This is a genomic window from Stenotrophomonas sp. CFBP8994, assembly GCF_034044835.1.
GTDB classification, from domain to species: domain Bacteria; phylum Pseudomonadota; class Gammaproteobacteria; order Xanthomonadales; family Xanthomonadaceae; genus Stenotrophomonas; species Stenotrophomonas rhizophila_A.
In genome coordinates this window covers 54,798-111,668 of record NZ_JAXCWT010000007.1, presented here as the reverse complement: position 1 = coordinate 111,668, position 56,871 = coordinate 54,798, and the positions used below count along the sequence as shown (strand labels likewise).

Annotated in this window: 50 protein-coding genes and 1 riboswitch (2 of these 51 running past the window's edge); of the genes, 30 read left to right on the top strand and 20 right to left on the bottom strand. The window is 67.1% G+C overall.

Annotated elements, in window-relative coordinates; all coding sequences use genetic code 11:
- The 4 genes from SOM39_RS17845 to lpxC all read left to right on the top strand — a co-directional run.
- Window positions 1-85: the 3' portion of a cell division protein FtsQ/DivIB gene (locus tag SOM39_RS17845; RefSeq protein WP_068849238.1), read on the top strand. 662 nt of this gene lie to the left of the window's left edge; only the last 85 of its 747 coding nucleotides appear in the window; its start codon lies off the left edge, out of view; it ends in the stop codon at window positions 83-85.
- Entirely contained in the window at window positions 82-1,317 is a 1,236-nt protein-coding gene (ftsA, locus tag SOM39_RS17840) for a cell division protein FtsA (RefSeq protein WP_068849240.1), read from the top strand. Before SOM39_RS17845 ends, ftsA begins: the two co-directional genes overlap by 4 nt.
- Window positions 1,318-1,478: 161 nt before the next feature.
- Entirely contained in the window at window positions 1,479-2,705 is a 1,227-nt protein-coding gene (gene ftsZ / locus SOM39_RS17835; protein ID WP_068849242.1) for a cell division protein FtsZ, read from the top strand.
- A 173-nt stretch (window positions 2,706-2,878) separates the two neighbouring features.
- On the top strand, window positions 2,879-3,790 hold the full coding sequence (lpxC, locus tag SOM39_RS17830) for a UDP-3-O-acyl-N-acetylglucosamine deacetylase (protein ID WP_217536983.1): 912 nt from the start codon (window positions 2,879-2,881) through the stop codon (window positions 3,788-3,790).
- A gap of 268 nt (window positions 3,791-4,058) precedes the next feature.
- Here the strand turns inward: lpxC and SOM39_RS17825 are convergent, their stop codons facing one another.
- Complete coding sequence (locus tag SOM39_RS17825; protein ID WP_083214065.1) at window positions 4,059-4,499, bottom strand: DUF721 domain-containing protein; 441 nt, start codon at window positions 4,497-4,499, stop codon at window positions 4,059-4,061.
- 12 nt (window positions 4,500-4,511) lie between these two features.
- Here SOM39_RS17825 and SOM39_RS17820 point away from each other — a divergent pair, with 12 nt between their 5' ends.
- Both SOM39_RS17820 and secA read left to right on the top strand, forming a co-directional pair.
- Window positions 4,512-5,462 (top strand): M23 family metallopeptidase, encoded by a 951-nt coding sequence (locus SOM39_RS17820; RefSeq protein ID WP_068849249.1) that lies wholly within the window; start codon window positions 4,512-4,514, stop codon window positions 5,460-5,462.
- A gap of 164 nt (window positions 5,463-5,626) precedes the next feature.
- Window positions 5,627-8,362 (top strand): preprotein translocase subunit SecA, encoded by a 2,736-nt coding sequence (gene secA, locus SOM39_RS17815; RefSeq protein WP_093536075.1) that lies wholly within the window; start codon window positions 5,627-5,629, stop codon window positions 8,360-8,362.
- A 556-nt stretch (window positions 8,363-8,918) separates the two neighbouring features.
- Here secA and SOM39_RS17810 read toward each other — a convergent pair.
- A complete protein-coding gene (locus SOM39_RS17810) occupies window positions 8,919-10,511 on the bottom strand; it encodes an MASE1 domain-containing protein (RefSeq protein WP_320459137.1) in 1,593 nt (530 codons plus the stop codon).
- A 571-nt stretch (window positions 10,512-11,082) separates the two neighbouring features.
- Between SOM39_RS17810 and SOM39_RS17805 the strand changes: the two genes are divergently transcribed.
- Entirely contained in the window at window positions 11,083-14,742 is a 3,660-nt protein-coding gene (locus SOM39_RS17805) for an autotransporter domain-containing protein (RefSeq protein WP_320459136.1), read from the top strand.
- 96 nt (window positions 14,743-14,838) lie between these two features.
- Entirely contained in the window at window positions 14,839-15,795 is a 957-nt protein-coding gene (locus tag SOM39_RS17800; RefSeq protein WP_320459135.1) for a Nudix family hydrolase, read from the top strand.
- On the opposite strand, the gene SOM39_RS17795 is transcribed toward SOM39_RS17800, so the two are convergent.
- Window positions 15,785-16,372 (bottom strand): DUF4124 domain-containing protein, encoded by a 588-nt coding sequence (locus SOM39_RS17795; RefSeq protein ID WP_320459134.1) that lies wholly within the window; start codon window positions 16,370-16,372, stop codon window positions 15,785-15,787. The two genes, SOM39_RS17800 and SOM39_RS17795, sit on opposite strands and share 11 nt — an antisense overlap.
- A gap of 53 nt (window positions 16,373-16,425) precedes the next feature.
- Window positions 16,426-17,253, bottom strand: coding sequence for a methylenetetrahydrofolate reductase [NAD(P)H] (gene metF, locus SOM39_RS17790; RefSeq protein WP_320459147.1), 828 nt, complete (start codon window positions 17,251-17,253; stop codon window positions 16,426-16,428).
- 120 nt (window positions 17,254-17,373) lie between these two features.
- Here metF and SOM39_RS17785 point away from each other — a divergent pair, with 120 nt between their 5' ends.
- Window positions 17,374-18,252, top strand: a complete 879-nt coding sequence (locus SOM39_RS17785) for a TIGR01777 family oxidoreductase (RefSeq protein ID WP_320459133.1) — start codon at window positions 17,374-17,376, stop codon at window positions 18,250-18,252.
- A gap of 40 nt (window positions 18,253-18,292) precedes the next feature.
- On the top strand, window positions 18,293-18,850 hold the full coding sequence (locus SOM39_RS17780) for a DUF3228 family protein (RefSeq protein ID WP_068849262.1): 558 nt from the start codon (window positions 18,293-18,295) through the stop codon (window positions 18,848-18,850).
- Between the two features lie 2 nt (window positions 18,851-18,852).
- Here SOM39_RS17780 and ybaK read toward each other — a convergent pair whose 3' ends face one another.
- The 3 genes from ybaK to ahcY all read right to left on the bottom strand — a co-directional run bounded on the left by ybaK (window position 18,853) and on the right by ahcY (window position 21,613).
- Window positions 18,853-19,323: a Cys-tRNA(Pro) deacylase gene (gene ybaK, locus SOM39_RS17775; protein WP_320459132.1), complete on the bottom strand. Its 471-nt coding sequence runs from the start codon at window positions 19,321-19,323 to the stop codon at window positions 18,853-18,855.
- Between the two features lie 141 nt (window positions 19,324-19,464).
- Complete coding sequence (locus SOM39_RS17770; protein WP_320459131.1) at window positions 19,465-19,992, bottom strand: hypothetical protein; 528 nt, start codon at window positions 19,990-19,992, stop codon at window positions 19,465-19,467.
- Window positions 19,993-20,167: 175 nt separating this feature from the next.
- A complete protein-coding gene (gene ahcY, locus SOM39_RS17765; RefSeq protein WP_320459130.1) occupies window positions 20,168-21,613 on the bottom strand; it encodes an adenosylhomocysteinase in 1,446 nt (481 codons plus the stop codon).
- Between the two features lie 32 nt (window positions 21,614-21,645).
- Window positions 21,646-21,733: riboswitch (S-adenosyl-L-homocysteine riboswitch) on the bottom strand.
- A 126-nt stretch (window positions 21,734-21,859) separates the two neighbouring features.
- Here ahcY and SOM39_RS17760 point away from each other — a divergent pair.
- A complete protein-coding gene (locus SOM39_RS17760) occupies window positions 21,860-24,382 on the top strand; it encodes a S9 family peptidase (RefSeq protein WP_320459129.1) in 2,523 nt (840 codons plus the stop codon).
- A 124-nt stretch (window positions 24,383-24,506) separates the two neighbouring features.
- Window positions 24,507-27,215, top strand: coding sequence for a phosphoenolpyruvate carboxylase (ppc, locus tag SOM39_RS17755; RefSeq protein ID WP_320459128.1), 2,709 nt, complete (start codon window positions 24,507-24,509; stop codon window positions 27,213-27,215).
- A 70-nt stretch (window positions 27,216-27,285) separates the two neighbouring features.
- Here the strand turns inward: ppc and SOM39_RS17750 are convergent, their stop codons facing one another.
- Together SOM39_RS17750 and metK are read right to left on the bottom strand one after the other, a co-directional pair.
- Window positions 27,286-27,789 carry an acyl-CoA thioesterase gene (locus tag SOM39_RS17750; protein WP_068849281.1) on the bottom strand — a complete coding sequence of 168 codons (504 nt, stop codon included), beginning with the start codon at window positions 27,787-27,789 and terminating at the stop codon, window positions 27,286-27,288.
- A gap of 71 nt (window positions 27,790-27,860) precedes the next feature.
- Window positions 27,861-29,072: a methionine adenosyltransferase gene (gene metK / locus SOM39_RS17745; RefSeq protein ID WP_068849283.1), complete on the bottom strand. Its 1,212-nt coding sequence runs from the start codon at window positions 29,070-29,072 to the stop codon at window positions 27,861-27,863.
- A gap of 392 nt (window positions 29,073-29,464) precedes the next feature.
- Here metK and SOM39_RS17740 point away from each other — a divergent pair, with 392 nt between their 5' ends.
- Entirely contained in the window at window positions 29,465-30,508 is a 1,044-nt protein-coding gene (locus SOM39_RS17740; protein ID WP_320459127.1) for a metal-dependent hydrolase, read from the top strand.
- Window positions 30,509-30,609: 101 nt separating this feature from the next.
- Here the strand turns inward: SOM39_RS17740 and SOM39_RS17735 are convergent, their stop codons facing one another.
- The 4 genes from SOM39_RS17735 to SOM39_RS17720 form a co-directional block, all read right to left on the bottom strand.
- Window positions 30,610-31,434 (bottom strand): methyltransferase domain-containing protein, encoded by an 825-nt coding sequence (locus SOM39_RS17735; RefSeq protein ID WP_068849287.1) that lies wholly within the window; start codon window positions 31,432-31,434, stop codon window positions 30,610-30,612.
- 19 nt (window positions 31,435-31,453) lie between these two features.
- The gene (gene dusB / locus SOM39_RS17730; RefSeq protein WP_093536202.1) at window positions 31,454-32,446 is read right to left on the bottom strand and encodes a tRNA dihydrouridine synthase DusB; all 993 of its coding nucleotides are present in this window, start codon (window positions 32,444-32,446) and stop codon (window positions 31,454-31,456) included.
- Between the two features lie 427 nt (window positions 32,447-32,873).
- The gene (locus tag SOM39_RS17725; RefSeq protein WP_093536055.1) at window positions 32,874-33,830 is read right to left on the bottom strand and encodes a ribokinase; all 957 of its coding nucleotides are present in this window, start codon (window positions 33,828-33,830) and stop codon (window positions 32,874-32,876) included.
- Between the two features lie 25 nt (window positions 33,831-33,855).
- Window positions 33,856-35,154, bottom strand: coding sequence for a NupC/NupG family nucleoside CNT transporter (locus SOM39_RS17720; protein ID WP_068849291.1), 1,299 nt, complete (start codon window positions 35,152-35,154; stop codon window positions 33,856-33,858).
- 203 nt (window positions 35,155-35,357) lie between these two features.
- Between SOM39_RS17720 and SOM39_RS17715 the strand changes: the two genes are divergently transcribed.
- The 5 genes from SOM39_RS17715 (at window position 35,358) to SOM39_RS17695 (ending at window position 40,681) form a co-directional block, all read left to right on the top strand.
- Window positions 35,358-36,332 carry an aldo/keto reductase gene (locus tag SOM39_RS17715; protein WP_320459126.1) on the top strand — a complete coding sequence of 325 codons (975 nt, stop codon included), beginning with the start codon at window positions 35,358-35,360 and terminating at the stop codon, window positions 36,330-36,332.
- Window positions 36,333-36,538: 206 nt separating this feature from the next.
- Complete coding sequence (gene hemP, locus SOM39_RS17710) at window positions 36,539-36,736, top strand: hemin uptake protein HemP (protein WP_068849295.1); 198 nt, start codon at window positions 36,539-36,541, stop codon at window positions 36,734-36,736.
- A gap of 161 nt (window positions 36,737-36,897) precedes the next feature.
- Window positions 36,898-39,099, top strand: coding sequence for a TonB-dependent hemoglobin/transferrin/lactoferrin family receptor (locus tag SOM39_RS17705; RefSeq protein WP_320459125.1), 2,202 nt, complete (start codon window positions 36,898-36,900; stop codon window positions 39,097-39,099).
- A gap of 5 nt (window positions 39,100-39,104) precedes the next feature.
- Entirely contained in the window at window positions 39,105-39,662 is a 558-nt protein-coding gene (locus tag SOM39_RS17700; protein WP_320459124.1) for a Hemin transport protein, read from the top strand.
- 125 nt (window positions 39,663-39,787) lie between these two features.
- The gene (locus tag SOM39_RS17695) at window positions 39,788-40,681 is read left to right on the top strand and encodes a DUF6607 family protein (RefSeq protein WP_414715897.1); all 894 of its coding nucleotides are present in this window, start codon (window positions 39,788-39,790) and stop codon (window positions 40,679-40,681) included.
- A gap of 11 nt (window positions 40,682-40,692) precedes the next feature.
- Here SOM39_RS17695 and SOM39_RS17690 read toward each other — a convergent pair whose 3' ends face one another.
- From SOM39_RS17690 to SOM39_RS17680, 3 genes are all read right to left on the bottom strand, one after another.
- A complete protein-coding gene (locus SOM39_RS17690) occupies window positions 40,693-41,046 on the bottom strand; it encodes a DMT family protein (RefSeq protein WP_068849300.1) in 354 nt (117 codons plus the stop codon).
- A 72-nt stretch (window positions 41,047-41,118) separates the two neighbouring features.
- A complete protein-coding gene (locus SOM39_RS17685; RefSeq protein WP_320459122.1) occupies window positions 41,119-43,602 on the bottom strand; it encodes an ABC transporter permease in 2,484 nt (827 codons plus the stop codon).
- Window positions 43,599-44,198, bottom strand: coding sequence for an ABC transporter ATP-binding protein (locus SOM39_RS17680; protein WP_093536045.1), 600 nt, complete (start codon window positions 44,196-44,198; stop codon window positions 43,599-43,601). The genes SOM39_RS17685 and SOM39_RS17680 overlap by 4 nt, the downstream gene beginning before the upstream one ends.
- 120 nt (window positions 44,199-44,318) lie before the next feature.
- Here SOM39_RS17680 and SOM39_RS17675 point away from each other — a divergent pair, with 120 nt between their 5' ends.
- The 3 genes from SOM39_RS17675 to SOM39_RS17665 all read left to right on the top strand — a co-directional run bounded on the left by SOM39_RS17675 (window position 44,319) and on the right by SOM39_RS17665 (window position 47,191).
- Window positions 44,319-44,984: an arylesterase gene (locus SOM39_RS17675; protein ID WP_320459121.1), complete on the top strand. Its 666-nt coding sequence runs from the start codon at window positions 44,319-44,321 to the stop codon at window positions 44,982-44,984.
- 73 nt (window positions 44,985-45,057) lie between these two features.
- Window positions 45,058-45,771 carry a response regulator transcription factor gene (locus SOM39_RS17670; RefSeq protein WP_019182442.1) on the top strand — a complete coding sequence of 238 codons (714 nt, stop codon included), beginning with the start codon at window positions 45,058-45,060 and terminating at the stop codon, window positions 45,769-45,771.
- A gap of 148 nt (window positions 45,772-45,919) precedes the next feature.
- The gene (locus SOM39_RS17665; RefSeq protein ID WP_068849308.1) at window positions 45,920-47,191 is read left to right on the top strand and encodes a sensor histidine kinase; all 1,272 of its coding nucleotides are present in this window, start codon (window positions 45,920-45,922) and stop codon (window positions 47,189-47,191) included.
- A 250-nt stretch (window positions 47,192-47,441) separates the two neighbouring features.
- Here the strand turns inward: SOM39_RS17665 and SOM39_RS17660 are convergent, their stop codons facing one another.
- A complete protein-coding gene (locus SOM39_RS17660) occupies window positions 47,442-48,170 on the bottom strand; it encodes an SGNH/GDSL hydrolase family protein (protein ID WP_320459120.1) in 729 nt (242 codons plus the stop codon).
- A 190-nt stretch (window positions 48,171-48,360) separates the two neighbouring features.
- Here SOM39_RS17660 and SOM39_RS17655 point away from each other — a divergent pair, with 190 nt between their 5' ends.
- From SOM39_RS17655 to SOM39_RS17615, 9 genes are all read left to right on the top strand, one after another.
- Window positions 48,361-48,741 (top strand): diacylglycerol kinase, encoded by a 381-nt coding sequence (locus SOM39_RS17655; protein ID WP_068849312.1) that lies wholly within the window; start codon window positions 48,361-48,363, stop codon window positions 48,739-48,741.
- Window positions 48,742-48,783: 42 nt separating this feature from the next.
- Window positions 48,784-49,533: a TerC family protein gene (locus SOM39_RS17650; protein WP_068849314.1), complete on the top strand. Its 750-nt coding sequence runs from the start codon at window positions 48,784-48,786 to the stop codon at window positions 49,531-49,533.
- Window positions 49,534-49,755: 222 nt separating this feature from the next.
- Entirely contained in the window at window positions 49,756-50,397 is a 642-nt protein-coding gene (locus SOM39_RS17645) for a LemA family protein (RefSeq protein ID WP_068854548.1), read from the top strand.
- A 16-nt stretch (window positions 50,398-50,413) separates the two neighbouring features.
- Entirely contained in the window at window positions 50,414-51,301 is an 888-nt protein-coding gene (locus SOM39_RS17640) for a TPM domain-containing protein (protein WP_414715896.1), read from the top strand.
- On the top strand, window positions 51,301-51,789 hold the full coding sequence (locus tag SOM39_RS17635; RefSeq protein ID WP_320459119.1) for a TPM domain-containing protein: 489 nt from the start codon (window positions 51,301-51,303) through the stop codon (window positions 51,787-51,789). Before SOM39_RS17640 ends, SOM39_RS17635 begins: the two co-directional genes overlap by 1 nt.
- Before the next feature lie 51 nt (window positions 51,790-51,840).
- Window positions 51,841-52,737 (top strand): prolipoprotein diacylglyceryl transferase, encoded by an 897-nt coding sequence (gene lgt / locus SOM39_RS17630; RefSeq protein WP_320459118.1) that lies wholly within the window; start codon window positions 51,841-51,843, stop codon window positions 52,735-52,737.
- Window positions 52,734-53,528: a thymidylate synthase gene (locus SOM39_RS17625; protein WP_093532936.1), complete on the top strand. Its 795-nt coding sequence runs from the start codon at window positions 52,734-52,736 to the stop codon at window positions 53,526-53,528. Before lgt ends, SOM39_RS17625 begins: the two co-directional genes overlap by 4 nt.
- The gene (locus tag SOM39_RS17620) at window positions 53,525-54,085 is read left to right on the top strand and encodes a hypothetical protein (protein WP_320459117.1); all 561 of its coding nucleotides are present in this window, start codon (window positions 53,525-53,527) and stop codon (window positions 54,083-54,085) included. Before SOM39_RS17625 ends, SOM39_RS17620 begins: the two co-directional genes overlap by 4 nt.
- Complete coding sequence (locus tag SOM39_RS17615; protein WP_320459116.1) at window positions 54,082-54,576, top strand: dihydrofolate reductase; 495 nt, start codon at window positions 54,082-54,084, stop codon at window positions 54,574-54,576. The genes SOM39_RS17620 and SOM39_RS17615 overlap by 4 nt, the downstream gene beginning before the upstream one ends.
- Window positions 54,577-55,045: 469 nt before the next feature.
- Here SOM39_RS17615 and SOM39_RS17610 read toward each other — a convergent pair whose 3' ends face one another.
- The 3 genes in view from SOM39_RS17610 to rsmA are tightly spaced (at most 21 nt apart) and all read right to left on the bottom strand, a layout consistent with a single transcriptional unit that may run on beyond the window.
- The gene (locus tag SOM39_RS17610; RefSeq protein ID WP_320459115.1) at window positions 55,046-56,044 is read right to left on the bottom strand and encodes a symmetrical bis(5'-nucleosyl)-tetraphosphatase; all 999 of its coding nucleotides are present in this window, start codon (window positions 56,042-56,044) and stop codon (window positions 55,046-55,048) included.
- Window positions 56,045-56,057: 13 nt separating this feature from the next.
- A complete protein-coding gene (gene apaG, locus SOM39_RS17605; protein ID WP_068849328.1) occupies window positions 56,058-56,441 on the bottom strand; it encodes a Co2+/Mg2+ efflux protein ApaG in 384 nt (127 codons plus the stop codon).
- Between the two features lie 21 nt (window positions 56,442-56,462).
- Window positions 56,463-56,871 carry the 3' portion of a 16S rRNA (adenine(1518)-N(6)/adenine(1519)-N(6))-dimethyltransferase RsmA gene (rsmA, locus tag SOM39_RS17600; protein WP_068849330.1) on the bottom strand. 407 nt of this gene lie beyond the right edge of the window, so the window shows 409 of its 816 coding nt (coding positions 408-816); its start codon lies beyond the right edge, outside the window; the stop codon is at window positions 56,463-56,465.

The following is a 56,871-nucleotide window of genomic DNA, read 5'->3' as shown; positions in this document are numbered from 1 at the left end:
CAATGGTTTCACGCTGAGCTGGGGTACTCCCCCGGCCCCGGCCGCGCCGGCCAATGTGGCGCAACGCACGCAGGACAGGACATGAATCGCAAGGGTGACAAATCGCTGATCGTCGGGCTCGATATCGGCACCTCCAAGGTGGTGGCGCTGGTCGGCGAGTACTCGCCGGGCAATCCCATCGAGGTGATCGGCATCGGTTCGCATGAGTCGCGCGGCCTCAAGCGCGGCGTGGTGGTGGACATCGAATCGACCGTGCAGTCGATCCAGCGCGCGGTGGAAGAAGCCGAGCTGATGGCCGGCTGCGAGATCCGCTCGGTGTATGCCTCCATCTCCGGCAACCATGTGCAGTGCAAGAACTCGCCGGGGATCGTGCCGATCCGCGACGGTGAGGTGACCTGGGGCGACCTGGACCGCGTGCTGGATGCGGCCAAGGCCGTGGCGATCCCGGCCGACCAGAAGATCCTGCACGCGATCCCGCGCGAATACGTGCTGGACGATTCCCAGGAAGGCATCCGCAACCCGGTCGGCATGACCGGCGTGCGCCTGGAGGTGCATGCGCACCTGGTGGTATGCGCGCAGTCGGCCGCGGCCAACATCAGCAAGTGCGTGCAGCGCTGCGGCCTGCAGGTGGATGACCTGGTCCTGTCCTCGCTGGCCTCCAGCGTGGCCGTGCTGACCGCCGACGAGCGCGAACTGGGCGTGGTGCTGGTCGACATGGGCGCCGGCACCACCGACCTGGCCGTGTTCGTGCAGGGCGCGATCTGCCACACCGCCTCGCTGCCGATCGCCGGCGACCACGTCACCAACGACATCGCGCACATGCTGCGCACGCCCACCCCGGAAGCCGAGCAGATCAAGGTGCGCTACGCGTGCGCGCTGGCCCAGCTGGCCACCGCCGAGGAAAGCATCCAGGTGCCCAGCGTGGGCGACCGTCCGCCGCGCCGCATGCCGCGCCACGCGCTGGCGCAGGCAGTGCAGGGCCGTTACGAGGAAATCTTCGAGATGGTGCAGGCCGAACTGCGCCGTTCCGGCTTCGAGGAACTGGTGCGCGCCGGCATGGTGCTCACCGGCGGTGCCTCGAAGATGGAAGGCGTGGTCGAACTGGCCGAGGAAATGCTGCAGATGCCGGTACGCGTTGGCATTCCGCAGCACGTCACGGGGCTGGGCGAAGTGGTCGGCAACCCGGTGCACGCCACCGGCGTGGGCCTGCTGCTGATGGGCAGCCAGATCGAACACCCGCGCCGCCCGTCGCTGCCCACCGGGCGCGCAGGCAGCATGTTCAACAAATTGAAAACCTGGTTCCGCGGCGAGTTCTGACGCGGCACCTCAACGCGGCGACGCGTGTTTCAAACCGGCCCCCGCCGGCGCAACAGAAAAGCAACACACAACCCACACAGCCGCAACGGCAACATGCAGCGCGAAGGCAGGACGCCAACACGCCCATGCCAACCACAAGCGGATACAACGAGGACACGGACATGGCGCATTTCGAACTGATTGAGAAGATGGCACCCAATGCGGTGATCAAGGTGATCGGCGTGGGCGGCGGCGGCGGCAACGCCGTGGCGCACATGGTCAGCACCAGCGTGGACGGCGTGGAATTCATCACCGCCAACACCGACTCGCAGGCCATCAAGAATTGCGGTGCCAAGCTGCAGCTGCAGCTGGGTACCAACGTCACCAAGGGCCTGGGCGCAGGCGCGAATCCGGAAGTGGGCCGCCAGGCCGCGCTGGAAGACCGCGAGCGCATCATGGACGCCCTGCAGGGTGCGGACATGGTGTTCATCACCGCCGGCATGGGCGGTGGCACCGGCACCGGCGCTGCACCGGTGGTGGCACAGCTGGCCAAGGAGATGGGCATCCTGACCGTCGCCGTGGTCACCAAGCCGTTCCCGTTCGAAGGCCGCCGCCGCATGCAGGTCGCGCTGAAGGGCATCGAGGAACTGAGCCAGCACTGCGACTCGCTGATCACCATTCCGAACGAAAAGCTGATCACCGTGCTGGGCCGCAACGCCACCATGATCCAGGCCTTCCGTGCCGCCAACGACGTCCTCCAGGGCGCCGTGCAGGGCATCGCCGACCTGATCGTGCGCCCGGGCCTGATCAACGTCGACTTCGCCGACGTGCGCACCGTCATGTCCGAAATGGGCCTGGCGATGATGGGTACCGGCACCGCCCGTGGCGATGACCGCGCCCAGGCCGCCGCCGAAGCCGCCATCCAGAACCCGCTGCTGGACGATGTGAACCTGGCCGGTGCCAACGGCATCCTGGTCAACATCACCGCCGGCGCCGACTTCACCATGGCCGAGTTCGACGAGATCGGCCGTACCATCGATGGTTTCGCCTCCGAAGACGCCACCGTGGTGGTCGGTACCGTGCTGGATCCGGACATGCAGGACGAAGTCCGTGTCACCGTGGTTGCGACCGGCCTGAACCGTGCCGTGGCCGCCAAGTCCCAGCGTCCGGGCGAGCGCGCGCCGATCAAGCTGGTCCGCAACGCCACCACCGGCCAGCCGGAGTTCGGTGATTTCGACAACGGCGGCGATGCCGTTTCCAAGGCCGTCGGCGGCATGGGCCTGGGCCTGCGCCGTCCGAGCGCCGACACCGTGGCCCCGTCCGCACCGTCGGCCTCGGGTCCGGCCGCGGCCGAGCTGCCCAACGATTACCTGGACATCCCGGCGTTCCTGCGCCGCCAGGCGGACTGAGCAACGCGGCCGGGGTCTTGTCCTCCCCGGTAAGCGCCTCCATGTCCCTTGCTGCCGGGCCAGGATAGGCCCGGCAGTCTGCCGCCCCCGGTTCAGAAAGGAGCGGTGGTAGTGCGTGTTATTCTTGTTTGTCACTGTCGCGTTGACTGCGCGCTTTCCCCCGGCTGGCCCCCATGATTCCGCAACGCACCCTCAAGAACACGATCCGCGCCACCGGCGTTGGCCTGCACAGCGGTGACAAGGTCTACATGACCCTGCGCCCGGCACCGGTCAACCATGGCATCGTGTTCCGGCGCGTGGACCTGGACCCGGTGGTGGAAGTGCCGGCCCGTGCGGACCTGGTCACCGAAGTAACCCTGTGCACCGGGCTGACCTGCAACGACGCCAAGATCCAGACCGTCGAACACCTGATGTCGGCCTTGGCCGGCCTGGGTGTGGACAACATCATCGTGGAGCTGTCCTCGGCCGAGCTGCCGATCATGGACGGTTCCTCGGGCCCGTTCGTGTTCCTGCTGCAGTCGGCAGGCATCGCCGAACAGGACGCGCCCAAGCGTTTCATCCGCATTCTCAAGACCGTGGAAGTCACCGAAGGCGACAAGGTCGCCCGCTTCGAGCCGTATGAAGGCTACAAGCTCGGTTTCACGATCCAGTTCGACCACCCGATGATCCCGGCCAAGCAGTCGCGCGCCGAGATCGAGTTCTCCACCGCCGCCTACACCAAGGAAATCTCCCGCGCGCGCACCTTTGGGTTCATGCGTGACCTGGAGTACATGCGCGAGCGCAACCTGGGCCTGGGCGGTTCGATGGACAACGCCATCGTGCTCGACGAATTCCGCGTGCTCAACGACGACGGCCTGCGTTACGCCGACGAATTCGTGCGCCACAAGATCCTCGACGCGATCGGTGACCTGTACCTGGCCGGCGGCCAGGTGCTGGGCGCCTACGAGGGCTTCAAGTCCGGCCACGCGCTCAACAACAAGCTGGTGCGGGCCCTGCTGGCCGATGCCACCGCCTGGGAGTGGGTGAGCTATGACGCACCCAGCAGCGCAGTGCCGGTTGTCTACGGCGTGCCTGCATACGCATAACTAGTTGAAATAATTAAAAAAGAACGGCGCCTTGGGCGCCGTTCGTCGTTTTCGGCGGTGTGCGCGGCGTGATGTTGACGTCAATGAACCGTGTACGTACCTGGGTCACGTTTTTGTGAACCCGATCCGGTTTCGAGCTGAATTTAACGAACTTTTAATAAAAGACTAACGACTGGACGACCCAGCACGGCTACGATGGCCGCCGGCTCCCAACCAGATTCACGTGATCGTGACGACGGTAGGGAAGGGGCGGGATGCCCCGATGGCTTCAGGACCTGGTTGAATCCACGTCCTTTAGACAGGCCAACGCGTCGCGTAGCCCTTTGTGCGTGGCGGCTGAAACTGCGTGGGGGCCATTCCTGTTATCGATCGCTGGGGAGCGTGGAGGAGCGGCAGCCGCGGTTTTGACGGTCACCTTGGTGACCTTCAGCCCGATGGACCGGGCCGCGTCGATCAACTGAGCCTCGGCAAGCCGCACTTTGGCGTGCCAGACAGGGGATTCGACGAGAAAAACGAGGTGTTCGCCGTTCACATTCGCCAACCGGCAACGGGTGGCCAGGGTGGGCGGCAAATGGGGGCGCAACTGACGGTCCAGCGCATCGAGCCACAGGGCACGACGCAGCGGATTGCCAGCTTTGTCACCCATGACTGCATCCAGCGCCGGCTTCGGCGTTGACGCAGGACGGGCACTGGATTTCGGCTCAGACATGAAAACTCACTGATGGCATTCAAAAAGATCGTAATCAAAACGCGTGAAGGACAGGCCAAGACGCCGCTGGCGCGTTTGCGTTTCTACTTCGAGGACAGGCCCCGCGCCCTGCTGGGCAGCGTACTCGGGCTGGGCTGCCTGATCGGCTTCGGTGCCGGTCTGGGTGGCAGCATGTTCAACGATTCCCGGCTCCACGCCAAGGTCGCCCAGCAGGAACGCGACCTGGCGCAGGCCCGCAAGGATGCCCAGACCCAGGTCAACGCCCTGGCCGCCCGCATGGGCGAGCTGCAGGCGCAGGCGACCCGGCTCAATGCGTTGGGCGAACGGCTCACCCAGATGGGCAAGCTGGAAGACGGCGAGTTCGACTTCAATGAGACCCCCGGCCTCGGTGAAGGCGAGCCTGGCCCGACCCAGGACATCCCGGTCAGCGCGGTCAACGCCGACTTACAGGTGCTGGAGCAGCGTTTCGCTGCTTCAGGCCGCCAGTTGTCGGTGATGGAATCGCTGATGTTCGACCACCAGCTGGAGCAGGACGCCGTGCCGGGTCGCATGCCGATCCGCAACAGCTACATCACCTCCAGCTTTGGTGGTCGCAACGACCCGTTCGGTCGCGGTCGCGGCAACCACAAGGGCATCGACTTCCATGCCAAGGTCGGCGACCCGGTCATGGCCGTGGCCGATGGCGTGGTCAGCTTCGCCGGCGTGAAGGGCGGCTACGGCAACGTGGTCGACGTGGACCACGGCAACGGCTACGTGACCCGCTATGCGCACAATTCGCGCCTGGTGGTGAAGCCGGGCGACCTGGTGCGGGCCGGCCAGGAAGTGGCCAAGGCCGGCTCCACGGGCCGTTCCACCGGTGCCCACGTGCACTTCGAGGTCTGGGAACGCGGCCAGGTGGTCAACCCGCGCAAGTTCCTGGGCGATGGCGGCAACACCCCGGTCGGGCGGGTTTCCCGCGGCTGAGGGCGCCATCTGGCGGATCGCGGGCGCTTGAAACCAAGTGCCCTCGTCCCAAGCTACAATGGGTGTTGCCATAGACAGGGCGCGATGCGCCCTGTTTCGTTTGCGGCGGGCGGCTCCCGAGGGAGCGTCGCCGTTGGGGCGTCTCATTCCAACCGGTTCCTTCAATGATCAACAGCCTGCTTACCCGCGTCTTTGGCAGTCGTAACGAACGCCAGCTGCGCCAGCTCAACCGCATCGTCGCCAAGATCAATGCGTTGGAGCCGGACATCGAAAAGCTCTCCGACGAGCAGCTCAAGGCCAAGACCCCGGAGTTCAAGCAGCGCATCGCCGACGGTGAAGCCCTGGACAAGGTGCTCCCGGAAGCCTTCGCGGTCTGCCGTGAAGCCAGCCGCCGCGTGCTCGGCATGCGCCACTACGACGTCCAGCTGATCGGCGGCATGGTCCTGCACCTGGGCAAGATCGCCGAAATGCGCACCGGTGAAGGCAAGACCCTGGTGGCGACGCTGCCGGTGTACCTGAACGCGCTGGAAGGCAAGGGCGTCCACGTGGTCACCGTGAACGACTACCTGGCCCGCCGCGACTCGGCGCAGATGGGCAAGCTGTACAACTGGCTGGGCATGAGCGTCGGCGTGGTCTACCCGGGCATGCCGCACAGCGACAAGCGCGAGGCCTACGCCAGCGACATCACCTACGGCACCAACAACGAATTCGGCTTCGACTACCTGCGCGACAACATGGCGCTGTCGCGGGCCGACCGTTACCAGCGTGGCCTGCACTACGCCATCGTCGACGAAGTCGACTCGATCCTGATCGACGAAGCGCGTACCCCGCTGATCATCTCCGGCCCGGCCGACGATTCCCCGGAGCTGTACATCCGCGTCAACCGCGTGGTGCCCAGCCTGATCCGCCAGGAAGCCGAAGAAGGCGAGGGCGATTTCTGGGTCGATGAGAAGGGCAAGCAGGTGCACCTGTCCGAAGCGGGCATGGAGCACGCCGAACAGCTGCTGGTCGAAGCCGGCATCCTCAGCGCCGAAACCGAAGGCCTGTACGCGGCGCAGAACCTCACCGTGGTCCACCACCTCAATGCCGCCCTGCGCGCGCATGCGATCTACCAGCGCGACGTCGATTACATCGTGCGTGATGGCGAAGTGGTGATCGTGGACGAATTCACCGGCCGTACCCTGGCTGGCCGCCGCTGGTCCGATGGCCTGCACCAGGCGGTGGAAGCGAAGGAAGGCGTGCCGGTCCAGCGCGAGAACCAGACGCTGGCGAGCATCACCTTCCAGAACCTGTTCCGCATGTACAAGAAGCTGTCCGGCATGACCGGTACGGCCGACACCGAAGCCTACGAATTCCAGAGCATCTACGGCCTGGAAGTGGTGGTCATCCCGACCAACCGCCCGACCATCCGCAAGGACTCGCCGGACCAGGTGTTCCTCAACCGCAACGGCAAGTTCAACGCCGTGCTGGCCGACATCCAGGAATGCAACAAGCGCGGCCAGCCCGTGCTGGTCGGCACCACCTCGATCGAAACCTCGGAGATGCTGTCCGAGCACCTGCGCAAGGCCGGCGTGCACCACGAAGTGCTCAATGCCAAGCAGCATGACCGCGAAGCGACCATCATCGCCAACGCGGGCATGCCCGGTGCGGTGACCATCGCCACCAACATGGCCGGCCGTGGTACCGACATCGTGCTGGGCGGTTCGCACGAAGCGGAGCTGCACGCGCTGGGCGAAGATGCCACCGCCGAGCAGCGCGCCAAGGTCAAGGCCGACTGGCAGGTCCGCCACGACCAGGTCAAGGCCGCCGGCGGCCTGCACATCGTGGGCACCGAACGCCACGAATCGCGCCGTATCGACAACCAGCTGCGTGGCCGTTCCGGCCGACAGGGTGACCCGGGTTCGTCCCGCTTCTACCTGTCGCTGGAAGACAACCTGATGCGCATCTTCGCCTCGGACTGGGTCCAGAAGGCGATGCGCATGATGGGCATGAAGGAAGACGACGTCATCGAAGACCGCCTGGTCAGCCGCCAGATCGAAAAGGCGCAGCGCAAGGTCGAAGCGCACAACTTCGACATCCGCAAGAACCTGCTGGACTTCGACGACGTCAACAACGACCAGCGCAAGGTGATCTACGCCCAGCGCGATGAGCTGCTGGACGCCGAGTCGGTGAAGGACAACGTCGACGGCATCCGCGGCGATGTGATCTACGACATCGTGGCCCGCTTCGTGCCGCCGAACTCGATCGACGAACAGTGGGACCTGCCGGGCCTGGAAGCCACCCTGGCCTCCGACCTGGGCGTGCAGATGGACGTCACCGGCCTGGTCAAGCAACACGAAGAACTCGACGCCGAAGCCATCGCCAACAAGGTGCAGGCCCGCGTGGACGAGCACTTCGAGCAGAAGGAAGCCGGCGTCGGCGAAGAGACCATGCGCGCGCTGGAGAAGCACGTCATGCTCACCGTGCTCGACCAGAGCTGGAAGGAGCACCTGGCCCGCATGGATTACCTGCGCCAGGGCATCTACCTGCGCGGTTACGCGCAGAAGCAGCCCAAGCAGGAATACAAGAAGGAAGCCTTCGAGCTGTTCTCGGAAATGCTGGAGAACGTCAAGCGCGAAGTGGTGACCCTGCTGGCGCGCGTGCGCATCCGCAGCGAAGAAGAAGTGGCGGCGCTGGAAGCGGCCGAACGCCAGCAGGCCGAAGCGCGCCTGCTGCAGTCGCAGTTCCAGCACCAGAACGTGGGCGGCTACGGCGCCGACGAAGAGGCGGCGGACGTGGAAGCCCAGCGCAACGGCGTCGTCGGCCAGGTGACCCGCGAAGAGCCCAAGGTCGGCCGCAACGATCCATGCCCCTGCGGCAGCGGCAAGAAGTACAAGCACTGCCACGGCCAGTTGAGCTGATCAGAAAAACCCCGCGAAAGCGGGGTTTTTTCTTGGGGCGGCGCCTTCGATATTTCGGACGCCGTTCAACGCCTCAGTACATTGCGCTGGCTACAGTGATCTCCGGGTACAACTTATGAAATCTGGAGGTGCGTGTGGGCCAATTTCAGCGTAGTGCTGCGATAGCTGCGGTGCTGTTCACAGCGATGCCGATACCGGAGGCAGCGGCCGAGGGATCTGGACCGAGGCAGGCGACTGCTGCTTGCTGTCTCGGGGACGACAACAATTCGCAGCTCAAAGGCATCGGCCTGGGCCAGGAGAACCCTTCAGCTCCCGACCTGAGTGTGGATCCAGGGTGGCGGGTTTATGGATTCAAACGCGATGGAATCTCATATTTCCAGGTCAATGACGCTATGGGCAGCGTCCAGCTGATCATCGGTACGTTGGATGGCCTGTTCTGGGCATTGCCTGCCGGGGAGACATCAGATCACGTAGTTCTGCCTCCACGGCGCGTGGTGGACGTCGACGCCATGGATCGTTCCGAGGTGTACCGGCACCCAGCATTCACACTTGTGCGCTATCGAAAGGGTGGGGGCGCCGTGTGGTCAGTCGAGTATCCAGTAACGGAGCGTTGAACGACGGGTGAGTCCATAAGGACCATGCGGATGCGATTGTGGCGGCACTGAACGGTGCCGCCGTAGGCGAGCGCCCGACCAGAAAGCCGATCGATTGCCAACGTTCGGGTTGCTTCGGAAAGGCGATGGCGCGGGTCAAGAAGCGCCACGACCACAACGATGCCGTCGCGGCCTCCCACGCGGCCGCAACGCGCATTGACCCTAATCTGCGAGGACTCATTCTGCAACAACAGAGAAACCGCCTCGGTGAGGGTGCGGTACGTGGCCAGCTGCAGCGGGACTGTCAGCCGGCACGGATCGCCTACAAGTCGAGGTTGGGCGATGCTTCCCGTGTTCGACCATGCCTCGCTGATTCCGCCGACCTGCAGCGCCAGATACAGGCCAACATGCTCCAGCGCTGTCGGGTAGACCATGCTGGCCTGCTCGCGGAACTTGAGTGAGTACAGGCTGGAGGTTCGGATCAGGCTGCTGGCAATCTCCCCATGGCCTTGGCGTTTCAGCCAGTCGGCTGTTTCACTGAGGTAGGCGTCAATGCCGTCGCCGATCCGGTTGATCTCCAGCGCCCGGTGCCGAAGATCATTTTCACCCGTCAGGTGCGATGTCTTCGTCAGGGATATGACCTGTCTGCTATGCAAGTCCCGCGTCCTGTAGCGATGGTAGTAGTGACTGATGGTCGAACCCAAGGCGAGCAGCGCAGACCCTGCTACGGCCAGGATCAGCTGAACGGTGAACGTTTCAGCGTCGAAGGACCAAGCGCGACCGGTGGTAGGCATGGTCAGGCCGACGACAAGGTTCAGTAGCGGAACTCCGAGCACAGCGCCGCGCCACCCGTACAGGCAGGTCAGCACGATGGCAGGAAGCGCCATCATCAACTGAAGACTGGGTCGAAGTCCCTCATACGCCGCCGGGAGATGGATCGCGGACAGGCCAAGGGCAAGCATCAGCAGGAGCAGCCCTGTGGTGGCAATCGGAAGGCGCGGAGTCGGGTTCGGTCGCTGCCGCTGCAGCCATAGCAGCGCCAGTGGCGCCATAGTCAAAATGCCAATGAAGTTTCCAAGGATCTGATGTGCCGCCCTCGTTGGAAGGGGAATGCTGGAAGCTACCGGCCAAAGCAGCTGGGCGGTTCCAATGTTGATCAATGCGGCGGCGATGGAGGTCGTTGCGGCAAGCAGGAGCAGCCTTGCACCTGGGGCCTCGGGAAGCAGGTTCCGATGAAGCCGCACGATCAACGCAACAGTCGGCATCAGAAGGGCCGAGCTGATGATGGCCCACGCCATGCCGTACTTTTCAACCAAGGGATACCGAACCTGTGCAAGGTGGGCATACTCTCCGAGGATCAGATACGGCCAGAGTCTGGTCGGAAACAGTAGTAATGCGGCAATCCGAAGGCCCGCCAACAGGTTGAACTGATCAACTGATATCTGGCGCGCAGCCAGGCAGGCCAGCGCATACAGGGCGGCAAGCAGTAACCCATCGGGGTAGATGCGCATCTGCAGCTTCAACTGAAGTCCATTCTTCCACCAGTTCACCAGCACATTTCGCCTCCTGTTCAGTGCACGACGACATCAGCGGAGACGTGTCTTCGCTCGTCGGTGCGGGGAAGGTATCGGCGGTGGCGAATGGGTGCAATCGGGTCGGCGAACTTTCAGAATGGGCTGATTTTCGCGCTCTGCTCTCGAAGTGTGGTGGCTATCACCAGGGCGATAGGATGCAATGCCGAACCGGATGTTGAATGCGACTTTTCATGTTGAGTTTCAGAGCGTTTGACGTACTGAGCCACTTGGCGTCATCGGCCCGCCACGTGTAGCGATTCAACGTGTCCACTGAGGACCATGCGTCGCATCATCACAAACGCTATGCAATCGCATGAAGGCGCTGTTCTGTGACCGGCTTCTCTTATGCAGATCTTTCAGAAAAACCTGACACAGAAGCGTGGTGCATCCCCACGCGAGTGTCAGATGCGACCCACGTGTGGATATACGACAGAGGGTTAACGTGTTCAGCGCTGTCGCGAATGCATTGCATTCGGGGCAGGCTCGACGCGCATTGCGCTCCGCAGGCTGCGGCAGCGTCGCGTTTCCCCTGAGTCGCCATCCATGGAGTTTCATGAACAGGATTTATCGCCTGGTGTTCAACCGCACCACCGGCCTGATGCAGGTCGCATCCGAACTCGCCACGTCCCCCTCTTCGTCCTCTCCCGCGACCGACAGCCGCCGCCGGCGTTCGCCGCTGAGCGCTGCCATGCTGGTTGCGCTGGGCCTGTCGGTCGCGGCGCTGCCGTCCGCATTCGCGGCCGTGTATGACTTCGACGCGCCGGACACCGTCACCGATTCGCGTGCCTACGTGGACGGATTCCGCGTAGGGCCGAACGGCAACCTCGTGGTTTCCGTCCGCAATGGCGGCTCGCTCACTTCCAACGGCCTGGTCTCAATTGGCACCCTGGCCGGCAGCAACAGCGAACTGCATATCTGGGGACCGACTTCGTCGCTGACCGTCAACAGCGCGGCTGTACGCGTGGGTGAGGCCGGCATCGGCGCACTGCGCCTGTACGACGGCGCTCAGGCCACCCTCGGATCCATTTTGTCGTTGGGCCATGCCGCCGGTGGCGGCGGCATCGTGCAGCTGGATGACAGCGGTACGTTGCTCAGCGCCCGTCAGATCCTGGTGGGCCGGGAAGGCTCTGCTTTCCTGACCCTGCGCAATGGCGCACGGGTCGAAACCACCCAGGCGGCGCCTGTAGTGGGAAATTCGTTCGGCCTGAGCATCGCTGCCGAGGCAGGCAGCAATGGCACCATCAATGTCGTCAGCGGCAGCCAGCTGCTGGTCAAGGACAACACCCTGCTTGTGGGTGAGGCCGGTACCGGCGCGCTGTTCATCAACAATGGTGGCGTGACCGCCGGGCGCGACGTACTCATCGGTGCTGCCGCCAGTGGCAAGGGCGAAGTCATTGTCCGCAACAGCGGCACCTTGGCGTCGCAGCTGGTCAGCATCGGTGAAGCACAGGAGGCCAGCGGCTCGCTTCTGGTGACCGGCGCAGGTTCGACGGTCACCACCGATACCCTGCGGGTGTCCGGCAACGGCGACGGTCTGCTGCGCATCGAAGATGGCGCGCTGGTGGCCGTGACCGGCAACGTGACCGCCGAAGACAACCAGGGCCTGCCGAGCACCGCCGCACGCACCGGCCGCATTGAAGTGACCGGCGCCGGTTCGGTGCTGAGCGGCGACCGGATCATTGCCAGCACCCAGCTGCTCGTGGAGAACGGCGGCCAGATCCAGTCCAACACCGCGCGCATCCGCGACTCGCTCAGCGCTACCGGTACCGCCACCCTCACCGGTGCCGGCAGCCGCTGGACCAACCAGGGCGAGCTGGACATCCGCACCGGCGTGGACGTGCTGGACGGTGCGGTGATCGGTACCGACACGCTGCTGGTGTCCGGCGGCGCCAACACCATGACCTTCAAGATCGGCGCGGTCGATGAGCAGGTCCGCGTCAGCGGCGCGGGTTCGGCCATTGAGGCCACCGGCGACGTCACGGTGGGCAGCCACCTGGTCGGCGAACCGTTCGGCATCCTCAACGTGGCCAATGGCGGCCGTGTTGCCGCCGGCGGGGACCTCAAGCTGGGCACCCTGGGCTTTGTCGTGGTGGGCGGCGGCCTGGAAACCTGGTCGGTCGCCGATGGCGCCCCGACCTGGGCGGCGGCCGAAGCGGCCGGCGAACTGGGCGCGGCCGATATCGTCATGGACGGTGCGCTCAGCGCGCTGGTGTTCAACCACACCGGCGACATCAGCCTGGCCAACACCGTCAGCAGTACCAACGGCACCACCGGCGGCGTGACCAGCGTGGCCGGCACCACCACCTTGACCGGCGACCTGGCCGACTTCGGGGGCAAGGTCACGGTCAACGGCGGCACGCTGCGCATCGATGGCGACATGTACACCGGGCGCAGCTATACCGGTACCAGCCAGGCTGCTGCACAGCAGATCGAGGTCACCGGCGGCACCCTGGTGCTCAACGGCAACTCCGGCTTCGACCAGACCATCAACTACGGCAGCAGTACCGGCGTGGTGCGCAGCTCGAACGTGATGGTGCGCAATGGCGGCATGCTCGCCGGCAATGCGACCGTGGGCACCACCCAGGTCTTCAATGGCGGCGTGCTGTCGCCGGGTGATGCCGGCATCGGCACGCTCACCATCAACGGTGACCTGTACATCAATGCCGCGGGCGCGGTGCCCGAAAGCGTGGCCGACAAGGCCTTCTACGACGTGGACCTGCTTGGCAACGGCCAGTCCGACCGGGTTGCCGTCACCGGCAAGGCCTACATCGGCCATGGCGTCGGCATCGCCGGCACCACCGGTGCCACCGGCGTGCGCGTGACCGGGCTGGACCCGAATGCCAGTTACCAGAACGGCCAGACCTACGCGATCCTCGACGTGGCCGGCGGCATCAATGGCGGCTTCGACGATGTGATCTCGCGCTCTGCCTTCATCACCCCCACCCTGACCCAGACCGGCAACCAGGTCGTGCTGACCATCGCGGTCAACACGCCGGTGACCCCGGTGGATCCGGTCGACCCGGGTACCCCGGTCGATCCGGGCACGCCCGTCGATCCGGGCACCCCGGTCGATCCCGGCACGCCGGTGGATCCGGGCTTCCCGGGCACCCCGGGCGTTACCCCACCGATCGTCTTCGGCGCCGTCGCCGTCACCGGCAACCAGCGCGCCACCGCTGCGGCACTGGATTCGCTGCAGCAGTCCGGCGACGCGCTGGCGCTGTACAACGGCCTGCTGATGCTCGATGAGGCCGGTGCGCTGGTTGCCTTCGATGACCTCGGTGGCGAACTGCATGCCAGCAACCGTGCGCTGCTGCTGGACGACCGCTTCCTGCGTGAAGGCATCTCCCAGCGCCTGCGTCCGACGCCGGACACCAAGCTCAACGGCTCCTCGGTGTGGGTGGCCGGCAGCGGCGCCTCCAAGCGCCAGGACAGCGATGGCACCGCCTCGCGCACCCAGGACACCCGCCAGGGCCTGATGGTGGGCTACGACTGGACCTTCGGCGACCGCTGGACCGTCGGCGTGGCCGGTGGCCCGGAATCGCTGCGCCAGCAGATTCGCGACCGCAACGCGATCACCGAGGTCGACGCGGTGCACGGTGGCCTGTACGCCGGCTTCCGGGGTGAGCAGGCTTGGATCAACGGCGGCGCCAGCTACGCCGACTACGAGGTGGAGACCCGTCGCGCGCTGGGGGCCGGCACGTCCTGGGAACAGAGCCTGGACAGCCGCCATGACGCCCATTCGGTACAGGCCTTTGCTGAAGGGGGTTGGGACATCCAGCTCAGTGCGCTGACCCTGAGCCCGTACCTGGCCGTGGCCTACACCCGCCTGTCGAGCGAGGCCGCCACGGAAACCGGCGGCACCGCAGCCCTGTCGGTGGCATCCAGCAAGGATGAGGTCTGGACCACCACGGCCGGCATCCGCGCCGCGTGGGACATCAGCGGTGGCCAGACCGACGGCGCCCGCCTGGAGGCCGGCCTGGCCTGGCAGAACGCGGCCGGCGAACTGCGTGCCGACTCGCGCAACCGCTTCGTGGCCGGCAGTGACAGCTTCACCGTCAGCGGCCTGCCGCTGGCGCGCAACGTGGGCATCGCCGAACTGGGCATCTCGCTGAACACCTCCGACAACAGCCGCCTGTCGATGTTCGCGCAGGGCCGTGCCGGCGATGGCCAGCGTGAAGTGGGCGCCCAGCTGAACTGGAACGTGGTGTTCTGATCGAACCCACGGTCTGATCCACCCGAAGGGCCCCGCATGGGGCCCTTCGTCTGTCCGGCATTGCGCATGCCCGGGCCGATTGGGCATTCTGGTCGCATGCCATCCCCCAAACGATCGATCCACGTCGTGGCCGGCGTCATCACCGACGCCCGCGGCCGCATCCTGCTCAACCGCCGTACCGAGAACCGCGACATGGCCGGCCTGTGGGAATTCCCGGGCGGCAAGCGCGAAGAGGGCGAGAGCTCCGAGCAGGCGCTGGTGCGCGAACTGCGCGAGGAGCTGGGGATCGAGGCCGAGGTCGGCGACTGGATCATGGACGTACCGCAGCTCTACCCGGACAAGCACCTGCGCCTGGAAGTGCGGCACATCCGCAGCTGGAAGGGCTCACCTCGCGGCCGCGAAGGCCAGGCCATCACCTGGGTGGCGCCGGACAAGCTGTCGCGCTATTCGATGCCGCCGGCCGATCTGCCGGTGGTGGCCGCGCTGCGCCACCCGGACCGCTACCTGATCACCCCCGAACCGGACACCGACGAGGATGCCGCGCACCAGGACTGGTACGCACGGCTGGCGCGTGCGCTGGAGGCGGGCGTGCGCCGCGTGCAGCTGCGAACGCCGAACAGCGCGGCCCGCATCGCCTTGGCCGAACAGGCCGTGGCCCGGCACCGCGGCGGAGTGCAGTGGCTGCTCAACCGCGATATCGAATTGGCCCGCCGGCTTGGCGTCGGCGTGCACCTGGGCGGCGAGCAGTTGCTGCAGCTGGAGGCGCGGCCGTTGCCGGCCGACCAGCTGGTGGCCGCGTCCTGCCACGACCTGGCCCAGCTGCAGGCCGCGCAACGACTGGGCTGTGACTTCGCCGTGCTCGGCCCGGTCCAGGCCACCGACAGCCACCCCGGCAGCGTGCCGATGGGCTGGGACGCCTTTGAAACCCTGCGCGCACAGGTCTCGCTGCCGTTGTACGCGCTGGGCGGCCTGCACCCGGACGACATCACCCAGGCGCGCCGCCACGGCGCGCAGGGCATCGCCGCCATCCGCGCGTTGTGGCCTACAGCGTGATCCAGAAACAGCCGTACTGACGGCGCAATCCAAACACCGTCCGCGCCGGCGTGGCGGTCGTACCGAGTGTCTGCTCCAGCCGCAGCCCGATCGGCCGCGGCCGGCTGGCCTGCGGCGCGGCCGCTTCCACTGCCTCGACCAGGGTCGCGTTCGGGTCGGCCGGCAGCGGCGTCGGCGCGGCGACCTCCGGGTATACCGGGGCGATATCCAGCAGGGGCCGCTGCACCACCGATTCCAGTCGCCCGATGATCTGGTTGGCGGAGGCATTGGAGACGTTGCCCCACAGGTAGATCGACGACAGCCGGTTGACGTCCTGCAGGCTCACCGCATCGCGGATCTGCCCGGTCAGCTCGCTCAACCGGCGCGCGCAGCCGGCGCGGTAGATGCCGGTATTGCCCACCGAATCACCACGCGGCGGCATCCGCGCCGTCGCGCCCAGCGCATCGCAGCTGCGGTCGGTGAACACCGTTTCGCCCTGTGCAGTGGTGCAACGGTTCACGCGCTGCGCCTGTGCCTGCGCCCAGGGGGCCCAGCACAGCATGCACAGCGACAGCAGCAACGGAACGACCGGTTTCATCGCAGCAGGGTAGCGGGACGCGCGTTATCTGCAAGCAATGGCGTGCGCGATGTTCAGCGGCCCAGCAGCTTCAATACCTGGGTGGTGGGCTTGGCCAGGTTGAGGGTGTAGAAATGCAGGCCCGGTGCGCCACCGGCCACCAGCCGCTCGCACAGCTGGGCGACCACTTCGGCACCGAAGGCGCGCACCGCATCGGCGTCGTCGCCGTAGGCCTGCATGCGCTTGCCGATCCAGCGCGGGATCTCGGCACCGCACTGTTCGGAAAAGCGGCGCAGCTGGCTGAAGTTGGAGATCGGCATGATGCCCGGCACGATCGGGACCTGCACGCCCAGCTTGCGCACCGCGTCCACGAAGTGGAAATAGGCGTCGGCATTGAAGAAGTACTGGGTGATGGCCGCATCGGCACCGGCGTCGATCTTGGCCTTGAAGTACCTCAGGTCGCGCAGCGCGTCGTCCGATTGCGGGTGCGTTTCCGGGTAGGCGCCGACCTCGATGTGGAACGCGTCGCCGTGCTCGGTGCGGATGAAGGCGATCAGTTCCGACGCGTAGCGCAGGTCGCCGGGATGGCCCATGCCCGAGGGCAGGTCGCCGCGCAGCGCCACGATCCGCCTGCAGCCGATGGCCCGGTACAGCTTGAGCAGTTCGCGGATCTCCTCGCGGCTGCCGCCCACGCAGGACAGGTGCGGCGCGGCCTCGAAGCCGTGGTGCTGCTTGAGGTGTCGCACCGTTTCGGAGGTGTAGCTCAGGGTCGAGCCGCCGGCGCCGAACGTGCAGGACACGTATTCCGGCGCGTACGCCTTGAGCTTGGCCGCGGTACGGTCAAGCTGGGCGCGCTGGTCGTCGGTCTTGGGTGGGTAGAACTCGAAGCTGAGGGCGGTCATGGGCGGCGGCGGCAGCGGATGTGGGTCCATCATATCGCTTCATCGCGATGAATGTAAAAGGTGGCGGGCGTTGCGTTTACACCTTGGCGGGTAAAGTGGCCTTCCCCAAGGAGAGCACGCATGGACATCCTGATCACCGGCGGCACCGGCTTCATCGGCCAGCGCCTGTGCCAGCGGCTGCTGGCGGCCGGGCACCGGGTCACGGTGCTGACCCGCAGCCCGGGTCGGCCCGGCCAAGCCGGGGTGCAGTACGTCGGTGCACTGGGCGATGTGGGCCCGGTCCATGCGGTGGTGAACCTGGCGGGTGAACCGCTGGTGGAAGGCCGCTGGAACCCGGCGCGCAAGCAGGCCATGCTGGAGTCACGCATCGGCACCACCCGGGCCCTGCTGGACTGGATGCGCGGGTTGCCGACCCGCCCGCAGGTGCTGGTGTCCGGCTCGGCGATCGGCTACTACGGGCCGCGTGATGCCACCCCGCTGGATGAAGCGGCCTCGCCGGGGCATGACTTCGCCGCCATGCTGTGCCGGCGGTGGGAGGCCGAGGCGCTGAAGGCCGAAGACCTGGGCGTGCGCACCTGCCTGCTGCGCACCGGCATCGTGCTCGACCGCGAGGGCGGTGCGCTGGCGCGCATGCTGCCGCCGTTCCGGATCGGCGCGGGTGGGCCGATGGGCGATGGCATGCAGTGGATGAGCTGGATCCATCGCGACGACCTGGTGGGGCTGATCCTGTGGCTGCTGGCCGATCCCGAAACACGTGGCGCCTGCAACGGCACCGCGCCGGCGGCGGTCACCAATGCGGAATTCGCCCGCACCCTGGCGCATGTGCTGAAGCGGCCAGCGTGGGTGCGGACGCCGGCATTCGCATTGAAACTGGCCTTCGGCGAGATGGCGGGCCTGCTGCTGACCGGGCAGAACGTGGTGCCGTCGCGCGCGCTGCAGGAAGGCTACCGGTTCCGCTACCCGACCCTGGAAAAGGCGCTGCGCGCGATCCTCGACTGAGGCCGGTTACCCTGTGCACCTGTCTCCAGCTGCGTACGCCATGTCGATTGTCCTCACCGAATTCGCCCGTCCCCGTCTGTTCCCGCGCGTGCCCCGTGGCAACACCATCCAGGACTGCACCGCCGAGCAGTTCCAGGCGCACCTCAACGCGCACGCGCCGTTCAAGGTGCTCGATGGCTACGCGCCGTTCTGCAAGCTGTTCGTGTATGAGAACTGGACGTCCACGCGCTGCCTGACTGTGCCGGTCACCGATGCCAACCGCCACCAGCTGCGCAGCGCCTATGAGGCGCGCAACCGCGACGAACTGCCGGTGCTGGTGCGCTGGTTCGAGGGCGTGCAGTCGCCGCGCGCGAACTACCTGGTGGTCATCCTGTACAGCGCCGAACAACTGGCGAAGGAAGGCTCGCCGATCGAAGCGGACTGGGGCATCGTCGGCTGCATCTACACCGCCGAACCGGAAGAAGTGCCGATGGCGCCGATCACCATGATGCGCAATGCGCTGGGGGTGGAAGAGGGCGGCTCCGGTGTGCCGCTGGATCGTGAGGCTTACAAGCGCGCCGTGGCGTACTGGGAAAGCCACGCGAACTGGCGGCCGTAAGGTTACGGCCGACCGATACCCGCCATTTCTGCTTCGGTCAGCGCGACCAGATCGGCCGGCGCCAACGCCACCTCGAGCCCGCGTCGGCCGGCGCTGACGTGCATCACCGGCAGCGCCCGCGCGCTGGCATCGATGAAGGTGCGGTGCTTCTTCTTCTGGCCCAGCGGACTGATTCCGCCGACCAGGTAGCCGGTGGCGCGCTGTGCCGCGTCCACCGCCGCCATCTCGCACTTTCTACAGCCCGCCGCCTCGGCCAGCGCCTTCAGGTCCAGCGTGCCGCTGACCGGCACGATCGCCACCAGCAGCTCGTGCTTTTCGGTACTGGTCAGCAGGGTCTTGAACACCAGTGCGGGGTCCAGCCCCAGCTGCTCCGCCGCTTCGCCGCCATAGGAGGCGGCGTTGGCATCATGGTGGTAGGCAAGCACGCGGTGGGCGATACCGTGCTTCTTGAGCAGATTGATGGCCGGGGTCATGGTCATTGCAGCTGGCGTGGTCGCACTACCTTAGCGTGGGCGCGACCGCAGAATCTTGACCCGGACTATCGGGGGCGGTTCCAGGTAGGGGTCTATCCCGCTGCTGCCGGCACTGGGGCCGCCAGCAGCAGGAATGCAACCTCAACCCATGGGCGCGCAATCGACATGGTCGACCTTCCCGGCCCCGTACTTCGCTTCCGCCTTGGCTTTTGCCAAGCCATCGGCCACGTCACCGTTGCTGGCAGCGACCTGGAAGTAACCCTCCGCCTCGCCCTTGAGCACATTGCCGTCCGCATCGTGCACGGCACACCGGTAGTCCTTGGTTGCACCTGTCGCTGGGGCAGATGGAGCCGTTGGCGTCGGATCGGTTGTCGTGGCCGGTGCCGACGTTGCCGTGCTCGATGCCCCTGCCACCGCATCGCATTGGGCCTTGGTCAGCGTGACACTGTTCTTCTTGTAGCGCGTGGCGGCAGCCAGCGCACCGGCCTCTGCTGCCTTCAGGTCGGCCGCCTTGATGGCGTATTTCCCGTCCGCGTTGGAGCTCGCTTCCGGCGTTTTGCCATCTGCACCGGAAAACACCATGCACCGATAGTCGGCGGCGTGGACGGGGGACATGCAAGCGGCACCGCACAGCACCAGCAGTGCGGGAACTAGGAACTTGATATTCATGGAAATCTCCGGAATGCACCCAGATATTCCCCCGCGCGCTGATGATCCCGGCGCGGATGTGAAGCTCGCATGACGAAAACGGGCGCCCGAAGGCGCCCGTGGTATCTCGTAGTGCCGACTGTCAGTCGGCAACCGTCCGACCGGTAGTGCCGACTGTCAGTCGGCAACCGTCCGATCAGTAGCGGTAATGCTCCGGCTTGAACGGACCTTCCACCGGCACGCCGATGTAATCGGCCTGTTCCTTGGTGAGGGTGGTCAGCTTAACGCCGATCTTTTCCAGGTGCAGGCGCGCCACTTCCTCGTCCAGCTTCTTCGGCAGCAGGTACACCTTCTTCTCGTAGCTGTCCTTGTTCGCCCACAGGTCGATCTGCGCGAGCGTCTGGTTGGCGAACGAGTTGGACATCACGAAGCTCGGGTGGCCGGTGGCGCAGCCCAGGTTGACCAGGCGGCCTTCGGCCAGCAGGAAGATCGCGTTGCCGTTCGGGAACACGTACTTGTCCACCTGCGGCTTGATGTTGATGTGCTGCACGCCCGGGAAGCCCACCAGCGCATCGACCTGGATTTCGTTGTCGAAGTGGCCGATGTTGCAGACGATCGCCTGGTCCTTCATCGCGCTCAGGTGCTCGATGCGGATGATGTCCTTGTTGCCGGTGGTGGTGACATACAGGTCCGCACGGCCTAGGGTGGATTCGATGGTGTTGACCTCGAAGCCTTCCATCGCCGCCTGCAGCGCGCAGATCGGATCGATTTCGGTCACCACCACGCGCGCGCCGTAGGCACGCAGCGACGCGGCGCAGCCCTTGCCCACGTCACCGTAGCCGCAGACCACGGCGACCTTGCCGGCCAGCATCACGTCCATCGCGCGCTTGAGGCCATCGGCCAGCGACTCGCGGCAGCCGTACAGGTTGTCGAACTTGGACTTGGTGACCGAGTCGTTGACGTTGATCGCCGGGATCAGCAGGGTGCCGGCCTGGGCCAGCTGGTACAGGCGGTGCACGCCGGTGGTGGTTTCTTCCGAAACACCCTTCCAGTCCTTGACCACGCGGCCCCAGTAGCCCGGGCGTTCCTTGGCTACGCGCTTGAGCAGGTCCTTGATGACCTGTTCTTCGTGCGAGGCCGCCTTTTCGTCGACCCAGGTGCTGCCGTTTTCGAGCTCATAGCCCTTGTGGATCAGCAGGGTGACATCGCCACCGTCATCGACCACCAGTTCGGGGCCGGTCAGGGTGCCGTCGGGCAGGGTGAAGGTCAGCGCGTCCAGGGTGCAGTCCCAGTACTCTTCCAGCGACTCGCCCTTCCAGGCGAACACCGGGGTGCCCGACGCGGCGATCGCCGCAGCGGCATGGTCCTGGGTGGAGAAGATGTTGCACGAGGCCCAGCGCACGTCGGCGCCGATGTCCTTCAGCGTTTCGATGAGCACGGCGGTCTGGATGGTCATGTGCAGCGAGCCGGTCACGCGCACGCCCTTCAGCGGCAGGGTGGCGGCGTGCTTGCGGCGGATCGACATCAGGCCCGGCATTTCGTGCTCGGCGATATCCAGTTCCTTGCGGCCCCAGTCGGCCAGCGAGATATCGGCAATCTTGTAATCACCTTCGGTGGAGAAGGTCTTGGCAACAGCGTTCATGCAAAAGCTCCGGTAATGGACGAATGGCTCGTCTTCGCCGGGCGCCGTTGGAACCAGCCCTGCCACCGAGCCTGGCCGTGCGGAACAGGTCCGGCAGCGGTCGCAGCGCCCCTCGGTGGAGGGGATGCCCATTATATCCCGGCGCACCGCCCGGGCATGAATCGGCGCACGCCCCCAACCATCGGCAGGGGGGCAAATCGCGCCCCGCTGTTAAGGTCCAAGGTTTGCACAGGATGGGGTGGGAAGATGACAGGCACTGACCGTACGCGCCGCGCGCGCTGGAGCAGCCGGCTGATGGTGGGCATGGCCCTGCTGGCGGTGGCGCCACTGGCGCTGGCGGCAACGCCCACGGCCGGCAAAAGGGCGCCCCAAGCCACTGCGGCCCCGGCCGGGCAGGGTTACCAGCTGCCGTCGGCGGCGCTGCAGGCGGTGGCCAACGCCCCGCGGGCGCCCACCCTCAGCCTGTCGCCGCGCCGCGATATCGCCGCCCTGCTGCAGACCCCGCCGCTGCCTTCGATCAACGAGGTGGCCCAGCCCGAGCTGAAGCTGGCCGGCGTGCGGATCAACCCGGCCACGTATTCGGCCAGCACCTTCACCTTCGCCGACAAGCTGTGGCTGATGAACATCGCCGACGGCAAGGAGCGCCAGATCACCGGCCTGCCGCAGCCGCTGTCGGTGGCCTCGCTGGCGTGGTCGCCGGACCAGCAGTACCTGGCCTTCAACCAGGTGCATGCCGCCAGCGGTGCCAACGAGCTGTGGATCATCGATGTGGCCGGCGGCACCGCGCGCCGCCTGTTGGCCGACCTCAACACCGTGTTCGGCAGCGGCTACGACTGGCTGCCCGACAGCCGCGGGCTGGTGGTCACCCAGCAGGTCAAGGGTCAGGGCCCGGCGCCCGCCGCCGGTGGCATCCCGACCGGCCCGGCGATCCAGCAGACCCAGGCCGACGCCGGCGTGCGTGCGATCCGCACCTACCAGGACCTGCTCAGCAACGAAGCCGATGCGCGCCTGTTCGATCATTACGCCAGCTCGCAGCCGGTCCGCGTGGCACTCAATGGCGTGACCGCGCCGCTGTCCACCGCTGGCGTCTACCTGGACGTCAGCATCTCGCCCGACGGCCAGCATGTGCTGGCCCAGCGCGTGCAGCGTCCGTATTCCTACCTGGTGCCGGCCGATGATTTCCCGCGCCGCATCGAAGTGCTGTCCGCCGCCGATGGCCGGCTGCAGCACACCGTGGCCACCCTGCCGCTGGTGGAGGGCCTGCCCACCGGCAACGACGCGGTGCCGACCGGGGTGCGCGAGGTGAGTTGGCGCGCCGATGCGCCGGCCACGCTGGTCTGGGCCGAGGCGCAGGACGGCGGCGATCCGGCCCGCGATTCCAAGGTGCGCGATGCGGTGCTGATGCAGGCCGCGCCGTTCGAGGCGCCGCCAGTGACGCTGGCGCAGCTGGGCAGCCGCTATGCCGGTATCCAGTGGGGCCGGGGCGACCTGGCGCTGCTCAACGAGTCGTGGTGGAAATCCCGCGTGGTCAAGCAGTGGCGAATCGCGCCGGACCAGCTCGACCAGGCCCCGCAGCTACTGTCCGAGCGCTCATCGCAGGACCGCTACAACGATCCCGGCAAGCCGGCGCTGGTGCGCGATGTGAACGGGCGTTCGCGCCTGCAGATCACCGCCGATGGGCGCAGCATCTTCCTGATCGGCCAGGGTGCTTCGCCGGAAGGCGACCGACCGTTCGTGGACCGTTTCGACCTTGAGAGCCGCACCGCCACCCGTCTGTTCCATTCGCAGGCGCCGACCTATTCGCTGCCGCAGGCACTGCTCGACCAGGAAGGCACCTCGGTGCTGCTCACCCGCGAGTCGCCCGATACGCCGGCCAACTACTTCGTACAGTCGCTGGCCGATGCCACCGCCGCGCCGCGCGCGCTGACCCGCTTCGAGCATCCGCTGCCGCAGCTGCGCGGGGTGAGCAAGGAACAGATCCGCTACAAGCGCAACGACGGTGTCGACCTGACCGCGACGCTGATGCTGCCGCCGGGCTACAACGCCAGGAAGGACGGCCCGTTGCCGATGCTGATGTGGGCCTACCCGGGTGAGTTCAAGACCGCTGCGGCGGCCAGCCAGGTGACCGATTCGCCCTATCGTTTCAACGCCATCGGTTACTGGGGCCCGCAGGCGTTTTTGGCCAAGGGCTATGCGGTGCTGGTGAGTCCGTCGATGCCGATCATCGGCGAAGGCGACAAGGAACCCAACGACACCTACCTGCCCCAGCTGGTGGCCAACGCCGAAGCGGCGGTGGATGAAGTGGTGCGGCGAGGGGTGACCGACCGCGATCACATCGCCATTGGCGGGCATTCGTACGGGGCGTTCATGACCGCGAACCTGCTGGCGCATACGCGGCTGTTCAAGGCCGGTATCGCGCGCAGCGGTGCGTACAACCGCACGCTCACCCCGTTCGGGTTCCAGGCCGAGGAGCGCAACTTCTGGCAGGCGCAGGACGTGTACCTGAAGATGTCGCCGTTCAACTTCGCCGACAGGATCAAGGATCCGATCCTCTTCATCCACGGCGGGGACGACAACAACTCCGGTACGTTCCCGATCCAGAGCGAGCGCATGTTCGCGGCGGTGAAGGGGCTGGGCGGTACGGCGCGGCTGGTGATGCTGGCCAACGAGTCGCACCATTACCGCGCGCGTGAGTCGCTGATGACCATGCTGGCGGAAAGCGAGCGGTGGTTGGAGCAGACCATCGGGCCGGGCATGAAGATCAAATGATGCCGCGCCGGGCGTTGCCCGGCGGATGCAACACATGCAATTGAAACCATTTGCGCGGCAGGGATTGCCGCGCAATCTGGGTTAGGCTTGATGCGATTCCGTTCCCGAGGCCAGTGCGTCGCAGATGAACGAGTACCGCAGCAGCATCGTCTTTGCCAGCCCCGACATTCCCCTGCGTGACGACGTGCGCCGACTCGGCGCACTGGTAGGCGACCTGCTTGCCGAGCAGGTCTCCACGCAGTTCTTCGATGATGTGGAACAGGTGCGTACCCGCGCCATCGCGCGCCGTGAAAGCGAGGCGCCGCTGTCCGATCTCAACGATGCATTGACCGGGCTGCCGCCCGAACGCGCCGAAGCGATGGTGCGTGCGTTCAGCACCTACTTCCAGGTGGTCAACATCGCCGAGCGGGTGCACCGCATCCGTCGCCGTCGCGATTACCAGCGTGCAGGCACCGCGCCGCAGCCCGATGGCCTGCAGGACGCACTCCAGCAGCTCAAGGCGCAGGGCGTCACCCTGGAGGAGCTGGCCAGCTGGCTGCCGCGCATCGACATCGAGCCGGTGTTCACCGCGCACCCGACCGAAGCGGTGCGCCGCGCACTGCTGGAAAAAGAACAGCTGATGGTGGCCAGCCTGGTCGACAACCTCGACGGCCAGCGCACCCCAGGCGAAGCCGCGGCCGATGCGGCGCGCTTCCGCATGGCACTCACCGCGTCCTGGCAGACCACCGATTCCTCACCGGTGCGCCCCACCGTGGACGACGAGCGCGAACACGTCGGCTTCTACCTGGTGCAGGTGCTGTACCGGGTAATCCCGGTGCTGTACGAATCGCTGCAGCAGGCCCTGCTCGATACCTATGGCGACAGCGTGCCGCTGCCCCGGCTGCTGCGCTTCGGCACCTGGGTGGGCGGCGACATGGACGGCAACCCGAACGTGGATGCCGGCACCATCCGCAACACCCTCGATGCGCAGCGCCAGGCCGTGCTGGGCCGTTACCAGAAGGACCTGCTGCAGCTGGCCAGCCTGCTCAGCCAGTCCACCGAGCGGGTGGCGGTCAGTGACGCGCTGCAGGCCCGGGTGGCGCACTACCAGCAGCTGCTGCCGAAGGTGGTTTCGCGCCCGCGGCATGCCGACATGCCCTACCGCCTGCTCAACGACCGCATGCGCGCGCGGGTGCAGGCCACGCTGGAAGATACCGACGGCGCTTACGCCTCGCCGCAGGAGCTGGAGGAGGACATCACCCTCATCCTCGACAGCCTGCATGCCAACAAGGGCGACCACGCCGGTGGCTTCGCGGTGCGCCGGCTGTTGTGGCGGGTACGCACCTTCGGCTTCCATCTCGCGCGGCTGGACGTGCGCCAGGAGTCCAGCGTGCATGGGCGCGCGCTGGCCAGCGTACTGGACGGCCAGGACGCCTGGGACGCGGCCGACGCGATCGCGCGCGCGCAGCGGTTGGCGCCGTTCGCCAGCGGCGAGCAGGCACTGCCCGCCAGTACCGAAGAGGGCGGTCAACGCCTTGATGCGGTGTTCGCCGCGCTGGCCGATGCCCGCCGCCGCCACGGCGCCGATGCGTTGGGCAGCTACATCATTTCCATGGCGCATGACCGCAGCGATGTACTGGCCGTATTGGCGCTTGCGCGACGTGGCGGACTGGTGGACGACGCCGGTGCGGTGCCGCTGGACATCGCGCCGCTGTTCGAAACCGTGGACGACCTGCAGCGTGGCACGGACACGCTGCGCGACCTGCTGGCAGATCCGGTGTACCGTGCGCACCTGGCCGCGCGCGACGACGTGCAGATGGTGATGCTGGGCTATTCGGACAGCGGCAAGGATGGCGGCATCGCCGCCTCTCGCTGGGGCCTGCAGCGGGCCCAGGTGGAGCTGCTGGAGGTGGCCGCGGAGAGCGGTATCCGGCTGACCTTCTTCCATGGCCGTGGCGGCTCGATCAGCCGCGGTGGCGGCAAGACCACCGATGCGGTGGATGCATCACCGCGTGGCAGCATCGATGGCCGCCTGCGCGTGACCGAACAGGGCGAAGTGATCCACCGCAAGTACGGCATCCGCGCGCTGGCGTTGCGCTCGCTGGAGCAGTCCACCGGTGCGGTGCTGCGCTCCAGCCTGCGCCCGCGTGCACCCGAAGCGCGCGAGGCACAATGGCGCCCGGTGATGGACCTGGTCGCGCGGAAAAGCGCGGAGGCCTATCGGGCATTCGTCGGCCAGCCCGATTTCATGCAGTACTTCCGCCAGGCCACCCCGATCGACGTGATCGAGCGGATGACGCTGGGCTCCCGGCCGTCGCGGCGGCTCGGCCAGGATGCGGCGCTGACCAACCTGCGCGCGATTCCGTGGGTGTTCGCCTGGAGCCAGGCGCGTGCGGTGATTCCGGGCTGGTATGGCGTGGGCAGCGGACTGCAGGCGGCGATCGATGCCGGGCATGCGGATACGCTGCAGGAGATGGCGCGCGACTGGCCGTTCTTCAGCACCTTCCTGGACGATATCGCGATGGTGCTGTCCAAGGGCGACATCACCATCGCCGAGCAGTTCTCGCAGCTGGCCGGACCGCTGCACGACCGGTTCTTCCCGCAGATCCAGCACGAACTGGCGCTCACCGGCAGGCAGATCCTGGCCATCACCGGGCAGGACGAACTGCTGCAGCACGACCAGCGCCTGGCGCTGTCGATCCGCCTGCGCAATCCCTACATCGACCCGATCAGCGTGCTGCAGGTGGACCTGCTGCGGCGCTGGCGCGACAGCGGCGGCGAGGATGACGAAGTGCTGCGCGCGTTGGTGGCGTGCGTCAACGGCGTCTCCCAGGGCGTCCAGAACACCGGCTGATGCACGTATCGACCGTTGGTCGTGACGCCCGCAACGCCCCGCGGTAGGTCACGACCGTTGGTCGTGACGCTTACTCGGGCGACGGCGGATTGGACGCCAGCAACTCACGCTGGCGCTGCTCCATCTCCGCGCGCAGCTGCCGGCGCAGCAGCGCGGCGGCCTGGCGGCGGCGCTGGTCGCTCGTTTCCAGCTGCAACGGCGGTACCGGGGTCGGCTTGCCGTCGTCATCGACGGCCACCATGGTGAAGAAGCAGCTGTTGGCGTGGCGGACGCTGCGCTTGAGGATATCCTCGGCCACCACTTTCACCCCGACTTCCATCGACGAAGTGCCGGTGTAATTCACCGAGGCCAGGAAGGTGACCAGTTCGCCCACCGCGATCGGTTCGCGGAACGTCACCTGGTCCACCGACAGGGTGACCACGTAGCGACCGGCATAGCGGCTGGCGCAGGCATAGGCGACCTGGTCGAGCAGGCGCAGGATCGCCCCGCCATGGACCTTGCCGGAGAAATTGGCCATCTCCGGCGACATCAGCACGGTCATGGTCAGCTGGTGGGATTTGATATCGGTAGGCATGCAGGGATTGTAACGACGAAGGGCCCCATTCCCGGGGCGTCGGGTGCACAAGCTGCGGGGGCGGGGGGGCCTTATTTCAGCTTCGCATCGGCGCGCAGGGCGGCGGCGCGGTCGGTCTTCTCCCAGGAGAAGGCCGTTGCGTTCACCGTTTCACCGGCAGCGTTGAGGTAGCTGAAGTCCTTCGGCTTGCGGCCGAAGTGACCGTAGGCCGCCGTCTGCTGGTACATCGGGTGGATCAGGTCCAGCATCTTGATGATGCCGTACGGGCGCAGGTCGAAGTGCTTGCGGATCAGCTTTTCGATCTTGTCATCGCTGATCTTGCCGGTGCCGAAGGTGGTGACCGAAATCGAGGTCGGCTCGGCCACGCCGATGGCGTAGGAGACCTGCACTTCGCAACGGTCGGCCAGGCCGGCGGCCACGACGTTCTTGGCCACGTAACGGGCCGCGTAAGCTGCCGAACGATCGACCTTGGACGGATCCTTGCCCGAGAACGCGCCACCACCGTGACGGGCCCAGCCGCCGTAGGTGTCGACGATGATCTTGCGGCCGGTCAGGCCGCAGTCGCCCACCGGGCCGCCGATCTCGAACTTGCCGGTCGGGTTGATGTGGAACTTGGTGCCCTTGTGCAGCCACTTGGCCGGCAGCACCGGCTTGATGATCTCTTCGCGGACGGCCTCGATGAGGTCCTTCTGCTTGATGCCCGGGGCATGCTGGGTCGACAGCACCACGGCGTCGATGGCGGACACTTCGCCGTTTTCATAGCGCAGGGTGACCTGGCTCTTGGCGTCCGGGCGCAGCCACGACAGCGGCGAGTTCTTCTTCTTGCGGATCTTGGCCTGCTGTTCGACCAGGCGGTGCGACAGGTGGATCGCGGCCGGCATGTAGCTGTCGGTCTCGTTGGTGGCATAGCCGAACATCAGGCCCTGGTCGCCAGCGCCCATTTCTTCGGGCTTCTTGCGGTCCACGCCCTGGGCGATGTGCGGCGACTGCTTGCCGATCAGGTTCAGCACGCCACAGGTGGCGCCGTCGAAGCCGACGTCGGAGCTGTCATAGCCGATGTCCAGGATCACCTTGCGGGTCACCGCTTCCAGGTCGATCCAGGCGGAGGTGGTGATTTCACCGGCCACGATCGCCACGCCGGTCTTGACCATGGTTTCGCAGGCCACGCGGGCGCGCTGGTCCTGGGCAAGGATCGCGTCCAGCACCGCATCGGAGATCTGGTCGGCAATCTTGTCCGGATGGCCTTCGGAGACCGATTCGGAGGTGAACAGGTAGCTGGACATCAGGCGTAATATCCTTTGATTCGGATGGAAAGATGGGCGCGAATGATACACGGCAAGTCGCGCCATTGCATTGTGGCCCAGCGGGGGTTGCCCGTGGTTAAGCCGGCGTGCCCACCGTGAAAGGCCGCCGCAGCGCGATTGACCCCCAGCCTCGGGGCCCAGTGTTCCACCAGCGTGACAACGCCGCCCAGCCCGCGCAACCCCCAACCCCGAACCCGCGCGACCCTGAACCCGGGCGGCCCCAACCCGCGCGACCCCCAACCCGTGCGACCCCGGATCGTAGTGACACGCCATGCGTGTCAAAGCCATGACCCTGCGCACGGAACCCGCCATGCGTGTCAAAGCCATGCCCCCACGCACGTAAACGCGCGGACGTCCCGTACCATCGCCGGATGGATTCCCTAAGCCAGATAGTCTTGGGCGGCGCCGTAGCCGCCGCCATCGCCCCTGCCGGCCACCGCCGCGCCGCGCTGCTTGCCGGCGCCGCGCTGGGCACCCTGCCGGACCTGGATGCCCTGCTGCTGGCCTTCACCGCCACCGACCCGGTGGCGCTGATGACCGAGCACCGCAGCTACAGCCACTCGCTGCTGGTGCTGCCGTGGGTGGCGCTGTTGATCTGGTGGGGTTTCAAACGCTTTGGCCACGGCCGGGTGGCGCAGGCACCCGCGCGCTGGTTCTGGGCGATCCTGCTGGCGCTGATCACCCATCCCCTCCTCGATGCGTTCACGGTGTACGGCACCCAGCTGTGGTGGCCGTTCACCCCGCCGCCGACGATGTGGTCCAGCGTCTTCATCATCGACCCGCTGTACACGGTGTGGTTGCTGCTGGGCTGCGCGGTGGCATGGTTTGCGCGCAGCCGCCCCTTGGCGCAGAAGGCGCTGCTGGCGGGGCTGGTGCTGAGCACCGGTTACCTGGGCTGGTCGCTGCTGGCCAAGCACCAGGTCGACCGCGAAGCCGACCGTGCGCTGGCGGCGATGGGGCTGGGCGATGCACCCCGGTTCTCGGTCGCCACGCCGTTCAACACGCTGCTGTGGCAGGTGGTGGCGATGACGCCCAGCGGCTATGTGATCGGCGAGCGTTCGCTGGCGGCCGACAGGGGCCCGATGACGTTCCGCGGCTTCCCCTCGAACGTGCAGGCGCTGCGCCAGGCTGCGCACATTCCCGCCGTTGCCCGATTGAACTGGTTCAACCGCGGCTTCATGCGCGCGCAGGTGGTCGATGGCCAGCTGCAGCTGAGTGACCTGCGCATGGGGCTGGAACCGGATTACACCTTCACCTTCGCGGTGGCACGTGCGGAGGGCGAGCGTTGGGTGGCGATCCCGCCCGAGCAGCTGCGCCCGGCGTACGACGGCGAGCAGGGCCGGGCGCGCGCCAAGCGCCGCCTCGGGGCGATGTGGCAACGCATCTGGCACGCCCCGCAGACGCCGGGCCGGTAAGCCCACGGGTAGAGCCGACTGTCAGTCGGCTGCGCGCAGCGCGCCGGCGAGCAGCCGACTGACAGTCGGCTCTACCACCGTCAGCAGTACCCGCCACTCTTTCAGTAAACGGTGGCGCGGGCCTGCACGAACGAGAAGAAGAACACGGCGTTGGGGTCGTTCTGCACCAGGCTGAACTCGCGGCGCATGCCGTCGACGGTTTCCTGGTCGACCAGGCCGGCTTCCAGCAGCGGATCGGCGGCCGACAGCAGCAGCTGTTCCCAGAAGGCGATCATGGTCTTGCGCCGGGCCGGTTCGCGGTTGTCCAGGTGGATGGTCTTGATCTCGGTGTGGACGTCGCGGAAGCCGCCGGCCAGCAGCAGGTTGCCGAGCTTGGCGCCGACGAACGGGTCGCCGCCGTGGTCGTACTGGAAGTCGTTGAAGGCCATCCAGTAGCGCCAGATGTGCGGCGAGTACGGGTCGAGCAGGAACGAGGCGTTCATCACTTCGGTGACGTAGACGGGCGAGCCGGGCACCAGCACGCGGCGCACTTCGTTGAGCACGCGGGCCGGCGAGGGCACGTGTTCGAGCACCCAGCACAGGAACGCGGAATCGAACTCGCGCGCGCCGAACGGCAGGTTGCCGGCGTCGGCCTGCAGCAGGGTGTAGCGCTCGCTGCACCACGGGGTTTTCTCGAGGTTCTGGCGGGCGGTGGCCAGCTGGGTTTCGCTGAGGTCCACGCCGGTGACGTGCAGTTCGGGGAAGCGGCGCAGCAGGATTTCGGTCTGCGCGCCAACGCCGCTGCCGACTTCAAGCAGGCGCTGGGCGCCGCTGTAGTCGATGTTGTTGAAGATGGACGATTCCAGCAGGCGGGCCTGGGTGACCAGGCGATGCTGTTCGGTGCTGGAGAAGCCGTGCAGGTAGGTGGGGGCGGCAATCGGGGTCATGGCGGTCACTTGGGGTGGATCAGGCCGCGGAGGACAGCGGTTCGCCGGCGGCCAGTGCGGTGAAGTAGTCGGTGGTCAGGGCGATCTGGCCTGCAGCGTCTTCGGCGCGGTTGACGACGGCGCGGAAGGCGGCATTCTCGGGGCGGTCCTTGGCGTACCAGCCAAGGTGCTTGCGGGCGATGCGCACGCCCTGGGGTTCGCCGTAGAAGTCGTGCAGGGCATGCAGGTGGCCGAGCAGGATGTCGCGCACTTCGTGCAGGCTGGGCGGCGGCAGCAGGGTGCCGGTGGCGAGGTAGTGGGCGACTTCGCGGAAAATCCAGGGGCGGCCCTGTGCGGCGCGGCCGATCATGACGGCGTCGACGCCGGTCTGGGCGAGCACGTGGGCGGCTTTCTGCGGGGAGTCGATGTCGCCGTTGGCGATCACGGGGATGCGCAGGGCGGCCTTGATGGCGGCGATGGTCTCGTATTCGGCGCTGCCGGTGTAATGCTGGTCGCGGGTGCGGCCATGCACGGCGAGTGCGGCGATGCCGCTGTCTTCGGCGATGTGGGCGATGCGGGGGCCGTTGCGGTGGTCGCAGTCCCAGCCGGTGCGGATCTTGAGGGTGACGGGAACATCGACGGCGCCGACGACGGCGCTGAGGATGCGGGCGACGAGGTCTTCGTCGCGCATCAGGGCGGAGCCGGCCCAGGCGTTGCAGACTTTCTTGGCGGGGCAGCCCATGTTGATGTCGATGATCTGGGCGCCGTGGTCGACGTTGTAGCGGGCGGCGTCGGCGAGCTGCTGGGGTTCGGTGCCGGCGATCTGGACGCTGATGGGGTCGGGTTCGCCGGCATGGTCCATGCGGTGGATGGATTTGCGGGTGGTCCAGAAGCGCGGATCGGAGATGGTCATTTCAGACGCAGCCAGACCCGCGCCCAGGCGCTTGCACAGCAGCCGGAACGGTTTGTCGGTGACGCCGGCCATGGGGGCGAGCACCACATTGGGCTGGATGTTGTAGGGACCAATCTGCATGCGGGCATTGTAGTGCCGGCCCATGGCCGGCAACCAAGCAGACCCCTGCGATCCGGCCCCACATTCAGGCCGATCCGGAAGGCCCTGATGCCGTACGGGCATGAGCAGATGCTTGACGGTTGCTTCCTGCGCCCCCATGGCTGCGGGATGGTTGGGGGTTGCCTGTGGCAAAAAGCAGGATCAAGGTCAACGGCGTCGGCTCTGCCGGGTCCCACGGCTTGGCAGGTCGGGGTGGGTTTGCGGGGGACGCCGTAAACCCATCCATGGGGGCTTGGTCGCGGCATCCATGCCGCTCACACCCCCGCAAACCCACCCCGACCTGCCTTTGAGACATTGTCGGTGACGGTACGAACGTCAAATGCAGAGGCAAAAAAAACCGGCGCCTTGGCGCCGGTTTTGGTAGGGCACGACCGTTGGTCGTGCTGCTTTATGCGTCTGCCGGCGTGTAATGCGGCATGGCTACGGCGGCGCCTTCCTTTTCGGTGGAGCGGCCGGCGAACTGGTTGGCGAAGCGGACGTGGCGGGCGAAGGCGGCATCCGGGTCCTGGGCCAGGGAGGCGACCAGGGCGCCGTTGAAGGCGTCGCCGGCGCCGGTGGTGTCGAGCACCTGGACCTGTTCGGCGCCTACGCGGTAGTAGGGCTGGGTGTCGCCGCGCAGGTTCTCTTCGGCGTGCGAGACGAACACGCCGACGGCGCCGAGGGTGACCACGACGGTACCGTTGCCGACCAGCTTGCGGCACAGGGCGTGCAGGCTGGCGCCGTCGAGGGCGGCAACGTCGTCGGCGTCGACGCGTTCGCCGACATGGCGGCCGAGCAGGGCGGCGAATTCGGTTTCGTTGGGGGTCAGCACGTCGGCAAGCTTGAGCAGGCCGATGCTGGAGGGCGCGTCGGCCGGGGCGGCGTTGAGGACGGTGGTGGCACCGGCTTCGCGGGCGATGGCCAGGGCCGCTTCGATGGTTTCGACCGGGGATTCGAGCTGGGCCAGCACGACCTTGGCGCCGGCCAGCAGTGCGCGCTGCTGGTCGATGTAGGCGGTGCTGAGCGCGGCGTTGGCGCCGGGGCCGATCACGATGGTGTTGCGGCCGCGGCTGTCGACGTAGATGCCGCCGGTGCCGGTGGGCTCGGTGCTGGCTTCGGCGCTCAGGGCGAAGCCGTCCTGTTCGGCCAGGCCACGGGCCATGGCGCCGCCGGCGTCATCGCCGAGGGCGCACAGGAACGTGGTCGGGGCGCCGGCACGGCGGGCGGCCACGGCCTGGTTGAAACCCTTGCCGCCGGGGCCGGTGCTGTAGCGGCCGGCGATGGTCGCACCCGGGGCCGGGAGCGATTCGCAACGCCACACATGATCCACGTTGAAGGAACCGACAACGACGACACTGCTACTCATAAAGACTGTTTCTCGGGAACGGATATCAGCTGAAATGCGTCAGCACGCCGGCGATGGTCGCCGTCATGAAGGTGGCAATGGTACCGCCCAGCACGGCCCGCAGGCCGAACTTGGCCAGGTCGTGGCGGCGTTCCGGTGCCAGCCCACCAATACCACCGATCTGGATGGCGATCGAGCTGAAATTGGCGAAACCGCACAGGGCGTAGGTGGCGATCAGGCGGCCTTCAGCCGACAGCGACACGCCGGGGACCTGGCCGTTGACGATTTCGGACAGCTTGGAATAGGCGACGAACTCGTTGATGACCACTTTCTGGCCGATCAGCGAGCCAACGGTGGTGGCATCGGCCCACGGGGTGCCGATCACCCAGGCGATCGGGGCCAGCAGGTAGCCGAAGATGGTCGACAGGTCGGTCGGGCGGCCGATCATGGCCTGCAGGCCGGTGATTTCGCCGAACCAGGTCAGCGGGGCGTTGAGCAGGGCGATCAGGGCGATGAAGGCAAGCAGCATGGCGCCGATGTTCAGGGCCAGCTTGAGGCCGTCGCCAGCGCCTGCGGCGGCGGCGTCGATGATGTTGCTGGAGGTCTTCTCCACTTCCATCTTGACGGTGCCACGGGTCAGCGGGGTGCCGGTTTCGGGCACCAGCAGCTTGGCCACCACCAGGGTGGCCGGGGCGGCCATGATGCTGGCGGCCAGCAGGTGCTTGGCGTAGAACGCCTGCTGCACCGGGTCGTTGCCGCCCAGCATGCCGACGTAGGCGGCGAGCACGCCGCCGGCGATGTGCGCCATGCCGCCGATCATCATGGTGATCAGCTCGGACTGGGTCATCTTGGCGATGTACGGGCGCACGGTCAGCGGCGCTTCGGTCTGGCCGATGAACACGCTGGCGCAGACGCTGGTGGTTTCGGCGCCGGACACGCGCATCACCTTGGTGATCGCCCAGGCCATGCCGCGCACGATCAGCTGCATCACGTTGAGGTGGTACATGACCCCCATCAGCGCCGAGAAGAAGATGATCGTCGGCAGCACCTGGAAGGCGAAGATGAAGCCGAACTGGTTGGTGTCCATCAGGCTGCCGAAGATGAAGCGCGAGCCTTCGTTGACGAAGCTGAGCACCTTGACGAAGCCGTCGCCGAGCAGCGAGAACGCTTCGCGCCCACCGGGCATCAGCAGCACCACCGCGGCGAAGGCGATCTGCAGGGTGATACCGGTGATCACCAGCCGCCAGTCGACGGAACGCTTGTTGTTCGAGAACAGCCAGGCGATGCCGATCAGCACTGCCAACCCGAACAGGCCGAAGCCAATCCTGCCCAAACCTTCGACCATCAGACTTCCCCTAGGGCGCCGCGAAAAACGGGAAGCCTAGAGCAGCGGCAGGGGCGGGGCAAGGAAAAGCAGCGTGCGGGGGCCGATCGGCCGCGATCGGGCAAGTATCCACAGGGGTTCGGGCCCGCCGGGCGATACACTGATGCGACTCATTCCGGCCGCGCCCCGGTGTCCTGGCGCAGCCATCCAGCAGGAGAAAACGCATGCACTACCGCCGCCTGGGCTCGTCCGGGCTGAAGCTGTCGGCCTTGTCCTTCGGGGCCTGGGTCACCTTCGGCGACCAGATCAGCCGTGACGAGGCCCGCAACCTGGTTGCCTGTGCCTGGGACCACGGGATCAACTTCTTCGACAACGCCGAGGGCTATGCGCGCGGCCGCGCCGAGCAGGTGATGGGCGATGTGATCGCCGACCTGCGCCTGCCCCGCGATGGGGTGTGCGTGTCCAGCAAGGTGTTCTTCGGCGCGGTGGACGAGCCCCGGCCGACCCAGCACGGCCTCTCGCGCAAGCACGTGACCGATGCCTGCCACGCCGCGCTCAAGCGCCTGCGGGTGGACTACCTGGACCTGTATTACTGCCACCGGCCGGATCCGGACACCCCGATCGCCGAGACCGTGCTGGCCATGGACACGCTGATCCGGCAGGGCAAAGTGCTGTACTGGGGTACGTCGGAGTGGTCGGCCGCGCAGATCCAGGAAGCGGTGGACGTGGCGCGCCGCCACCACTTGCACCTGCCGACGATGGAGCAGCCGCAGTACAACCTGCTGCACCGCGAACGGGTGGAGCGCGAGTACGCGCCGCTGTACGCCGACCCGGGGCTGGGCACCACGATCTTCTCGCCGCTGGCCTCGGGGCTGCTGAGCGGCAAGTACAACAGCGGGTTCGATCCGGATTCGCGGCTGGGCCAGGCCCAGATGGGTTGGCTCCGCGAGCTGGTGCTGGGCGATTCGGCCGAGGCCCGGCTGGACAAGGTGCGCGCCTACAGCGCGCTGGCTGCCGAGCTGGGCCAGTCGCCGGCGCAGCTGGCCATCGCCTGGTGCCTGCGCAACCCGAACGTCTCCAGCGTGATTCTCGGCGCCAGCCGGGTCAGCCAGCTGGAGGAGAACCTGGGCGCCTTCGAGGTGCTGGAGCAGGTGGCCGAAGCGGACTGGAGCAGGGTGGAGGCGGTCTTCGCGCCCTGACCTGACGGCCGGTAGAGCCACGCCCTGCGTGGCTCCGAGGTGCCTGATGCCCACGTACAGCCAAGCAGGGAAGGGCCCTGCCGATAGGCAGCATCAATCGATTTCCAAAAATCGATCATTAATTTCATCAATCAACATGAGAATGGTTGTTGATTGTGAACTGAGAATCATTATCATCTAACTCGTCCCTCGCACGAGTCCAGACAATGAACACTCAAGCCGCTGTACTGCTGCGCCCCGAAACGCTGACCCTGCGCGACCGCCCGGTCCGCGCCGTTCCGGCCGAAGAAGTGATCGACAGCGAGGCCCTGCTCAAGGGTCGCCGCGAAATCCTGATCCAGCACGGCGACCGCTTCTATCGTCTGCGCCACACCAGCAACGACAAGCTGATCCTCACCAAGTAACGGCCCGCCTCCCCCACGGGGTGCATTCGCGCGGCCGCGATGCGCTCCCCAGGCCTGCCGCCTTCACCGCTCTCTCCCCCTCGGCACGTCGCCTGCGACCGCTTGGTCCCTGGCGTCTGTCGGGGGTCTCCTTCCGCGTCCAGCCGACCCTGCCCACCCACATGACCCGTCCTACCGCCCTGAGCCTTGCCTTGTGGCTGGCGCTGCCCATGGCCGCCGCCCACGCGGCTGCCCCTGCCACCCCCGATGCCGGTGCCGACGCGCGCGACTTCGACCGCGTGCAGGTCACCGCTACCCGCACCGAACGTGCGCTCAGCGACGTGGCCGCCACCGTTGATGTGATCGACCGCGAGCAGCTGGATGACCACCTTGTGCGCAGCATCAAGGACCTGGTCCGCTACGAGCCGGGCATCTCGGTGACCAGCAGCCCGGCACGCTTCGGCCTGGGCGGGTTCCGCATCCGCGGGCTGGATGGCAACCGCGTACTGATCCAGACCGACGGCATCGCCATGCCCAAGGCCTTCAGCATCGGCAGCTTCTCCGACGCCAACCGCAACTTCACCGACCTGGAAACGCTCAAGCGGGTCGAGATCGTGCGCGGCCCGGCCAGCGCGCTGTACGGCTCCGATGCACTGGGCGGGGTGGTGGCGTTCGTCACCAAGGACCCGGCCGATTACCTGAAGGACGGCAAGAACAGCTACGTCGGCCTGAAATTCGGCTATGACGGCGAATGGAACGGCCTGCTGGGCAGCGCCACCACCGCCTTTGGCGGCGACCATTGGAGCGGCATGGTGAACGTCAACCATCGCCAGGGCCAGGAAACCGAAAGCATGGGCGATGTGCGCAGCAGCGACCGCACCCGCACCGCCGCCAACCCGCAGGACCGCGATGGCCGCAGCGTGCTCGGCAAGCTGGTCTATGCGCCGAGCGAAGACCAGCGCTTCCGGCTGACGGTGGAAGGCAACGAAGACAGCGTGGACACCGACGTGCTGTCGGCCATCGACCACACCACCACCACCGGCATGCAGGCGCGCGACCATCAGACCCGCGCGCGGGTGTCGTTCGCGCACGAGATGGACAATCTGGCCGCCGGCTTCGCCGACAGCCTGTCCTGGCAGCTGTACCGGCAGGACAGCGAAACCACCCAGCGCACCGATGAGCAGCGCGCCAACCTCAGCACGCGCCACCGTGAATTCAACTTCGACCAGCGCGTGTACGGCCTGCAGGCGGTCTTCCACAAGGCGCTGCAGACCGGCGCGGTCGAGCACGCGCTGACCTATGGCTTCGATGGCACCTGGACCGAAACGCGGCAGAAGCGCGACGGCTACCAGGTCCTGGCCAACGGCCAGACCAGCACCACGATCCTGCCCGATGCGTTCCCCGTGCGCGATTTCCCCATCAGCAGAACCACCGAGCTCGGCCTCTACGTGCAGGACGAAATGCGCTTTGCCGATGGCCGCTTCTCGCTGGTGCCGGGCGTGCGCGTGGACCACTACGAACTGCGCCCGGACGTGGACCCGATCTTCGCCGCCGACAACCCGGGCATGCCGGTCTCGGACCTGACCAAGACCAGCGTGTCGCCGAAGCTGGGCATGGTGTGGCGTTTCGCCGATGACTGGTCGCTGTTCGCCGGCTACGCGCACGGCTTCCGCTCGCCGCCGTACAACGATGTCAACCTGGGCTTCACCAACGTGATGTTCGGTTACACCGCCATTCCCAACCCCGACCTCAAGCCTGAAACCAGTGATGGCCTGGAACTGGGTCTGCGCTATGTCAGCAAGGCCGCGTACGTCAGCCTGAGCGGCTACTACAACGACTACAAGGACTTCATCGAGTCGCAGCGGCAGGTCGGCATCAACCCGCAGGGGCTGATCGTGTTCCAGTCGCAGAACATCGCCGACGCGGAAATCTACGGTGCTGAACTGAAGGCGGGGGTCGAGTTCGGCGACCTCAGCACCGCGCTGGCCGGCTGGTCGTTGAACGGCGCGGTGGCGTGGTCGCGCGGGCAGGACAAGACCGAAGACGTGCCGCTGGAGTCGATCGATCCGCTGCGCGGCACGCTCGGCGTCGCCTTCGACCGAGATGCGTGGGGGGTGGAGCTGCTGGGCACGTTCGCCAGGCGCAAGGACCGCATGGCCAGCGCTACCGCGTTCCGCCCGGCCGGCTATGGGGTGCTGGACCTGGTGGCGCACTGGGACTTCGCCCCCGGCGCCAGGATCAATGTCGGCGTGTTCAACCTCGGCGACCGCACCTACATCGATTACTCCGCGATCACTTCCGCGCTGGCCTCCAGCAGCACGGTGATCGACCGTTACACCAACCCTGGCCGGAACGTCTCGGCCAGCCTTGCCGTGAGCTGGTAGCCATCATGAGCCGAGCCCTTTCCGCACTGCGAACCCCAGACCGGTACCTGCGCCCTGGCCAGCTGCCATCCCCGGAACAGCTGGCGGCACTGGGCACGGTGCTGTGTCTGTACCGCCCCGAAAGCAGCGAGCTGGGCGGCTGGAAACATGCCGTTTCGGCCCATGCCTGCCAGGGCATGGACAGCGAAGGCATCCGCGAAAGCCTGTGTTTCTCCGATGCGCGCGGACGCTGTTGCTGGCGGCTGTACCTGCTGCCCGACAGCGATTTCCTGGCCTGGGACCGCCTGGTATCGGCGTTCCCGGCGCGCCCGGAGCCGACCAATGAGGGCGGCGTGGCCGAGCGCCTGTGGCGCCGGCTGGCCACGCACCTCGGCGGCGAGCCCTGGCGCATGTGCGCGCTGCGCCTGCACGCGCGCAACGGCCAGGCACTGGCCGCCAGCGTCGCCTCGCTTTCCGCGCCGGGCGCCACCGCCGCGCGCCGGATCGCGCTGGTCGAGGGTGCCGACGGCGAACTGTGGGTCGACGACGCCAACGTGGCCCCGCTCTTCCACCTTTCCTCCTGAAGGCAGCACCATCGATGAACCTGAACCCCGTAGCGACACGCCATGCGTGTCCCACGCAAGCGCCAGGCACCACGCAGGACACGCATGGCGTGTCGCTACGCGCCTGCGCAGGCGTTGCGTGTGCGCTGCTTGCCACCAGCGGCATCGCCCACGCCCAGCCCTCCGACCTGCAGCGCGACCACGCCAGCATCCTGGGCATGAAGGGCGAGTACATCGTCGATTTCGCCTTCGATGAGACCGTGCTGCTCAAGCCCGGTTATGAGCGCGCGCCGGCCGTGCGCAGCGGCGGCAACGAAGTGGTGATCGTGGTCGAGGACAGCCCGAAGCGGATCGTGCTCCAGCACCTGCTGGTGGACGGCAAGAGCGGCCACGTGACCAAGCATTGGCGGCAGGACTGGGTGTACGAGGCGCCGAACCGGTTCGAGTTCAGCGCCGACCAGACCTGGCAGGTGCGTGCGATCGATCCGGCGGTGAACGCCGGCGCGTGGACCCAATGCGTGTATGAAGTCAGCGATGCCCCGCGCTACTGCGGCACCGGCCGCTGGGAGTATCGCAACGGCGTGGCCACCTGGACCAGCGACCTCAGCTGGCGGCCACTGCCGCGCCGCGAGTACACCCGCCGCAGCGATTACAACGCGTTGGCGGTAATCAACCGGCACACGCTCACCCCCAACGGCTGGACCCACGAACAGTTCAACACCAAGATCCTGCGCGGCGCCGACGGCAGCCAGCAGGAGATCGCCCGTGAGTTCGGCTTCAACGATTACAACCGCACTACCGAGGTCGATTTCAAACCGGCCTACGACTACTGGACCGCAACGGCGGACTACTGGGCCAAGGTGCGCGCCCGCTGGGACGGTTTCCTCGGCCAGGCGCCGGGCGTACACCTGAAGACCAAGCTGGATGGCATGGCGATGATCATTCCGCTGTTCACCCAGGCGCAGGACCTGCAGGACGGCAAGCAGGTCAAGGACGCGCAGATCGACGCGGTGTTCAGGCAGTGGGTGGAAACCAAATGACGGCTGCGCCGTCATTCCTTGAACATCAGGAACGCGGCCACCACGATCAATCCGAACGCGGCGTAATGGTTCCACTTCAACGGCTGGTCCAGGTAGAACGCGGAGAACACCGCGAACACCACCAGCGTGATCACCTCCTGCATGCCCTTCAGCTGAGGGGCCGAGTACACCGCGCTGCCCAGCCGGTTGCCGGGCACCTGCAGGCAGTACTCGAAGAAGGCGATGCCCCAGCTGACCAGGATCACCATCATCAGTGGCGCGCTCTTGTACTTGAGGTGGCCGTACCAGGCGAAGGTCATGAAGATGTTGCTGCCCAGCAGCAGCAGCACGGGGTACAGGTAAGCGGTGAACGACGTGCCGGGCATCGCGGGCATTCTCAGGGGGCAGGGGCGGGCAGCATACCTAGCGCCGACCCCTGCCGGTGTCATCAATCGCGTTCATGCCTCGCTAAGGGCCAGCGCCGGCGGGGTGTGCAGGATCCGTCGGGTGCCCCACCAGCCGGCCAGCATGCTCAGCGCCACGCCCAGTGCGCCGCCGGCCAGCAGCGGGCCCCACGGCGGGCTGAGCTGCAGTTCGAATACCTGGCGGGCCACGACGCTGCCCAGCAGTGCCGCCGTGCCCACCGCCAGCAGCGAAGACAGCAGACCCAGCGCGCCGAATTCCACCAGCACAGCGCCGCGCAGCTGGGTGCGGGTGGCGCCCAGCGTGCGCAGCACCGCGCTGTCGTAACGGCGTTCACCGGCGGTGGCCTGCAACGCGGCCAGCAATACCAGCACTCCGGCCAGCAGGCTGAAGCCCATCACCAGCTGCACGGCCTGGCTGACCCGGTCCACCACCTCGCGCACCCGCTGCAGGATGCTGTCGATATCCAGCAGTGAGATGTTCGGGTACTGGCGGGTCAGCCCGGCCAGGGCCGGGGCCTGTTCGCGCGGCAGGTGGAAGGCGGTGATCAGGTTGTACGGCGCATCGCCCACCGCCCCTTCATTGAGCAGCAGGAAGAAATTGACCCGGAACGAGTCCCAGTCGGCCTTGCGGATGCTGGTCACGGTGAAGCGCCGTTCCTGCTCGCCCATCTGCAGGGTGACCGTGTCGCCCAGCTTCATCCCGTAGCGTTCGGCCCAGCCCTGTTCGATCGAAGCTTCGGCAGCGGTGCTGCCTGCGGCCCAGTACGTGCCGCTCAACAGGGTATTGGCCGGCGGGAAATCATGCCGCCAGGAGAAATTGACCGGGCGGTTGGCATCGTCTTCGTCGTTGTTGTTGTCCTGGCGTTCCTGCCGCTGCGGTGGCCTGTCGTTGACGGCCAGCAGCCGGCCGGTGCTGAACGGCTCGATCCCGGGCGCATCCACGCCCAGGCCGTCCAGCGCGGCCAGCACTGCCTGGCGCTGTTCGGGCTGGATGTTCATCAGGAAATAGTTCGGGGTATCGCTGGGCAGGCGGTCGCGCCACTGCGCCAACAGCCCCGGGCCGATCACCGACAGCAGCAACAGGGCGCACAGCGACAGCGAGAGTCCCACCAACTGCATCACCGCCAGCCCGCGGCGGCGGGTCAGGGCGGCGAGGCCCAGCTTCCAGCGCCCGCGCAGGCGCGGCTGCAGCCCGCGCAGCAGCCACAGCAGGGTGGCCCCGGCCGCACCTGCCAGCAACGCCAGCGCGGCGAGCCCGCCCAGCACCCAGGCGGCCAGCCGCACATCGCCGGTGGCCTGCACGGTGAGCGCCACGGTGGCCGCCAGCGCAGCGGCATACACCAGCAGGGAACTGGGCGGCAGGCTGGCGAAGCTGCGGTTGAGTACGCGCATCGGCGGCACCTTGCGCAGCCGCAACAGCGGCGGCAGGCCGAAACCCAGCAGCAGCACCAGCCCGATCCCCGCCCCGCTCAGCGCCGGCGTGGCCTGCGGCAACGGCAGCCGGCCCGGAATCAGCCCGCCCAGCGCCTGCACCAGCCCGGCCTGCGCGGCCATGCCCAGCCCGATCCCGACCAGGCAGGCCGGGATGGCCAGCAGCACCAGCTGCAGCGCCATGGCGGTGAGGATGTCGCGATTGCGCGCGCCGAGGCAGCGCAGCACCGCCACCTGGTCGATCCGGCGCAGCGCGAAGCGGTTGGCGGCCAGCGCGGTGGCCACGCCCGCCAGCAGCACCGCCAGCAGCGCGGCCAGCGACAGGAAGCGGCCGGCCAGGTCGAACGCGCCGCGCACGCCACGCTGGGCATCGGCAATGCCGACGATGCGCAGGCCCTTGGCGCGCGGCTGCAGCCAGCCGCGGAAATCGGCAATGGCGGCCGTGTCGCCGGCAAACATCATCCGGTACGACGCGCGGCTGCCCGGGCCGAGCAGACCCGCACGGTCCACGTCGATGCGGTTGACCAGCAGCGGCGGCGACAGCTGCATCAACTCGCCGGAGGTATCCGGTTCGGCCTGCAGCACGCGGGTCACGGTGAGCGTGCCGGCGCCGAATTCGAGGGCGTCGCCCACCTTCAGCCCCAGCGCCTGCATCAGGCGCGGGTCGGCATAGGCCTCGCCTGCCGCCGGGGTGCCGGCCACTTCGCCGGCGCCGCCCGGGGCGCGGCTGACCCGCAGTTCGCCGCGCAGCGGATAACCGTCGCTGACCGCCTTGATGTTGGCCATCTGGCTTTCATCGCCATGGAACAGCACGCTGGGGAAGCTGACCATGCGGGTGCTGGCCAGCCCACGCGCGCGCGCCTCGTCGGCGAAGGCCTGTGGCACGTCCTCGCGGCCGCCCAGGCCGAGGTCGCCACCGAGCATTTCCGCCGCGCTGCTGGTCAGCGCCAACGTGACCCGGTTGACCAGCGTGCCCACCGCCGTCATCACCGCCACGCCCAGCACCAGCGCGGCGAACACGGTCAGCAGGTCGCCGGCGAGGAATTCCCGGCGCAGCGCACGCCCGGCATGGCGCAGTACGTTCATGCGGTGATTCCGGCGGCATCGACCAGGCGCCCGCCGTCGAGCCGGTAGATGCGCTCGCAGCGCTGGGCCAGGCGCAGGTCATGGGTCACCAGCACCAGCGTGGTATCGCTGGTGGCGTTGAGCGCGAACAGCAGGTCGCTGATCTGCTGCCCGGTGGCCTGGTCCAGGCTGCCGGTCGGCTCATCGGCAAACAGGATGCGCGGCCGTGCCACGAACGCACGCGCCAGCGCCACGCGCTGCTGCTCGCCGCCGGACAGCTGGCGCGGGTAATGGCGGGCGCGGTGGGTCAGCCCGACCTGCGCCAGCACCTCGCGCACCCGCGCCGCATCCTCGCGCCCGGCCAGTTCCAGCGGCAACGCGATGTTTTCTTCAGCGGTCAGCGCCGGCAGCAGGTGGAAGCTCTGGAACACGAAGCCGACCTCGCGCGCGCGCAGCTGCGCACGGGCTTCCTCATCCAGCGCGCCGAGCGTGGCCCCGGCCAGGGCGATGTCGCCGCGGCTGGGCAGGTCGAGTCCGGCCAGCAGCCCGAGCAGGGTGGTCTTGCCCGAACCGGACGCGCCGACGATGGCGACGCTCTCGCCTTCATGGACGGTCATGTCAATGTTGTCCAGTATGTGGACTTCACCCTCCGGGCCACGTGCGGACTTGCCCACGTTGTGGGCGGCGATGGCGACGGGCGCGCTGCGGGGGGACAGGCTGTCGATGAGGATTCTCCAATGTACCGAGCAAAATGGGCGGGCCGGGCGGCCCAGGTGTTCTTGCTGCTGGCAGGGTTGCTGCTGCTGCCTGCGCTGGCATGTGCCAAAGGTGCCAACACCCGGCACGCGGTGCTGGTGGTCGGCGACAGCCTCAGTGCCGCCCACAATATCCCGGCCGCATCGGGCTGGGTGAACCTGCTTCAGCAGCGGGTTAGCCAGCAGATCACGCCGCCGCCGACGATCATCAATGCCAGCATCAGCGGCGAAACCACGGCCGGCGCACTGACCCGGCTGCCGGCCCTGCTGGAGAAGCATCGGCCGTCGGTGGTGGTGATCGAACTGGGCGGCAATGACGCGCTGCGCGGGCTGAGCCCGGCGCAGCTGCGCGGCAACCTGGAAAAGATGATCGTGGCCAGCCAGAAGGCCGGCGCCAAGGTGCTGCTGCTGGGCATCGATGTCCCGCCCAATTACGGCCCGGCCTATCGCGACCGCCTGCGCCAGGTGTATGCAGGCCTGGCCAGCCAGTACAAGGTGGCGCTGCTGCCGTTCCTGCTGGAGGGAGTGGCCCTGCAGCCCGGGCTGATGCAGGGCGACGGACTGCACCCCACCGCCAAGGCCCAGCCGAAGGTGCTGGACAACGTCTGGCCGCTGCTCAAACCCCTGTTGAACGCCCCGCCGAACTGATCCGTGAGCGGCTTCACATCGCCTCCACCGACGATCCGGCATGTTTCACAAAGCTGAAGAAAGAGGGACTCCCATGCGTCAGACAAAGGAAACCTCCGGCCTGGTGCTGGTGGTCGAAGACAACCGCAATATCTCCGAGATGATCGGGGAATACCTGGAAGGCCGCGGGTTCGAAGTGGACTACGCCCAGGACGGGCTGGACGGTTATCGTCTGGCGGCTGAAAACAGTTACGACGTGGTGGTGCTGGACCTGATGCTGCCGCGTCTGGACGGCATCGAAGTCTGCCGCCGGCTGCGCAACGATGCGCGCAAGTCGACGCCGGTGCTGATGTTGACCGCGCGCGATACGCTCGACGACAAACTCACCGGACTGGGCTTCGGCGCCGACGATTACCTGACCAAGCCGTTTGCGATCCAGGAGCTGGAAGCCCGCCTGCGCGCGCTGATCCGGCGCGAACGCCGCCAGGTGGGATCGGAAGTGCTCAAGGTCGCCGACCTGGTGCTGGACCCGGTCAGCATGCGCGCCACGCGTGCGGGCACCGAGCTGCAGCTGTCGCCCATCGGCCTGCGCCTGCTCACCATCCTGATGCGCGAATCGCCGCGCGTGGTGACCCGCCAGGAAATCGAGCGCGAGATCTGGGGCAACGGGCTGCCGGATTCGGACACGCTGCGCAGCCATCTGTACAACCTGCGCAAGATCATCGACAAGCCGTTCGACCGTCCGCTGCTGCACACCGTGCAGAGCGCCGGCTACCGTATTGCCGATATCGCCCAGCCGATGAGCTGATGCGCAACAGCGCAGGGCGCACGATGGTGGGGGCTTGCGGCCCCGATGTACACGATGCCCCGGCACTTGCCGGGGCATCGCCGTTGCTTGCACGATGGAATAACGGCGCGCTTTCCTATAATCGCGGCGACTCGACCTGGACTTCGTAATGCCGCACGGTCTGCCGCGCAAGATCCGCATTGTCTTCATCCTGCAGGCCGTACTGGCCAGCCTGGGCATCCTGCTGGGCGCGTGGCTGGTCTCGCTGGTGATCAAGCACAGCCTGGTCAGCAGCGCGCTGCAGGAAGAAGCGACATATTTCTGGGACCTGCACGCGGCCTCGCCCGCGCAGCCGCCGCCGAACACGCGCAACATCCGCGGTTACCTGCTGGAGGCCGGGCAATCGGCGCTGAGCCTGCCGCCCAACCTGCGCACGCTGGCGCCGGGCTTCCACGAGTTGAAGGCCGACGACCAGCTGGTGCTGGTCGATGCGCGCCCGGAAGGGCAGCTGTACCTGGTGTTCCTGCGTTCGCGCGCGGAGATGCTGGCGTTCTGGTTCGGCATCGTGCCGGTGCTGTTGACGCTGCTGGCGGTGTATGGCGCGTCGTGGATCACCTACCGGGCGTCGAAGCGATTGGTCTCGCCGGTGAACTGGCTGGCGCGGCGGGTGTCGCGCTGGAACCCGGGCCATCCGGAGGCGTCGGACCTGGCACCGGACAAGTTGCCGGCGGACATGCAGGGCGAAACGCGGCAGCTGGCGGCGGCCCTGCATTCGCTGGCCACGCGGGTCACCGCGCACGTGGCACGCGAACGCAACTTCACCCGCGATGCGAGCCATGAACTGCGCACGCCGCTGACCGTGATCCGGGTGGCCAGCGACATGGCGCTGGGCGACCAGGACATGACGCCGCGGCTGCGCCGCGGCCTGCACCGCATCCAGCGCGCGGGGCGCGACATGGAGGCGGTGATCGATGCGTTCCTGATCCTGGCACGCGAGGCGGACGTGGAGCCGCAGATCGAACTGTTCGACGTCAACGAGATCGTGCGCTACGAAGTGGACAACGCGCGCGAGCTGATCGCGGGCCGGCCGGTGGAGATCCACCTGCACAGCGAGGCACCGGTGCACCTGCACGCGCCACCCCGGGTACTGCAGGTGGTAGTCAGCAACCTGCTACGCAATGCCTGCAGCTATACCGACGAAGGCCGTATCGACGTGGACGTGCTGGACGACCGGGTGGTGGTGCGCGACACCGGCATCGGCATGTCGGCCGAAGCGCTGTCGCGCGCGTTCGAGCCGTTCTACCGCGCCGAACCCAGCCGCCCGCAGGGTACCGGCCTGGGCCTGTCGATCGTGCGCCGCCTGTGCGACCGCTTCGGCTGGAAGATCGCCCTGACCAGCGAACCCGGGGTCGGCACCCAGGCCACGATCATCTATCGCTGACGCGTAAAAGCGCAGAGCAACGGCGTTTCCATTGCCCGCGTGCAGGTGAGCGGCGGGGGGTGGGCCCGCGGGAAGCGCCGTGAACCCATCCTTGGGGGCTTGGTCGCCGCATCCATGCGGCTCACGCCCCCGCAAACCCACCCCCGCCACTCCCCTCGATGGTGTGCGAGCGCGGTAGGGTCGGTTCCCAAACGACTGCCGACTCTGCTGATCGGCCCTTTAACGCATGACCTCAAAACAACGTGCGCTGTTACCGCTTTACCGTTGCACCACACTGCACCTTGCTTGCCAATGCCTTCCGCCAGATCGCATACCCCTCCGGCTTCATATGCAGCATGTCTTCGCGGAACAACGCCGCGCGTGGCTGCCCGTCCTCGCCCAGCATCGGGGTGTAGATGTCGGTGTAACCGGTGTTCGGCAGCTTCGCCAGCGCCTCTTGGATCAATCCATTGGCTTCCTGCACCGCCGGCAGCAGCTGCGCGCGCGACGGGCTGGGCTTGATCGAGATGACTTCGACGGTGGTCTTCGGCAGGTCGCGGTGCACGCGCTGCACGAACGCCACCACGTCGTCGCGGACCTGGGTCGGCGTGCGGCCGCTGTTGAGGTCGTTGTCGCCGGCGTAGAAGAACACTTTGCACGGCGCGTACGGAATCACGATCTGGTCGGCGTACCAGGTGCTGTCGCGCACTTCGGAGCCGCCGAAGCCGCGGTTGAAGACCTTCTGGCCGGGGAAGTCGGCCGCCAGGGTGTCCCACATCCGGATCGAGGAACTGCCGATGAACTCGATGCCGCCGCGCGGGGGCGGACTGGCGGCGTCGGCCTTGGCGAAGGCGGCCATGTCCCCGGCCCAGGCCACGTTGGAGACCTGTTCGGGGACCTGCGGCGGGGCCGGCACCGGGGCGGGCGTGAGGGCCAGGGCGGGCAGGCTGGCGGTCAGCGCCAGGGCGAGCAGCAGGGGGCGGGCGAAACGCTGGGACATGAACGACTCCTTTGATGCGTGGGGGTCATTCTAGGCCGGGTGGGCCGGCCAACGCCCGGCACGGCCGGGTGGCGCCGCCACCCTTGTGGCAAAATGGGGGATTGTCCACCGCTTCGCGCGCTGCCCATGACCCCTTGTCGTGCCCCGCACCTGCCGTCCTGCCTTGTTTCCCGCCGTGGGGTGTCCCTGCGTGGCTGATGAAACCGGGCACATGCCGCGCGGCCCCAAGCGCATCTTCAAGGCGGCGGTGTGGTCCTGGCAGGGCCTGCGGGCGGCCTGGCTGCACGAGTCGTCGTTCCGGCTGGAGGTCTACCTGCTGGTCGTGCTGGCGCCGCTGGCGCTGTGGCTGGGGCAGACCCCGGTCGAGCGCGCACTGATGATCGGTTCGATGCTGCTGGTACTGGCCATGGAGCTGGCCAATTCGGCGATTGAAGCGGTGATCGAGCGCTACGGCGCCGAATTCCATGAGCTGGCTGGCCGCGCCAAGGACATGGGCTCGGCGGCGGTGTTCGTGCTGATGATGAATGTTCTGCTGTGCTGGGGCCTGGTCCTGGCGCCGCGCGTGCTCTGACGCGCCCACGTCCGCTTTCCCCCTTAGTAAGGATCCAGGTCCATGTTGCTTGAACTGCTGTCCGACCCGAATGTCTGGTTGACCCTGCTGACCCTGAGCGCGCTGGAAATCGTGCTCGGCATCGACAACCTGGTGTTCATTTCCATTGCCGTGAGCAAGCTGCCGGAATCGCGTCGTCCGTTCGCGCGCAAGCTGGGCATCGCGGTGGCGTGCATCACCCGCATCCTGCTGCTGGTGTCGCTGGCCTACCTGGCGCACATGCAGGCCAATCTGTTCACCGTGGCCGGCATGGGCATCTCCATCCGCGACCTGGTGCTGATCCTCGGCGGCCTGTTCCTGATCATCAAGGGCGGCATGGAAATCCGCGAGCTGATCACCGGCGGCGAAGACGAAGATCCCACCACCACCAAGGCCTCGGCCGTGTTCGGCATGGTGATCGCGCAGATCGCCATCATCGACATCGTGTTCTCGCTGGATTCGGTGATCACCGCGGTCGGCATCGCCGACCACGTGCCGGTGATGGTCGCGGCGATCCTGCTGTCGGTGGCGGTCATGCTGCTGGCGGCCAACCCGTTGGGCCGCTTCATCGACGCCAACCCGACCGTGAAGATGCTGGCCCTGGCCTTCATCCTGCTGATCGGTGCGGTGCTGATCCTGGACGGCCTGGACGTGCACGTGCCCAAGCCCTACATCTATGCCGCCATGGGCTTCTCGGTGCTGGTGGAGTGGCTGAACCTGCTGATGCGCCGCCGCGCCGTGGCCCACCACGTGCCGGGTGCCGGCAATTGGTGAAACCGACCTGCGGTCGGTTTCACCCGTACCGACCAACGGTCGGTACCTACCGGGTTGGACGCGGATCCACCGGCAATTGGACGCGGATCCACCGGTAGCGGGTGCGCGCGGACCAACCCGGCAGGTGACGACCGTTGGTCGTCACCCCCGGACACCCTAACGGGGAATTAACCCCTATTCATGCCATTCTCCGGCCGCGTCCACCCCGATCCGGAGCCGGTCATGCGTATCTCTCCCCGACTGATCCTGCTGGCCCTGCTGGCCAGCCTGTTGTCAGGTTGTGGCTATAACTCGATCCAGCAGAAGGATGAGCAGGTCAAGGCCGGCTGGGCCGAGGTGCTCAACCAGTACAAGCGCCGCGCCGACCTGATCCCCAACCTGGTGCAGACCGTGGAAGGCTATGCCAACCAGGAGCGCCAGGTGCTCACCGACGTGACCAATGCCCGCGCGCGGGTGGGCCAGGTCAACGTGAATGCCGACGACGCCGAGTCGCTCAAGCAGTTCCAGCAGGCGCAGGGCGAGCTCAGTGGCGCGCTGTCGCGGCTGCTGGTGGTGACCGAGAACTACCCGAACCTGAAATCCGACCAGGGCTTCCGCGATCTGCAGGCGCAGCTGGAAGGCACCGAGAACCGGATCACCGTGGCGCGCGGCCGCTACATCCAGCAGGTGCAGGACTACAACACCTACGTCCGCTCGTTCCCGCAGCTGATCACCGCCAAGCTGTTCGGCTACAAGGAAAAGCCGAACTTCACGGTGGAGAACGAAGCGCAGATCTCGCAGCCGCCGGCGGTGAAGTTCGGTGCGCAGCCCGCGGCCCCGGCGCCCGCGCCGCCGCCGCAGCAGGCTCCGGCCCCGGCCCAGTAAGCCGGTGAACACCCCGCTGCTGCTGCGCGCGTGGTTGCTGCTGTGCCTGTGCCTGGCCGTGCCGGCTTGGGCGCAGGCTGACGCGGCGATTCCGCCGATGACCTCACCGGTGGTGGACACCACCGGCACCCTGGATGCCGCGCAGAAACAGGCGCTGGAGGCCCAGGCGCTGGCGTTGCAGCAACGCAAGGGCAGCCAGCTGCAGATCCTGATGGTGCCCAGCACCCAGCCGGAAACCATCGAGCAGTACACCCAGCGGGTGTTCGAGCAGTGGAAGATCGGCCGCAGCGGCGTGGACGATGGCGTGCTGCTGGTGGTGGCGAAGGATGACCGCCGGGTGCGGATCGAGCCCGGCTACGGGCTGGAAGGCGCCATTCCCGATGCCATCGCCAACCGGGTGATCCAGGAATACCTGGCCCCGCGCTTCCGCAGTGGCGACTACGCCGGCGGGCTGGTCGACGGCAGCGCTGCATTGGTGAAGCTGATCGACGGCGAGGAACTGCCGGCGCCGGTGAGTGCCCACCGTGATCTCCGTGGCAGTGGCGGCGATGGCTTCACGCTGGCGCTGGTGATCGGCTTCTTCGTGGGCACCTTCGCCCGCGCCCTGCTGGGCTGGCTGCCGCGCCCGGTGCGCGCGCTGCTGGGCGGTGGCGGCGCAGCGGTGGCCGCCTTCCTGTTCACTTCGCTGTGGCTGGCCAGTGGCCTGGCCGGGCTGATCGGCCTGTTCGTGGGCTTCTCCTCCGGCCGGGTCGGCCGCTTCGCCCGCAACAGCGGCTGGGGCGGCGGTGGCTTTGGCGGCGGCGGAGGCTGGGGTGGTGGAGGCGGCGGCTTCGGCGGTGGCGGTGGCGGCTGGGGCGGTGGGGGTGGACGATCCGGAGGCGGTGGCGCCTCGGGAGGATGGTGATGCGCATCTGGCGGCATCTGTTCGCACCTTCGCTGCAGCGGACCTTCCCGCCGGACGCGCTGCAGGCCATCACGGACGCCATTGCCGGCGGCGAGCGCCGCCACGGCGGCCAGGTCATGTTCGCGGTGGAAGCGGATCTGCCATTGACCGCGCTGTGGCAGGGGGTCACGCCCCGGCAGCGGGCCGAGCATGCCTTCGCCCAGCTGCGCACCTGGGATACCGAGAACAACAACGGCGTGCTGGTCTACCTGCTGCTGGCCGACCACGCCATCGAGCTGGTGGCCGACCGCGGCCTGCGCGGCAGGGTGGGCGAAGCGCAGTGGCAGGCGGTGTGTGCGCACATGCAGCAGCAGTTGCGCGAGGGTGCCCTGCAGGACGCGGTGCTGCTGGCCATTGCCGAGGTATCGGACATACTGGCGGGGCACTATCCGCCCGGCAGCGGGTCCAAGGATGACGCCCTGCCCAATACCCCGCAGTTCCTTGGTTGAGGTACGGCGGCGCTGGCCCGAGAATAGCCGCTTACCTGCAAGGCATTGCCCATGATCTATCTCCACGACATCGACCCCATCGCCATCTCGCTTGGGCCGGTCAAGGTGCACTGGTACGGCATCATGTACCTGCTCGGCTTCACCGCGGCCTGGTGGCTGGGGCGGCGGCGCATCGCGGCGGGGCGCCTGCCGGGCGTGGATGCCAACGGCTTCTCCGACCTGCTGTTCTACGCCATGCTCGGCGTGGTGGTGGGTGGCCGCGTGGGGTACATGCTGTTCTACGCGCTGGGCGATTTCCTGCATAACCCGCTGCTGCTGTTCAAGGTGTGGGATGGCGGCATGAGCTTCCACGGCGGCCTGCTGGGCGTGCTGTTCGCCTCGTGGTACTGGTCGCGCAAGCACCGCCTGCACCTGGGCGACACCATCGACTTCATGGCGCCGCTGGTACCGCTGGGCCTGGGCTTCGGCCGCATCGGCAACTTCATCGGCGCCGAGCTGTGGGGCAAGTACACCGACGGCACCTGGGGCGTGGTGTTTCCCTCCGGCCTGCCGTCGCCGCTGAACCAGCTGGACATGCCGGCGCTGCGCGAGCAGTTTGCAACCGGCGCACTCAATCCGTTCGCCCGTCACCCCTCGCAGTTGTACGAAGCGCTGCTGGAAGGGCTGGTGATGTTCGTGGTGCTGTGGGCGGTGTCGGCCACGCCGCGCCACCGTTATCTGGTCTCGGGCCTGTTCGCGCTGATGTATGGCGTGTTCCGCTTCGCGGTGGAATTCGTGCGCATGCCCGACAACGGCGTGTACCTGGCCTTTGACTGGTTCACCCGCGGCCAGCTGCTGAGCCTGCCGCTGGTGGTGCTGGGCCTGGTGCTGCTGGCCCTGTCGCGCCGCGCGCCGGTGCTGCAGCCGGTGCTGCCGGTCACCCCCGCCACGGCTGGGAGCAAGGCATGAAAGCCTACCTGGACCTGCTCGAGCATGTGCTCGAACACGGCACGGAAAAATCGGACCGCACCGGCACCGGCACGCGCAGCGTGTTCGGCTGGCAGATGCGCTTCAACCTCAACGACGGTTTCCCGTTGGTCACCACCAAGAAACTGCACCTGCGCTCGATCATCCACGAGCTGCTGTGGTTCCTGAAGGGCGACACCAACATCGGCTACCTGAAAGACAACCAGGTGCGCATCTGGGACGAGTGGGCCGACGAGAACGGCGACCTCGGCCCGGTCTACGGCAAGCAGTGGCGCAGCTGGGCCACCGCCGACGGCGGCAGCATCGACCAGATGCAGTGGCTGGTGGACGAGATCAAACGCAACCCGGATTCGCGCCGGCTGGTGGTGAGCGCCTGGAACGTGGGCGAGCTCTCGCAGATGGCGTTGATGCCCTGCCACAACCTGTTCCAGTTCTACGTGGTGGACGGCAAGCTGAGCTGCCAGCTGTACCAGCGCAGCGGCGACATCTTCCTGGGCGTGCCCTTCAATATCGCCAGCTACGCACTGCTGACCCACATGGTGGCGCAGGCCACCGGGCTGGGCGTGGGCGATTTCGTGCACACGCTGGGCGACGCGCACCTGTATTCCAATCATTACGAACAGGCCCGCGAGCAGCTCGCGCGCGAACCGCGCGCGCTGCCCACGCTGTGGCTGAATCCGGACGTGACCGATCTGTTCGGCTTCCAGTTCGATGACATCCGCATCGACGGCTACCACCCGCACCCGGCGATCAAGGCGCCGGTGGCGGTATGAGGCGGGCGCGTCGGGTCGCCCTGCTGATGCTGCTGCTGTCGCCGGCACTTGCACAGGCCGCAGCCGATTCCCCCGGGAACCTGGCCGCACAGGTCAATGCGCAGATCGTGCTGCGCCAGGTCAACAACAATGTTGCGATGATGGCGGACGGGTTGGGTGCGGGTTTCCTGCCGGGCGATCTGCCGGCCGCATGCGAGCCGGCAACGCGCGCGGCGGTGGCCAGCATGTCGACGGCGCTGGTGCGCTTCATGCAGGAAACATTCAACGATCCTGCCTACCAGCGCGGCTTCGAGCAGCTGCTCGGCAGTGCCTGGACGGCGCAGCAGCTGCAGGCCTTCCTGGACCGAAGCGGGGAGGAGGAGCTCGGCGTGCTGAACGCCGAGGTGATGTCGGCCCCCGGCCTGCAGGCGGCACAGGAGGCGCACATGGCCCGGCTCACCCAAGCGGCCGACAGCATGATGGACGCCGACCCGGGCCTGCAGAAGGCACTGGCCGAAGTGAACAGCGCGCAGCAGCACTGCGACGCGGCGCGGATGGAACCGGAGGCCGGCACGTGAAGCTGTCTCTTGTTGCGGCACTCGACCACGACCACGGCATCGGCCAAGCGAACCAGCTGCCCTGGCAGCTGCCGGACGACCTGAAGCGATTCAAGGCGCTGACGATCGGCAAGCCGATCCTGATGGGCCGCAAGACCGCGCAGTCGCTTGGCCGCGCGTTGCCGGGCCGCCCGAACCTGGTCCTGACCCGCTCGGGCCAGGTACCGTTCGAGGGCATGCAGGCCGTGGCCACCATCGACGAAGCACTGCAGTTCGCGGCCGCTGCCGGCGCAGACGAACTGTGCGTGATCGGCGGCGGCGAGATATACCGCCTCGCCATGGCGCAGGCCACCGACCTGCACCTGACCTGGGTGGATACCCGCGTCCAGGCCGACACCCATTTCCCGCCGGTCGACCCGCAACTGTGGGTTGAAACAGCGCGCGAGCATCATGCCGCTGATGCGCGACATGCATTTGCGTTCGATTTCGTGGATTACGCGCGGAAGGCGTAACAGCAACAGCAACAGCCTTCGCCTGCGAGGGTGTCTGGCTTGGCCGGCGCCGGTGGGTTTGCGGGAGACGCCGCAAGTACGTCCCTGTAGGCTCGTTCGCGCCATCCATGGCGCTCTACGCTCCCGCAAACCCACCGCCGCCAGCCTTTGACAGTTGGCAGGTGACCACAGAAAAAGCGACCACTGCGCACTGCGCTGGACGTTGGTTTTCCCCAGGCCACCAACCAACCGTCAATGGGTCGGCGGGGGCGGGGGTACGGGGGCTTTGCGAAACATGGATGTTTCGCAAGAGCCCCCAAGGGTGAAGGCGCACTGCTTGCGAGGCACTGCCTCGCGTGCGACTGAACGCACAGCCGCTGGCGGCTGGGCCGGACCCCGGAGGGGGGTTTACGGCGCCCCCCGTACCCCCGCCACCGCCGGCCCAGCGCAGATACGTTCGCAGACCAGGGCTTTGGCTTTGGCCTTGGCGTTACGCGGTAGTCGGCGTACCGTCGCCCGCACTCCCAGCTGGCTCACGCGCACGACGTGGCTGCTGTTGCTGTTGATTCTGGCGCTGCCCACGCGGCGGCCGACCATTGCCGTTGTTGCCCGAATTACCTTCGCCGGCCGGACGCCGTGCCTGCGGACGCGGCGGTGCAACCGGCTTGGGCACATCGCGGCCCGGCACCTGCACCACGCGCAGTTCTTCGGTATCCAACTGCAGTGCCGTGAGCTTGCCGCCCCATACTGCGCCGGTATCGATCGCATGCACGCCCTGGGTGATCGTCAGGCCCAGCGCCGACCAGTGACCGCACACGATCTTCAGATCGCGCTCGACCCGGCCCGGTACCTCGAACCAGGGATACAGCCCCTGCTCCTGCGTGCCCGGCGTGCCCTTGTCCTCGATCCCGATCCGCCCGCGGGGCGTGCAGTAGCGCATGCGTGTAAGCAGGTTGATGATCGCCCGCGAACGGTCGTAACCGGCCAGCCCGGGCGACCAGCCCGGCTTGTCGCCGTACATGTTGCGGAACAGCTTGCGGTAGCCGCTGCCGTGCAGCTGCACCTCCACCTCGCGTGCGTGCTTCTCGGCCAGCTGCGTGGTCCACTTCGGGGCCAGGCCCGCGTGCACCATCATCCAGCCCAGCTCACGGTCCACGTGCACCAGCTTCTGCAGGCGCAGCCATTCCAAGAGTACGTCGCGGTCCTCGGCCTGCACGATCCGCAGCAGGTCCGGATTGACCTTGCGCTGCTCTTCCTCGGTGCGCGCACCGACGGCCAGCAACGACAGATCATGGTTGCCCAGCACCACCACGCTCTGATCGCGCAGCGAATGCACCAGCCGCAGCGTTTCCAGCGACTGGCCGCCCCGGTTGACCAGGTCGCCACAGAACCACAGTTTGTCCACCGCCGGGTCGAAGCGGATTTTCTCCAGCAGACGCTGGGTGACGTCGTAACAGCCCTGCAGGTCGCCGATGGCCCAGACACTCATGCGTGCGCCTCCATCAGTGCAGCGTGCGCGGAATGGTCAACACGAAGGGCGCGATCGGGGCGGCGAACTCGGTGCCATCGTCGGCCACCATGTCGTAATGCCCCTGCATCGTGCCGTGTTCGGTTTCCAGCATGACACCGGAGGTGTAACGGAAGTCTTCACCCGGGCGCAGCCGCGGCTGCTCGCCGATTACCCCATCGCCGTCCACGTGCTCCACCCGACCGTTACCGTCGGTGATCCGCCAGTGGCGGGCCACCAGCCGCGCGGCCACGCGGCCGGCGTTATGGATGCGGATCGTGTAGGCAAACGCAAAACGCCCGTCCTCGGGCGTGGACTGGTCATCGAGGAAGCGCGGGGCGACCTCGACCGAGATCGCATAGTGTGCAGCGTCGTTCATGCAGGCAGTTTAGAGGGAGTTTCAATCTTCCGCGCGCGGCACGTTCGCCAACGCGATGAACTGCGCCACTTCGAGCTGCTCGGCGCGCGCGTCGCTGCGCACCCCGGCCGCTTCGAACTGCTCGGGCGTCACCACCCCATTCAGTGCGTTGCGCAGCGTCTTGCGGCGCTGGCCGAAGGCGGCACGAACCACGTCCGCGAAGCGACGGCGGTCGATGATGCCCACCGTGTCGGGATCGCGCGGCACCAGCCGGACCACGGCCGAATCGACCTTCGGCGGCGGACGGAACGCGCCCGGCGGCACCACGAACAGCGAGGTCACCTTGCACCACGCCTGCAGCATCACGCTGAGCCGGCCGTAGACCTTGCTGCCGGGCGCAGCGGCCATGCGGTCCACCACTTCCTTCTGCAGCATGAAGTGCATGTCGCGG

Excerpts from the sequence above, each read along its gene's own strand:
- ftsA (WP_068849240.1), top strand. The coding sequence starts at position 82 with ATGAATCGCAAGGGTGACAAATCGCTGATCGTCGGGCTCGATATCGGC.
- ftsZ (WP_068849242.1), top strand. The coding sequence starts at position 1,479 with ATGGCGCATTTCGAACTGATTGAGAAGATGGCACCCAATGCGGTGATC.
- lpxC (WP_217536983.1), top strand. The coding sequence starts at position 2,879 with ATGATTCCGCAACGCACCCTCAAGAACACGATCCGCGCCACCGGCGTT.
- SOM39_RS17825 (WP_083214065.1), bottom strand. The coding sequence starts at position 4,499 with ATGTCTGAGCCGAAATCCAGTGCCCGTCCTGCGTCAACGCCGAAGCCG.
- SOM39_RS17820 (WP_068849249.1), top strand. The coding sequence starts at position 4,512 with ATGGCATTCAAAAAGATCGTAATCAAAACGCGTGAAGGACAGGCCAAG.
- secA (WP_093536075.1), top strand. The coding sequence starts at position 5,627 with ATGATCAACAGCCTGCTTACCCGCGTCTTTGGCAGTCGTAACGAACGC.
- SOM39_RS17805 (WP_320459136.1), top strand. The coding sequence starts at position 11,083 with ATGAACAGGATTTATCGCCTGGTGTTCAACCGCACCACCGGCCTGATG.
- SOM39_RS17800 (WP_320459135.1), top strand. The coding sequence starts at position 14,839 with ATGCCATCCCCCAAACGATCGATCCACGTCGTGGCCGGCGTCATCACC.
- SOM39_RS17795 (WP_320459134.1), bottom strand. The coding sequence starts at position 16,372 with ATGAAACCGGTCGTTCCGTTGCTGCTGTCGCTGTGCATGCTGTGCTGG.
- metF (WP_320459147.1), bottom strand. The coding sequence starts at position 17,253 with ATGACCGCCCTCAGCTTCGAGTTCTACCCACCCAAGACCGACGACCAG.
- SOM39_RS17785 (WP_320459133.1), top strand. The coding sequence starts at position 17,374 with ATGGACATCCTGATCACCGGCGGCACCGGCTTCATCGGCCAGCGCCTG.
- SOM39_RS17780 (WP_068849262.1), top strand. The coding sequence starts at position 18,293 with ATGTCGATTGTCCTCACCGAATTCGCCCGTCCCCGTCTGTTCCCGCGC.
- ybaK (WP_320459132.1), bottom strand. The coding sequence starts at position 19,323 with ATGACCCCGGCCATCAATCTGCTCAAGAAGCACGGTATCGCCCACCGC.
- SOM39_RS17770 (WP_320459131.1), bottom strand. The coding sequence starts at position 19,992 with ATGAATATCAAGTTCCTAGTTCCCGCACTGCTGGTGCTGTGCGGTGCC.
- ahcY (WP_320459130.1), bottom strand. The coding sequence starts at position 21,613 with ATGAACGCTGTTGCCAAGACCTTCTCCACCGAAGGTGATTACAAGATT.
- SOM39_RS17760 (WP_320459129.1), top strand. The coding sequence starts at position 21,860 with ATGACAGGCACTGACCGTACGCGCCGCGCGCGCTGGAGCAGCCGGCTG.
- ppc (WP_320459128.1), top strand. The coding sequence starts at position 24,507 with ATGAACGAGTACCGCAGCAGCATCGTCTTTGCCAGCCCCGACATTCCC.
- SOM39_RS17750 (WP_068849281.1), bottom strand. The coding sequence starts at position 27,789 with ATGCCTACCGATATCAAATCCCACCAGCTGACCATGACCGTGCTGATG.
- metK (WP_068849283.1), bottom strand. The coding sequence starts at position 29,072 with ATGTCCAGCTACCTGTTCACCTCCGAATCGGTCTCCGAAGGCCATCCG.
- SOM39_RS17740 (WP_320459127.1), top strand. The coding sequence starts at position 29,465 with ATGGATTCCCTAAGCCAGATAGTCTTGGGCGGCGCCGTAGCCGCCGCC.
- SOM39_RS17735 (WP_068849287.1), bottom strand. The coding sequence starts at position 31,434 with ATGACCCCGATTGCCGCCCCCACCTACCTGCACGGCTTCTCCAGCACC.
- dusB (WP_093536202.1), bottom strand. The coding sequence starts at position 32,446 with ATGCAGATTGGTCCCTACAACATCCAGCCCAATGTGGTGCTCGCCCCC.
- SOM39_RS17725 (WP_093536055.1), bottom strand. The coding sequence starts at position 33,830 with ATGAGTAGCAGTGTCGTCGTTGTCGGTTCCTTCAACGTGGATCATGTG.
- SOM39_RS17720 (WP_068849291.1), bottom strand. The coding sequence starts at position 35,154 with ATGGTCGAAGGTTTGGGCAGGATTGGCTTCGGCCTGTTCGGGTTGGCA.
- SOM39_RS17715 (WP_320459126.1), top strand. The coding sequence starts at position 35,358 with ATGCACTACCGCCGCCTGGGCTCGTCCGGGCTGAAGCTGTCGGCCTTG.
- hemP (WP_068849295.1), top strand. The coding sequence starts at position 36,539 with ATGAACACTCAAGCCGCTGTACTGCTGCGCCCCGAAACGCTGACCCTG.
- SOM39_RS17705 (WP_320459125.1), top strand. The coding sequence starts at position 36,898 with ATGACCCGTCCTACCGCCCTGAGCCTTGCCTTGTGGCTGGCGCTGCCC.
- SOM39_RS17700 (WP_320459124.1), top strand. The coding sequence starts at position 39,105 with ATGAGCCGAGCCCTTTCCGCACTGCGAACCCCAGACCGGTACCTGCGC.
- SOM39_RS17690 (WP_068849300.1), bottom strand. The coding sequence starts at position 41,046 with ATGCCCGGCACGTCGTTCACCGCTTACCTGTACCCCGTGCTGCTGCTG.
- SOM39_RS17685 (WP_320459122.1), bottom strand. The coding sequence starts at position 43,602 with ATGAACGTACTGCGCCATGCCGGGCGTGCGCTGCGCCGGGAATTCCTC.
- SOM39_RS17680 (WP_093536045.1), bottom strand. The coding sequence starts at position 44,198 with ATGACCGTCCATGAAGGCGAGAGCGTCGCCATCGTCGGCGCGTCCGGT.
- SOM39_RS17675 (WP_320459121.1), top strand. The coding sequence starts at position 44,319 with ATGTACCGAGCAAAATGGGCGGGCCGGGCGGCCCAGGTGTTCTTGCTG.
- SOM39_RS17670 (WP_019182442.1), top strand. The coding sequence starts at position 45,058 with ATGCGTCAGACAAAGGAAACCTCCGGCCTGGTGCTGGTGGTCGAAGAC.
- SOM39_RS17665 (WP_068849308.1), top strand. The coding sequence starts at position 45,920 with ATGCCGCACGGTCTGCCGCGCAAGATCCGCATTGTCTTCATCCTGCAG.
- SOM39_RS17660 (WP_320459120.1), bottom strand. The coding sequence starts at position 48,170 with ATGTCCCAGCGTTTCGCCCGCCCCCTGCTGCTCGCCCTGGCGCTGACC.
- SOM39_RS17650 (WP_068849314.1), top strand. The coding sequence starts at position 48,784 with ATGTTGCTTGAACTGCTGTCCGACCCGAATGTCTGGTTGACCCTGCTG.
- SOM39_RS17645 (WP_068854548.1), top strand. The coding sequence starts at position 49,756 with ATGCGTATCTCTCCCCGACTGATCCTGCTGGCCCTGCTGGCCAGCCTG.
- SOM39_RS17635 (WP_320459119.1), top strand. The coding sequence starts at position 51,301 with ATGCGCATCTGGCGGCATCTGTTCGCACCTTCGCTGCAGCGGACCTTC.
- lgt (WP_320459118.1), top strand. The coding sequence starts at position 51,841 with ATGATCTATCTCCACGACATCGACCCCATCGCCATCTCGCTTGGGCCG.
- SOM39_RS17625 (WP_093532936.1), top strand. The coding sequence starts at position 52,734 with ATGAAAGCCTACCTGGACCTGCTCGAGCATGTGCTCGAACACGGCACG.
- SOM39_RS17620 (WP_320459117.1), top strand. The coding sequence starts at position 53,525 with ATGAGGCGGGCGCGTCGGGTCGCCCTGCTGATGCTGCTGCTGTCGCCG.
- SOM39_RS17610 (WP_320459115.1), bottom strand. The coding sequence starts at position 56,044 with ATGAGTGTCTGGGCCATCGGCGACCTGCAGGGCTGTTACGACGTCACC.
- apaG (WP_068849328.1), bottom strand. The coding sequence starts at position 56,441 with ATGAACGACGCTGCACACTATGCGATCTCGGTCGAGGTCGCCCCGCGC.